At 45.0% G+C, this 57,671-nt stretch carries 51 protein-coding genes and 1 other annotated feature (2 of these 52 cut by a window edge); of the genes, 9 read left to right on the top strand and 42 right to left on the bottom strand.

What is annotated here, in order from left to right; genetic code table 11:
- From IGJ01_RS02180 to IGJ01_RS02170, 3 genes are all read right to left on the bottom strand, one after another.
- A protein-coding gene (locus IGJ01_RS02180) for an amino acid ABC transporter ATP-binding protein (RefSeq protein ID WP_086299043.1) crosses the window boundary here: on the bottom strand, positions 1-114 show its 5' end (the start). The gene continues 519 nt to the left of window position 1, outside the view; only the first 114 of its 633 coding nucleotides appear in the window; the start codon lies at positions 112-114; its stop codon lies beyond the left edge, outside the window.
- A 12-nt stretch (positions 115-126) separates the two neighbouring features.
- Entirely contained in the window at positions 127-771 is a 645-nt protein-coding gene (locus IGJ01_RS02175; RefSeq protein WP_005232226.1) for an amino acid ABC transporter permease, read from the bottom strand.
- 307 nt (positions 772-1,078) lie between these two features.
- Positions 1,079-1,313, bottom strand: a binding site (T-box leader).
- Between the two features lie 126 nt (positions 1,314-1,439).
- Positions 1,440-2,594, bottom strand: coding sequence for a cobalamin-independent methionine synthase II family protein (locus IGJ01_RS02170; protein ID WP_430601347.1), 1,155 nt, complete (start codon positions 2,592-2,594; stop codon positions 1,440-1,442).
- 126 nt (positions 2,595-2,720) lie between these two features.
- On the opposite strand from IGJ01_RS02170, the gene IGJ01_RS02165 reads away from it, so the two are divergent.
- Complete coding sequence (locus tag IGJ01_RS02165) at positions 2,721-3,641, top strand: LysR family transcriptional regulator (RefSeq protein WP_430601346.1); 921 nt, start codon at positions 2,721-2,723, stop codon at positions 3,639-3,641.
- Between the two features lie 128 nt (positions 3,642-3,769).
- Here the strand turns inward: IGJ01_RS02165 and IGJ01_RS02160 are convergent, their stop codons facing one another.
- The 5 genes from IGJ01_RS02160 to IGJ01_RS02140 all read right to left on the bottom strand — a co-directional run bounded on the left by IGJ01_RS02160 (position 3,770) and on the right by IGJ01_RS02140 (position 11,198).
- A complete protein-coding gene (locus IGJ01_RS02160) occupies positions 3,770-6,136 on the bottom strand; it encodes a phosphoketolase family protein (RefSeq protein WP_430601345.1) in 2,367 nt (788 codons plus the stop codon).
- Positions 6,137-6,332: 196 nt separating this feature from the next.
- Positions 6,333-7,757 (bottom strand): L-arabinose isomerase, encoded by a 1,425-nt coding sequence (araA, locus tag IGJ01_RS02155; protein ID WP_430601344.1) that lies wholly within the window; start codon positions 7,755-7,757, stop codon positions 6,333-6,335.
- Between the two features lie 19 nt (positions 7,758-7,776).
- Positions 7,777-8,472 (bottom strand): L-ribulose-5-phosphate 4-epimerase, encoded by a 696-nt coding sequence (locus IGJ01_RS02150; protein ID WP_008376133.1) that lies wholly within the window; start codon positions 8,470-8,472, stop codon positions 7,777-7,779.
- Between the two features lie 19 nt (positions 8,473-8,491).
- Positions 8,492-10,087 carry a xylulokinase gene (locus IGJ01_RS02145; RefSeq protein ID WP_430601343.1) on the bottom strand — a complete coding sequence of 532 codons (1,596 nt, stop codon included), beginning with the start codon at positions 10,085-10,087 and terminating at the stop codon, positions 8,492-8,494.
- 4 nt (positions 10,088-10,091) lie between these two features.
- On the bottom strand, positions 10,092-11,198 hold the full coding sequence (locus tag IGJ01_RS02140) for a GntR family transcriptional regulator (protein WP_430601342.1): 1,107 nt from the start codon (positions 11,196-11,198) through the stop codon (positions 10,092-10,094).
- 165 nt (positions 11,199-11,363) lie between these two features.
- Between IGJ01_RS02140 and IGJ01_RS02135 the strand changes: the two genes are divergently transcribed.
- The 3 genes from IGJ01_RS02135 (at position 11,364) to IGJ01_RS02125 (ending at position 14,454) form a co-directional block, all read left to right on the top strand.
- Positions 11,364-12,203 (top strand): SHOCT domain-containing protein, encoded by an 840-nt coding sequence (locus IGJ01_RS02135; protein ID WP_087664832.1) that lies wholly within the window; start codon positions 11,364-11,366, stop codon positions 12,201-12,203.
- 329 nt (positions 12,204-12,532) lie between these two features.
- Positions 12,533-13,237 carry a helix-turn-helix domain-containing protein gene (locus IGJ01_RS02130; RefSeq protein WP_223272959.1) on the top strand — a complete coding sequence of 235 codons (705 nt, stop codon included), beginning with the start codon at positions 12,533-12,535 and terminating at the stop codon, positions 13,235-13,237.
- A gap of 107 nt (positions 13,238-13,344) precedes the next feature.
- Positions 13,345-14,454 carry an ABC transporter ATP-binding protein gene (locus IGJ01_RS02125; RefSeq protein WP_008376142.1) on the top strand — a complete coding sequence of 370 codons (1,110 nt, stop codon included), beginning with the start codon at positions 13,345-13,347 and terminating at the stop codon, positions 14,452-14,454.
- Between the two features lie 129 nt (positions 14,455-14,583).
- Here IGJ01_RS02125 and IGJ01_RS02120 read toward each other — a convergent pair whose 3' ends face one another.
- The 5 genes from IGJ01_RS02120 to chvE all read right to left on the bottom strand — a co-directional run bounded on the left by IGJ01_RS02120 (position 14,584) and on the right by chvE (position 20,647).
- Positions 14,584-16,104, bottom strand: a complete 1,521-nt coding sequence (locus IGJ01_RS02120) for an alpha-L-fucosidase (protein ID WP_430601341.1) — start codon at positions 16,102-16,104, stop codon at positions 14,584-14,586.
- A gap of 220 nt (positions 16,105-16,324) precedes the next feature.
- Entirely contained in the window at positions 16,325-16,660 is a 336-nt protein-coding gene (locus IGJ01_RS02115) for a PTS sugar transporter subunit IIB (protein WP_008376144.1), read from the bottom strand.
- 12 nt (positions 16,661-16,672) lie between these two features.
- Positions 16,673-17,869, bottom strand: coding sequence for a multiple monosaccharide ABC transporter permease (gene mmsB / locus IGJ01_RS02110; RefSeq protein WP_005227258.1), 1,197 nt, complete (start codon positions 17,867-17,869; stop codon positions 16,673-16,675).
- A gap of 1 nt (position 17,870) precedes the next feature.
- Complete coding sequence (gene mmsA / locus IGJ01_RS02105) at positions 17,871-19,400, bottom strand: multiple monosaccharide ABC transporter ATP-binding protein (RefSeq protein ID WP_005232243.1); 1,530 nt, start codon at positions 19,398-19,400, stop codon at positions 17,871-17,873.
- 146 nt (positions 19,401-19,546) lie between these two features.
- On the bottom strand, positions 19,547-20,647 hold the full coding sequence (gene chvE / locus IGJ01_RS02100; protein ID WP_086372573.1) for a multiple monosaccharide ABC transporter substrate-binding protein: 1,101 nt from the start codon (positions 20,645-20,647) through the stop codon (positions 19,547-19,549).
- A gap of 232 nt (positions 20,648-20,879) precedes the next feature.
- On the opposite strand from chvE, the gene IGJ01_RS02095 reads away from it, so the two are divergent.
- From IGJ01_RS02095 to IGJ01_RS02085, 3 genes are read left to right on the top strand one after another with little or no spacing between them, the layout of a single operon-like run.
- Positions 20,880-21,884, top strand: a complete 1,005-nt coding sequence (locus IGJ01_RS02095) for an ABC transporter substrate-binding protein (protein ID WP_194199303.1) — start codon at positions 20,880-20,882, stop codon at positions 21,882-21,884.
- Between the two features lie 10 nt (positions 21,885-21,894).
- Complete coding sequence (locus tag IGJ01_RS02090) at positions 21,895-23,343, top strand: histidine kinase (RefSeq protein WP_194199304.1); 1,449 nt, start codon at positions 21,895-21,897, stop codon at positions 23,341-23,343.
- A complete protein-coding gene (locus IGJ01_RS02085; RefSeq protein WP_005232247.1) occupies positions 23,321-24,874 on the top strand; it encodes a response regulator in 1,554 nt (517 codons plus the stop codon). The genes IGJ01_RS02090 and IGJ01_RS02085 overlap by 23 nt, the downstream gene beginning before the upstream one ends.
- Positions 24,875-24,951: 77 nt before the next feature.
- On the opposite strand, the gene IGJ01_RS02080 is transcribed toward IGJ01_RS02085, so the two are convergent.
- Positions 24,952-27,024: a DNA topoisomerase III gene (locus tag IGJ01_RS02080; RefSeq protein ID WP_005232250.1), complete on the bottom strand. Its 2,073-nt coding sequence runs from the start codon at positions 27,022-27,024 to the stop codon at positions 24,952-24,954.
- On the bottom strand, positions 26,957-27,334 hold the full coding sequence (locus IGJ01_RS02075) for a DUF1033 family protein (RefSeq protein ID WP_005227251.1): 378 nt from the start codon (positions 27,332-27,334) through the stop codon (positions 26,957-26,959). Before IGJ01_RS02075 ends, IGJ01_RS02080 begins: the two co-directional genes overlap by 68 nt.
- 312 nt (positions 27,335-27,646) lie before the next feature.
- Here IGJ01_RS02075 and IGJ01_RS02070 point away from each other — a divergent pair, with 312 nt between their 5' ends.
- The gene (locus IGJ01_RS02070; RefSeq protein WP_430601340.1) at positions 27,647-28,507 is read left to right on the top strand and encodes an AAA family ATPase; all 861 of its coding nucleotides are present in this window, start codon (positions 27,647-27,649) and stop codon (positions 28,505-28,507) included.
- A gap of 121 nt (positions 28,508-28,628) precedes the next feature.
- Here the strand turns inward: IGJ01_RS02070 and IGJ01_RS02065 are convergent, their stop codons facing one another.
- Positions 28,629-28,790 (bottom strand): hypothetical protein, encoded by a 162-nt coding sequence (locus IGJ01_RS02065; RefSeq protein ID WP_430601339.1) that lies wholly within the window; start codon positions 28,788-28,790, stop codon positions 28,629-28,631.
- Between the two features lie 257 nt (positions 28,791-29,047).
- Positions 29,048-30,166, bottom strand: coding sequence for a tRNA 2-thiouridine(34) synthase MnmA (mnmA, locus tag IGJ01_RS02060; RefSeq protein WP_026008140.1), 1,119 nt, complete (start codon positions 30,164-30,166; stop codon positions 29,048-29,050).
- Between the two features lie 368 nt (positions 30,167-30,534).
- Between mnmA and IGJ01_RS02055 the strand changes: the two genes are divergently transcribed.
- A complete protein-coding gene (locus IGJ01_RS02055; protein ID WP_430601338.1) occupies positions 30,535-31,248 on the top strand; it encodes a C39 family peptidase in 714 nt (237 codons plus the stop codon).
- Positions 31,249-31,334: 86 nt separating this feature from the next.
- Here the strand turns inward: IGJ01_RS02055 and IGJ01_RS02050 are convergent, their stop codons facing one another.
- The 25 genes from IGJ01_RS02050 to IGJ01_RS01930 all read right to left on the bottom strand — a co-directional run.
- On the bottom strand, positions 31,335-31,853 hold the full coding sequence (locus IGJ01_RS02050) for an Asp23/Gls24 family envelope stress response protein (protein ID WP_005232258.1): 519 nt from the start codon (positions 31,851-31,853) through the stop codon (positions 31,335-31,337).
- 56 nt (positions 31,854-31,909) lie between these two features.
- Entirely contained in the window at positions 31,910-32,104 is a 195-nt protein-coding gene (locus IGJ01_RS02045) for a DUF2273 domain-containing protein (protein ID WP_005232259.1), read from the bottom strand.
- Positions 32,105-32,115: 11 nt separating this feature from the next.
- Positions 32,116-32,679, bottom strand: a complete 564-nt coding sequence (gene amaP, locus IGJ01_RS02040) for an alkaline shock response membrane anchor protein AmaP (RefSeq protein ID WP_005232260.1) — start codon at positions 32,677-32,679, stop codon at positions 32,116-32,118.
- Between the two features lie 205 nt (positions 32,680-32,884).
- Complete coding sequence (locus IGJ01_RS02035; protein WP_005232261.1) at positions 32,885-33,490, bottom strand: metallophosphoesterase; 606 nt, start codon at positions 33,488-33,490, stop codon at positions 32,885-32,887.
- Between the two features lie 42 nt (positions 33,491-33,532).
- Complete coding sequence (locus tag IGJ01_RS02030) at positions 33,533-34,378, bottom strand: aldo/keto reductase (protein WP_008376169.1); 846 nt, start codon at positions 34,376-34,378, stop codon at positions 33,533-33,535.
- Positions 34,379-34,555: 177 nt separating this feature from the next.
- Positions 34,556-34,897: a DUF1831 domain-containing protein gene (locus tag IGJ01_RS02025; RefSeq protein ID WP_430601337.1), complete on the bottom strand. Its 342-nt coding sequence runs from the start codon at positions 34,895-34,897 to the stop codon at positions 34,556-34,558.
- Positions 34,898-34,965: 68 nt separating this feature from the next.
- Positions 34,966-36,105, bottom strand: coding sequence for a cysteine desulfurase family protein (locus IGJ01_RS02020; RefSeq protein ID WP_016611430.1), 1,140 nt, complete (start codon positions 36,103-36,105; stop codon positions 34,966-34,968).
- 199 nt (positions 36,106-36,304) lie between these two features.
- On the bottom strand, positions 36,305-37,258 hold the full coding sequence (manA, locus tag IGJ01_RS02015) for a mannose-6-phosphate isomerase, class I (protein ID WP_176257035.1): 954 nt from the start codon (positions 37,256-37,258) through the stop codon (positions 36,305-36,307).
- A gap of 45 nt (positions 37,259-37,303) precedes the next feature.
- Complete coding sequence (locus tag IGJ01_RS02010; RefSeq protein ID WP_086299028.1) at positions 37,304-38,320, bottom strand: serine hydrolase domain-containing protein; 1,017 nt, start codon at positions 38,318-38,320, stop codon at positions 37,304-37,306.
- Positions 38,321-38,439: 119 nt separating this feature from the next.
- Positions 38,440-39,141 carry a DUF624 domain-containing protein gene (locus IGJ01_RS02005; protein ID WP_430601336.1) on the bottom strand — a complete coding sequence of 234 codons (702 nt, stop codon included), beginning with the start codon at positions 39,139-39,141 and terminating at the stop codon, positions 38,440-38,442.
- Positions 39,142-39,178: 37 nt separating this feature from the next.
- On the bottom strand, positions 39,179-40,810 hold the full coding sequence (locus IGJ01_RS02000; protein ID WP_016609584.1) for an extracellular solute-binding protein: 1,632 nt from the start codon (positions 40,808-40,810) through the stop codon (positions 39,179-39,181).
- 65 nt (positions 40,811-40,875) lie between these two features.
- The gene (locus IGJ01_RS01995) at positions 40,876-41,769 is read right to left on the bottom strand and encodes a carbohydrate ABC transporter permease (protein ID WP_005232275.1); all 894 of its coding nucleotides are present in this window, start codon (positions 41,767-41,769) and stop codon (positions 40,876-40,878) included.
- A gap of 22 nt (positions 41,770-41,791) precedes the next feature.
- Complete coding sequence (locus IGJ01_RS01990) at positions 41,792-42,706, bottom strand: ABC transporter permease (protein ID WP_005232278.1); 915 nt, start codon at positions 42,704-42,706, stop codon at positions 41,792-41,794.
- 410 nt (positions 42,707-43,116) lie between these two features.
- Complete coding sequence (locus IGJ01_RS01985; RefSeq protein ID WP_016609582.1) at positions 43,117-43,938, bottom strand: VOC family protein; 822 nt, start codon at positions 43,936-43,938, stop codon at positions 43,117-43,119.
- 175 nt (positions 43,939-44,113) lie between these two features.
- Positions 44,114-44,875, bottom strand: coding sequence for an acetylglutamate kinase (gene argB / locus IGJ01_RS01980; protein ID WP_142424165.1), 762 nt, complete (start codon positions 44,873-44,875; stop codon positions 44,114-44,116).
- Positions 44,876-44,910: 35 nt separating this feature from the next.
- Positions 44,911-46,101, bottom strand: coding sequence for a bifunctional glutamate N-acetyltransferase/amino-acid acetyltransferase ArgJ (argJ, locus tag IGJ01_RS01975; RefSeq protein WP_430601335.1), 1,191 nt, complete (start codon positions 46,099-46,101; stop codon positions 44,911-44,913).
- Between the two features lie 79 nt (positions 46,102-46,180).
- Positions 46,181-47,203, bottom strand: a complete 1,023-nt coding sequence (gene argC / locus IGJ01_RS01970) for an N-acetyl-gamma-glutamyl-phosphate reductase (protein ID WP_430601334.1) — start codon at positions 47,201-47,203, stop codon at positions 46,181-46,183.
- Positions 47,204-47,349: 146 nt separating this feature from the next.
- Complete coding sequence (locus tag IGJ01_RS01965) at positions 47,350-48,495, bottom strand: acetylornithine transaminase (RefSeq protein ID WP_087664812.1); 1,146 nt, start codon at positions 48,493-48,495, stop codon at positions 47,350-47,352.
- 205 nt (positions 48,496-48,700) lie between these two features.
- Positions 48,701-50,581, bottom strand: coding sequence for an ABC transporter ATP-binding protein (locus IGJ01_RS01960; protein ID WP_061053672.1), 1,881 nt, complete (start codon positions 50,579-50,581; stop codon positions 48,701-48,703).
- A complete protein-coding gene (locus IGJ01_RS01955; RefSeq protein WP_008376197.1) occupies positions 50,578-52,305 on the bottom strand; it encodes an ABC transporter ATP-binding protein in 1,728 nt (575 codons plus the stop codon). The genes IGJ01_RS01960 and IGJ01_RS01955 overlap by 4 nt, the downstream gene beginning before the upstream one ends.
- Positions 52,298-52,966 (bottom strand): TetR/AcrR family transcriptional regulator, encoded by a 669-nt coding sequence (locus tag IGJ01_RS01950; protein ID WP_005232294.1) that lies wholly within the window; start codon positions 52,964-52,966, stop codon positions 52,298-52,300. The genes IGJ01_RS01955 and IGJ01_RS01950 overlap by 8 nt, the downstream gene beginning before the upstream one ends.
- A 266-nt stretch (positions 52,967-53,232) precedes the next feature.
- Entirely contained in the window at positions 53,233-54,264 is a 1,032-nt protein-coding gene (locus IGJ01_RS01945) for an LPXTG cell wall anchor domain-containing protein (protein WP_430601333.1), read from the bottom strand.
- 128 nt (positions 54,265-54,392) lie between these two features.
- Entirely contained in the window at positions 54,393-56,408 is a 2,016-nt protein-coding gene (locus IGJ01_RS01940; protein WP_429970096.1) for a glucose PTS transporter subunit IIA, read from the bottom strand.
- On the bottom strand, positions 56,408-57,316 hold the full coding sequence (gene murQ / locus IGJ01_RS01935) for an N-acetylmuramic acid 6-phosphate etherase (RefSeq protein WP_042890168.1): 909 nt from the start codon (positions 57,314-57,316) through the stop codon (positions 56,408-56,410). Before murQ ends, IGJ01_RS01940 begins: the two co-directional genes overlap by 1 nt.
- Positions 57,309-57,671: the end of a DUF871 domain-containing protein gene (locus IGJ01_RS01930; protein WP_034878114.1), read on the bottom strand. Its footprint extends 702 nt past the window's final position; the window shows 363 of its 1,065 coding nt (coding positions 703-1,065); its start codon lies beyond the right edge, outside the window; it ends in the stop codon at positions 57,309-57,311. Before IGJ01_RS01930 ends, murQ begins: the two co-directional genes overlap by 8 nt.

The raw sequence follows: 57,671 nt of genomic DNA, 5'->3' as shown, positions 1-57,671 counted from the left end.
GCCACCGGAAGGACCGACCACTGCTAAGATACTGCCGTCTTCGATCGTCAGGTCTAGCTGATCGATGACTTTTTTAGCGCCAAATGATTTTGATACTTGTTTTAGTTCTAACATACGTGGTTCCTCCTAACGGTAATAGTCCAGTTTGGTCTCGATTTGTTTTAACAATAACGTGAAGACGCCCGTCATCACCAAGTAGATCAAGCCGACCCCAACTAACGGAAGCAAGGTACTGTCTCGCTCCATGGCGATTTTTCCGATTCGCATCACGTCTGACAAGCCCAAGATGTAGACCAGAGATGTGTCTTTGACAAGATTGATGACTTCATTGCCGACAGATGGCAGGGTGATCTTGACGACTTGTGGGATGATGATTTTTTGGATCGTTTGGATTGGGGACAAACGCAAGACTTTCGCGGCTTCGTATTGTCCGGCTGGAATCGATTGGATCCCTCCACGGAAAATCTCGGCAAAATAAGCAGCGTAATTGATAATAAAGGCGATCAAGGCTGCTTCAAAGCGGTCAAAGACGATCCCTAAGATCGGCAGACCGTAGAATACGAAGATCAGCTGTAGCAATAAAGGTGTTCCTCGCATCAACCAAACGTAGACTTGCACGATCAATTTCAAAATACGCAGGCGACTGGCTAAAACAAAGGCAAACAAGATGCCTAAGGGAATGGACCCGATTAAGGTCAGTGCGAACAATTTAACGGTGATTCCGGTTCCTGAAATTAGTTGGGGCATAACATTGACTAAATACTCAAACATGGTGACTTCCTCCTTGATAGGTTTCAATTTCGCTTGGCAGAAAAACAGCTTAGCGACGGCTTACTCCGACGCTTATGTGGCGCTGTGCGTTGGCTGGTGAGGGCAACTGGCAAGTTTCATTTTTCTAAAAAAGAAAAACAAAAAAAGCGCACACTGGCATTTGCCAGAGGACGCTAGATACGTGGTTCCACCTCAATTTGCCTTTCCTTCACAGGAAAAGGCCTCGTGCAGTCCTTGTGACCCTTCCACTTTCGGTTTTCGGTGAGCCGCAAAAAAAGAGAAAAAAAACGTCCCCTAGCCATTACAGCTAAAGGACGTTATCAACGCGGTTCCACCTTTGTTTATCAGTGCTTCACAGCAACTGAACTCAGAAAGTCATCAATCAATGACTGCTGCTGTAACGGGCAAACCCGGTCTCTCCTACTTTTCTTTCGGAAAAACGACTCCAAGATGTGTTTCACAACCATGCGTTATCTCTTTGCACCAACCAGAGACTCTCTTCAAACAGCAAGCCTTGCTACTCTTCTTTTCGATGTCTGTTTCATTAAGTTGTGTCTTACTTTACTCGCTCTTAAAGAAAATGTCAAACATTTTTTCTGAAATTTTCGAAACTTTGTCGCATGCACCGATTTCGAGGGGAAGATTCAGGGAAAAGAAGACGCAACTGCTTAACCGAAGTATGCTTCAGCTAAGGCTTGCCCTTGCTTGATTTTTGCCCATTGCTGCTCAGTCGAAAGCTCATTGCCGCAGTCACAAGAGGCAAAGCCACATTGATGAGAAAGATAAAGCCGCTCCTTAGGAATGATTTGACTAGCTTTGTCTAATAAGGCGATCACTCGCTCTTCATCGTCTAATGTGGCGGTTTTGCTGGATAATAAGCCTAAGACAACCTCCACTTCTGGGCGATCTTTCAGCGCTTCTAAAGCCGAGATATCACCGGCACGGTCATCATCCCACTCTAGGAAAAAGCGGTCATAATGCTGGTCACGCAAGAATTTTTCGGCGATCGCTTTGTAGGTACCACTGGCTGCCGCGCGGCTTTGGTAATTGCCACGACAATTGTGGGTCCAGACTTTTAATCCTAATTCGTGGGCGTAATCAGCGACTTCGTTGTTGATCGCCACGAATTCATCAGCTAACGCTTCTAAGCCGTCATGGCCTTGGGTAAAGAAGCTCTTGTCATTGTCTTCAGCAAATAGTTCCCATAAACAATCATCGAACTGAACGATCTCACCACCGGCTTCTCGGTATTCCTGCAAGAATTCCTTGTAGGCGTTAAGCAGCCCTTCCCGCAAGGCTTCTTTCGTTGGATATACCTGACCTTCACCAACGAGGTCGTTAAAGACAGTCAGCTCGGTAAACGCGTGGGCAGCCCCCCAGACGGTGATTTTGACTGGCAGGTCGCCAGCTTGGCGTTTGGTTTCTTTAAACAATGTCAAATAATGATGGTTTTTGCCAGATAATGGTTCTGTGATCCGGATGCCGATGTCTTTACGCGTTTCAAAATGTCCACCGTCCAAATCTTCAAAGGCATACCCATGATCGGAGATATAGCGCTCAACGCCTTTTAATCCCCAGAGAAAATCCAGGTGCCACATCGAGCGGCCATGTTCGCCATCTGTGATGACTGTAATGCCGTGTTCTTTTTGCGCTGCAATGATGTCAGCGATCGCTTTTGCTTCCGTTTCTTGGTAGCCAGGAAACGCATCATAAAACGGGTAGCGGATGTCCTCCCGATGCTCGATTTGATTTTTGTAGTCCAATAAATCTTGTGGTCGTAACAATGACCCCACAAGCTGAAATTTGTCTGTTGCCATATCCATTCCTCCTATACAAAGTTTTCAAAATTGTTAGATTTATTCTAGCAAACATCTTATACTATAGATAATACTTATAAACTTATATATTCCATAGGCAATACCTATAACACAAAAAGGAGGTTGCTTCCCATGCGTATCCAGCAGCTTGAATATTTGGAAAAAATCGTAGAGACCGGCTCTTTCAATGAAGCCGCCAAACAGCTTTTCATCAGTCAGCCATCCCTCTCCCAAGCCATGAAAGAGTTGGAAAAAGAGTATGATCTGCAGCTGTTTTACCGCAGTAAATTAGGGGTGACCTTGACCGATGATGGCCGTTCCTTTCTCAACTATGCTCGAAATGTTTTAGACCAAGTCAATCTCTTGGACGAACGCTTTCGCAAAGACAGCCATCGCAAGCATGTTTTCAGTGTTTCTGCACAGCACTATGCCTTCGTCGTCCACGCCTTCGTAGAGCTGGTCAAACAGTTAGGGGAAGATGAATTTCAATTCACCTTGCGGGAGACCCAAACACAAAATGTATTGGATGATATCCAGACGTTTAAGAGCGAATTGGGGGTCATTTATCTGAATGATTTCAACACGACGGTCCTCACCCGTTTGATCCACGAAAAAGACCTGCAATTCATTCCTTTATTTGAAGCCAAACCCCACGTCTTCATCGGCCGAGAAAATCCACTGACTCAGAAAAAAAGCATCACATTAGCTGATTTGGAACCTTATACCTATTTGTCGTACGAACAAGGGGAAACCAATTCCTTCTACTTTTCTGAAGAGATCTTAAGCACTTTACAACGCAAAAAACACATTCGCATCAGCGATCGTGCCACGATCTTCAATTTGATGGTGGGTCTCAACGGCTATACCATCAGCTCTGGGATCATCAGCAGTGAGCTGAATGATGAAAAAATCGTTGCGATTCCTTTGGAAGTCGATGATGCGATGACACTAGGTTACCTCAAACACAAGAAAATGGAACTGAGTGAGATGGCTTTGGACTATATCGCCTTGTTAAAACAGCATATCAAAAATTACGGTTTCGACGTCTTTTAAAAAAACGATCCGCAGACAGTCGGTCGGGCTTCCTTGGTAAGGCGTCCCGACCCTGTTGCGGATCGTTTTGTACTGTTTGTTCTTCTTCTGTTCTTAAATTATCTTTCGCTGATGTTGTGGAGAAAAAATCAACGCAATGGTTTCCATTCCCACTCTTCGACTTCGGCGATATCATAGCCGTTTTCTCGAATAAAGTCATGGTGATACGCAACGGTGTCTGCCATTTTTTTGGCAAAGTCCGTTGCTTTTTCTCCATAGACCCATTCGGCGGCGTCTTTGGCTAAGTGGAAGCGATCCAATTCAGAAAGGATCCGCATATCAAACGGTGTCGTGATGTCGCCATTTTCTCGGTACCCATGAATATGAAGCTGTTGGTTGCGACGGCCAAAGAAGATGTCGCGAATCAGTCCTTCATACCCGTGGAAAGCAAACACGATCGGTTTGTCTTTCGTAAAGTAGGCTTCGAATGCTTCATCGCTCAACCCACGAGGATCGACTTCTGGACGACGCAATTTCAATAGATCGACCACATTGATGAAGCGGACTTTCAACTCTGGGAAGGCTTCAATCAGCAAGGAAACAGCAGCTAATGCTTCCAAATTCGGTTCCGTCCCGGCAGCTGCGATCACGATGTCCGGTTCTTGTCCTTCATCTGTCGATGCCCAGTCGATGACTTTCAAGCCATCTTTGACAAGCACTTTCGCTTCATCCGCCGAATAAAACTGCGGACGTGGGTGTTTCGAAGAGACCACTAGATTGATCTTTTCTTCAGAAGCGAGCGTTTCTGCCATGACAGCCATCAAGCTATTGGCATCGGCTGGTAAGTAGACCCGCACAAAGTCGGCTTTTTTCTCTGCAATATGGGTCATGATCCCTGGATCTTGGTGGGTGTACCCATTATGGTCTTGTTGGAAGACCGTTGATGAAGCGATCAAATTCAATGAGGGGTACGGGTTGCGCCAGTCAAGATCATGGGCTTTTCGTAACCATTTGAAGTGCTGCGTGATCATAGAATCAACGACTCTTAGGAATGACTCGTAGCTGGCAAAGAAGCCATGACGCCCCGTCAGCACATAGCCTTCCAAGAAGCCTTCTGCTTGATGTTCTGATAATTGTGAATCAATCACACGGCCCACTGAAGACAGCCATTCATCATAATCAGGATGTTTTGGCTCCAACCATTGGCGGTCCGTGACTTCGAACACATGGTTCAACCGATTGGATTTGGCTTCATCTGGGCCAAAGATGCGGAAGTTGTCGGGATTTTCTTTGATGATGTCACGGGCAAATTTCCCAAAGACCATCATATCTTGGGCCGTCGTTTCCCCTGGTGTCTCGATCGCAATGGCATGTGCTTGCCAATCTGGCAAGCGTAGCGGTTGCGGATCGATCCCCCCATTGGTGATTGGGTTGACCGCCATCCGCTGCTCTCCTTTTGGTGCCAATTCTTGAATCTCAGCTTTGATGCGGCCGTTTTCGTCAAAAAGCTCTTCTGGACGATATGACTGCAGCCAATCCGTCAAAGCATCCACGTGTTCCATATGTTTCGCATTGACAGGGATCGGTACTTGGTGGGCACGGAAGCCCCCTTCAATCGGCTCGCCATCCCAGACTTTCGGTCCAGTCCACCCTTTTGGTGTGCGAACGATCAAAACAGGCCAATGAGGCATAGCGGCTTCTTCCGCAGAACCTTTGCGGGCTTCTGCTTGGATCGCGTGGATCTGTTCGATGGCTTGATCCATTTTCTGTGCCAATTGCGGATGAACGGCTTCTGGATCGTCCCCTTCTACGAAATAAGGGGTCCAACCCATGCCTTCAAAATATTTCGTGAGATCTTGGTCACTTTTACGAGCCAAAATCGTTGGATTGGCAATCTTGGCGCCATTCAAATGCAAGATAGGCAAAATTGCGCCATCATTGACTGGGTTGATAAAGGTATTTGAAAACCAGCTGCCCGCTAATGGTCCGGTTTCGGCTTCACCATCACCGACCACTACTGCTGCAATGACATCGGGATTGTCTAAAATAGCTCCGGTAGCGTGGGCGATGGAATAGCCTAGCTCGCCGCCTTCATGGATCGAACCTGGCGTTTCAGGTGCCGCATGAGAAGCGATCCCACCTGGGAAAGAGAAAGTTTTGAATAAATATTTCATCCCTGTTTCGTCTTGGGTGGCTTTTGGATAGATCTCGCTGTAGCTGCCGTCTAAATAAGCATTCGCAACCATGACTTGTCCGCCATGGCCCGGTCCTTCGATATAAAACATGTTTAAGTCGTACTTATTGATGACGCGATTGAGATGGGTGTAAATAAAATTTTGTCCGGCGATCGTTCCCCAGTGACCAATTGGATTCACTTTCAAGTCTTTTTCTTCGATGGGGCGGCTCAATAAGGGATTGTCTTTCAAATAGATCTGACCAACGGAAAGGTAGTTGGCTGCTCGCCACCAAGCGTTCATTTTCTGATAATACTCTGGTGTATCGTAGGTTGTCTTCATTGTGCTCCTCCTTTTAGTCCATTGTTCCACTCTTACATAAAAGTCTATGCCCCCTATATTTAAAAGTCAATTTTGCTGATTGCTGGTGCTTTCAAGGGTTTGCTTGCCCGCACTTTACAGCCAGAAGGCAAGAAAGCTTAAGAAAAACGCAAAGAAACCGCCGGCATAGCCAACGGTTCCTTTTGTGATTGTGTACTTATTTGATCGTTACGTATTCTAATCCTACAAGTTTCGCCCATGTTTCGATCTGATCAGAATTTAAGACAAGTGAGACAACGGTGTGATGGCCACCGCCTGTTTCGATCCACTGTTTGACGCCATCGTGGAAGTTTGGTTTTGGCGTCCACATTACTCGTGCAACCGGTAGTTTTGGTGCTTCTTCAGTTGGCTCAAAGGCATCGACTTCATTGATCAATAATTTGTAGTGAGTGCCAAAGTCGGCCATCGAAACCACGACACCTTCGCCGCCTTGGCCGTCAAAGACGAGCCGGGCTGGGTCTTCACGATCCCCCATCGACAATGGCGAAACCACGATTTTTGGTTTGCTGGCTGCTAATACCGGATCGACTTCCATCATGTGGGATTGCAAGATGGCTTCTTTTCCTGGTGTCAGCTCATAGGTGTAGTCTTCCATAAAGCCAGTCGCTTTATTGTGAGCCATGATTTTCATCAAACGGTCAATAGCGGCTGTTTTCCAGTCCCCTTCACCGGCAAACCCATAGCCTTCTGCCATCAAGCGTTGTACAGCTAAACCAGGCAACTGCTGCATACCATACAAGTCTTCAAAGTTCGTGGTGAATGCCGTATAGCCGCCTGCTTCAAGGAAGCGGCGCAGACCGATTTCTTGTTTGGCTTGTGCTTTGACATGACGTGCCCACTCTTCTTTGTCGTAATCGCCATAATCGAAATCATACAGCTGGCTGTATCCTTCAAAGAGTGCATCGATTTCTTCGTCAGTCACCGTATCGACAACTTGTACCAAATCGCCGATCCCAAAATAATCAACGGTCCAACCAAATTGGATCTGTGCTTCGACTTTGTCGCCTTCCGTCACCCCAACGTTACGCATGTTGTCGCCAAAACGAGCGACTTTAATTTGGAAGCTTTCATTGTAGCCGACTGCCACGTCCATCCAAGCAGCAATTTCTTTTTGGATGGCTTCATTTTTCCAATAACCGACAACGATTTTGTTTTGTTTTTTCAAACGGGCATTGATAAATCCATATTCTCGGTCACCATGAGCCGCTTGGTTCAAGTTCATAAAGTCCATATCGATGGTTTCCCATGGAATTTGTTCATTGTATTGAGTGGCAAGGTGCAGCAATGGTTTTTGTAATAATTTCGTGCCGCGAATCCACATTTTTGCTGGTGAGAAGGTGTGCATCCAGGTGATCACCCCAGCGACTTCATCCCGATAGTTGACTTCTTTCATGATTTTCGTAATCGTATCGGCAGTAACAGCGAGTTCTTGTAAAACGACTGGATAAGGCAGCTTTGAGCTGTCATTTAAGCTTTTGACCATTTCTTCTGCATGGTCCCGTACTTCTTGTAATGCTTCTTCTCCATATAAGTGCTGTGATCCTACGACGAACCAAAATTCTTTTTTCCCGATTTCTAACATTCTGCTTGCTCCTTTTTCGTTATTTTTGCCCGTAATAGGCATTTTCTCCATGTTTGCGTAAATAATGTTTGTCTAAGACCCGCTGCGGCAATTCGGGTGCGTAACTGTTCAGCTGGCGCGTGATAAAATTCATCTTGGCGACTTCTTCTAAGACCACTGCGTTCATCACCGCCGCATCCGCCGTTTTGCCCCAGGTAAACGGTCCATGACCGTGAAGCAAGACACCAGGAATTTCTTCTGGCGTGATGCCGCGTTCCTTAAAGGTTTCGACGATCACCTGTCCTGTTTGTGCTTCATAGCCTTCATCGATCTCGGCTTGCGTCAAAAAGCGGGCACAGGGGACTGCTCCATAAAACGTATCGGCATGGGTCGTGCCCATCGCTGGCAGATCGAGTCCTGCCTGAGCCCAGCTCGTCGCCCAAGTAGAATGGGTATGGACGATCCCACCAATTTCTGGAAATGCTTTGTATAAAACGGCATGCGTCGGCGTGTCGGAGGAAGGATTTTTCGCTCCTTCCACTACGTTGCCCTCAAAATCACAAACCACCATATCACTGGCTTGCATGGTTTCATAGTCAACACCGCTAGGTTTGATGACAAACAACTGCTGTTGGCGATCCACTGCTGACACATTGCCCCAGGTGTATTTGATCAATCCTTGCTTCGGCAATGCCAAATTGGCTTGAAAGACTTCTTCTTTTAATCCTTCTAACACAAAATTCCCTTCTTTCTTTTTAAATCAACGCATCGATTGCCGCTTGCTCGATCGGCAACCCTGCTTGGTAACGTTGGGTAAAGACGGTAAATCCCTGAATGTCCGCTTCCGTTGGGGCTAACGTCACGCCGTGATCATTTTTAAACACTTGATCTGCTAAAAATGCGGCCAAGGATTGTTCTGGCGTGTGGCGGCGAAGGTATGCTGCTAAAAGGGCGATCCCCCAGGCGCCGCCTTCACCAGCCGTTTCCAGGACCGTAACTGGCGCTTCCATGACAGCTGCCAAGACACGCTGGGCAACTTCTGGCGTCTTGAAGATCCCACCGTGACCAACGATTCGATCGAGGGCGACGTCTTCGGCTTCCAGAATCTTCATCCCGATCTTCATCGCACCAAAGGCACTAAACAGATGTAAGCGCATAAAATTTGCTAAAGTAAAAGAACTCTCTGGCGATCGGACGAAAAGCGGTCGTCCTTCAGGGATCTTGGTGATATTTTCACCAGAATAATAGCCATAAGAGAGCATCCCACCACAGTCTGAATCCCCTTTCAATGCTTCGTTGAACAAGGTCGCAAACAATTCTTCCGTGGAGAGTTTCATTCCAGCTGCGTCGGCAAATTCGCGGAAAAGTTTGACCCAGGCATTGATCTCCGAGGTACAGTTATTCGTATGGACCATCCCCACCAAATCACCAGAAGGCGTCGTGACCAAATCGATCTCTGGATACACTTGCGTTAAGGGTTCTTCTAAGACGATCATGGCAAAAGCCGACGTCCCGGCTGAAACATTCCCGCTTCGCTGTGCCACACTATTCGTGGCAACCATGCCAGTGCCCGCATCGCCTTCTGGCGGACATAACGGGATGCCGGCTTGCAAGGTACCGGTTGGGTCGAGTTTTTTTGCGCCTTCTGCCGTCAATGTGCCGGCTGGTTCGCCTGCTGTCAACACTTGTGGCAAAAGGTCTTTGATCTGCCAAGGATACCCCTGACTGCTGATTTGCGCATCAAATTGCTGCAGCATATTCGCATCATAGTTTTTTGTCGTACTATCGATTGGGAACATCCCAGATGCATCACCGATTCCGATAACTTTTTCCCCTGTCAGCTGCCAATGGACATAGCCGGCTAAGGTAGTGAAAAAAGCGACCTCTGGTACGTGAGCTTCTTGATTCAAAATCGCTTGATACAAGTGCGCGATACTCCAACGCTGCGGGATGTTGTATTGGAACAATGCCGTCAAAGCTTTTTCTGCTTCTTCCGTGATTGCATTGCGCCATGTCCGAAAAGGGACCAACAGCGTGCCTTGCTGATCAAAGGCCATATAGCCGTGCATCATTGCAGAAAAACCGATACTGCCGATCGTCGTCAAAGGTACCTCGAATTGCTGCTGGATATTGTGCGCCAACTCTTGGTAGCTGGCTTGCAGTCCTTGCCAAATCGCTTCTAGCGAGTAGGTCCAAATCCCTTGCTCCAATTGATTTTCCCATTCAAAGCTGCCAGAAGCGATCGTCTGAAACCGCTCATCGATCAAGACAGCTTTGATCCGTGTCGAGCCTAGCTCGATCCCAAGAGACGTGCGCCCGTCAATAATTGCTTGCCTTACTTGTTGCGTCATCTTCTTACTCTCCTTTTTGGTTATTGACTGAACCGCGAACGATCAGCTCTGGTTCAAAATAAAAGCGTTGTGCTTCTGTTGCCTTCCCTGTAGTGATCCATTGTGCTGCCAATTCCCCCATCGCTTCTTTCGGGTGAGTCAGTGTGGTGATCGTCGGTGTGGACAAGGTGCTAAGGGGCGAGTCATCGTTTCCTACGATCGAAAAATCAGTAGGAACGTTCCTCCCAGCAGCCGTCAATGCTTGAATCAAACGATGCGCGATCTCATCGTTGTAACAAACGATGCCTGTGACTTGATTATCGGCAGCCGTCAAGCGCTGGATCGCTTGTTCAATAACGGATTCTTTCGTCTCCGTCGTATACGTCAAGACGTCTTCTGCTGCAAACGTCCGCTTGGCTTGAGTCAACGCTTTGACAAACCCTTTCATCCGATATTTCCCTTGTAAGTCATCGATTTTCGTGATCATCATCAACTGCTGATGCTGTTGTTCTAATAGATAATTGGTTGCTAAAAACCCAGAACGTGTATCGTTGACACAAATATGCGGCAAGTCTAGTTCTTCGTAATAGGCATTGATCATGACGAGAGGAATCCCAGCTTCTTGGAGTGCGACATAATAGGCAAGATTCGGGTTGTATTGGCTGCTCTTAGTTGGTTCAACGATCAACCCCTCTACCCCTTGATCCATCATTTGCTGCAAGCACGCTCTTTCTTGCTCATGGTCATTGTTGGTTGAGCCTAAAAGCAGTGAGTAGCCTTGCTCCCGCAATGTCTGCTCCACGCCACGCATGATCGATGGGAAAATATAATCAGACAAATAGGTCATGATGATCCCAATCGTTTTGCGGTTTTTATGATTGACAGTCTCAGGTTTTGAAACGTAGGTGCCTGAGCCCCGTTCTTTTCTTAAATAGCCTTCATTGACCAAAACAGCGATCGCTTGGCGCACCGTGTGGCGGCTATAATGAAATTCTTCCTGTAAGGTTGCTTCTGAAGGGATCGCATCGCCTTCTTGATAGGTGCCTAAGCGGATCTTTTCTCTTAAGATATCCGCAAGTTGTTCGTACTTATTCGCCATTTTAATCCCATCTTTCAAAAGTTGTCCGTACATCTAAGATACCAAGAAACCGCTTCCTTGTCAATTGCTGCTATACTAATTTTTCTGAAAAAGTAATAGAGAAAAAATTCCAAACGATAATACACCTCGATTTTACTCATAATAAAAATAAACAAGATTAAATTTGTTGTATAATTGAATAAATAGTTAGTTATTTCTATGAAGGAGGCAAACACTTTGACGAGAAATATGAATGAAAATCATGAGGCACCAATCATTCTGTATTCAAAAAAATATCGAGAGAATCGCAGACATGATGCTAGCTGTCGTTGGTTCATTACGAAAAAAGGCGTCTGGATAAACAACACCCATCCAAAAATCCCGGATGAAAAGATTCCCATGGCAAAAATTGCCGATGTGGAATTACATATAGGCAAAGGTCTCTTAGTGGACTACCTCCGACTGCAGGTACCAGGTAATTCTCATCTGCTTTATTTCACCAATCGAATCGATGCCCAAAAAGCCTATGAATTTTTAACGGATCATTTGGCAGCACTTGGCGGACAATCAGCCAAAAGTTACGTGGATGAAGAGGCTGGTAAAATCAAATTACTTTCCTATCAATATCGTGATGCTTGGATCATCGCAGAAGATACCCTCACGATCATCGACTACAAAAAGAAAGAAAAGCAGGTTTTGCAGATTCCCCAGATCACCAGTGTCAGTCTGAAAGAAGTTGCTGAATCTGGTCTTTGGAAAGGCAATGGCTTCTTGGAACTGTATATTGGCGGCGGGGCAATCAGAGAAACCCATTCTCGCAGAAGGACGGAACCAAACCACTCCCTTTGCTTTGCCGAAAAAGACCTGCTGATTGCTCGGATCATACAGCGCTATCTCACTAACTTCCCCCGTGAGCATGCGATACTGCCCCCGCGACCAACTGTAACCCCGACGGAACAGGTCATTGCTGATCTTCGCGAACTGAAAATGCTGGTCGACGAAGGAATTTTGACTGAAGAAGAATTTGCCTTAAAGAAAAAACAACTGTTAGGATTATAGAAGCCATCGCTTCGGGAAAAAAGCAGTCCTCCTGCCATGCAAAGGCAGAGATTTCGGTGAAGGGCTGTGCTTTTTTCTGGGAAAATTTTGAACGGTTTTTTTAGAACATGCTATACTAAATGAAGAATACGTAGAGTATCTCAAAGGAGGTCTTTCTCATTTTTTCTTTTAATGACATCAAAGCGCGTTTCCCCCAGGCAACGCTGCATGACAAAGTATCCACAACGAAGGACATCGAATCCATCGCTTTCGGCAAAAAATATATTTGGCTGCCAACTGACCAATTAAGTGACAGTGAAAAACTGCTGATCCAACTGGGAAACGGCTCTTTGCAACCAGAAATCGATAACCGAAACCATCCATGGTATCCGATTTTATTTGAACATCAGCCCGTTCAAGACCAAACGTGGGTCCGAATGCTGCAAGTTCATTTCACCCGAACCATTGACTCCTTGCAATCCGAATGGCTCGCAGAGATCCAGCAAATGCTCCCTAGCGTGGTGGATCTTTTTTTCCTCACCGAAGACCATGCGGTGATCGTAGAAAAACAAGACGACACTAATTTACCCATCGAAGATCTCGACGGCTTATTCGTGGCTTTGGATATGGATTTCGACTGCTATTCCCAGCTGTTCGTTGGCCCCTTCCATCACCCACGCCACGACTTCACTACCTTATGGACGAGTGAATCTACCCTGTTTAAAAATGAGTTAAAAACGAAAACTACCAGTAAAAGTATGGATCTGCCCAAAGTGGTCTTCGCTCTTTTTCGCAATGGCTTTTCCGAGTATATTTCCTTGTTTCGTACCTTGTATCTAGATTGGTTTGAAGAAGAGACCGAAACGATCATTCAATCACTGTGGCGCAATCAAGGCAATGCGAGTTCCACTGCCAAAGAACTGTTTATGCATCGGAATTCTCTCCTATATAAGATCGATAAGTTTCAAACACTGACACGTTTAAATTTAAAAAATATGGATGATCTGCTGCTTTGCTATTTACTGATCGACCAATTCACCCATCAGAGCAATTAAACAACCTGCACAAGAAAACGTTTTTTTCTTGTGCAGGTTTCCGTTGCGCATTCGAAGCGTTTTCATTTATGCTATTCATGTAAACTAAATGGAAAGAGGTAATCCCAATGGTAGAAATGGCCTTAAAAAATATCCACAAAAAATATGACAATAATGATGCGTATTCGGTAACTGATTTTAATTTAGATATCGCGGATCGCGAATTTATCGTTTTCGTTGGACCTTCTGGTTGCGGAAAATCAACAACCCTTCGAATGATCGCTGGTTTAGAAGATATTTCTGAAGGCGAATTGAGCATCGGTGGAAAAGTAATGAACGATGTAGCACCAAAAGACCGCGACATCGCGATGGTTTTCCAGAACTACGCATTGTATCCCCATATGACTGTTTTCAACAACATGGCATTTGGTTTGAAATTGCGTAAATACGACAAAGAAGAAATCAAAAAACGCGTAGAAAATGCCGCTGAGATCTTAGGTTTGACAGAATACTTAGATCGTAAACCTGCTGCCCTTTCTGGTGGTCAGCGTCAACGGGTTGCCTTAGGCCGTGCCATCGTTCGTGATGCCAAAGTCTTCTTAATGGATGAGCCGTTGTCAAACTTAGATGCGAAATTGCGGGTTGCCATGCGTGCGGAAATCGCAAAATTACACCAACGTTTAGAAACAACGACGATCTACGTAACCCATGACCAAACAGAAGCGATGACCATGGCTGACCGGATCGTTATCATGAAAGATGGCTTCATTCAACAAATCGGTTCACCAAAAGAAGTCTACAACACGCCGAAAAATATTTTCGTTGCCGGCTTTATCGGTTCACCAGCAATGAACTTCTTCAATGTTACGTTGAATAACGGTATGATCTCTGATGGTCAAAGTTTGAATTTACGTATTCCTGAAGGCAAGAATAAGATTCTTGTTGAAAAAGGCTACGAAGGCAAACAATTAGTCTTTGGTATTCGTCCAGAAGATATCCACAGTGAACAAATCGCATTGGAAGCTTCTCCTGAAGCAACTGTACGTGCTGAAGTGGTCGTATCTGAACTATTAGGTGCAGAAACAATGCTTTATACACGTGTAGGTGCGACTGAATTTATCTCGAAAGTTGATGCCCGCGACTTCCACCGTCCAGGTGAAACAGTTGATTTAGCTTTCAACATCAACAAAGCGCATTTCTTCGACAAAGATTCAGAAAATGTCATCACACTTCCTTAATTTGTAGTTACCATGCACTGTTCTCGGATTTGCCCCCTAGGCAGTCGCATTTAACTAATATCCACTTTTATTCCTTATTTGTATCCCTCAAAAACAGACAGTCAGCCGACTGTCTGTTTTTGGGTTACTTTATTCTTCCTGAGGCACATAGCGCGCGGCCATGGTTTGAATGATCGGTGTTTGCCGAACTTGAGTAAAAACGATTTTGACAGCAGACACGCCGACCGCTTCAAAGCTGATGATTTTTTGATAGCCGATCGTCACTATTTCGGTCAGTAACTGTGGTCCTGCTACAGTTTGCAGAAAAATTTTTGCTTTTTCTACCCGTTGCCCATATTGAATCGCTTCCTTCAATACAAGTGAATTGATGACGACCGGTTCTGCAAAATGTAGGGTCAGCCATGGCCGTTTGTCTTCCAAGTCCGGTTTCCAATACTGGCCAAACGCTTGAGATAGTTGGAGCTTATCCATTCTGCTGGACACACTGGTTGAAGAGCTCGCAAACGTGCCGTTCCTTTCAGTCGTCACCTCTTTCAATTGTTTAATCGAGTGACCTAATTGCTGCAATGCCTTTTGATCCGTTGGATGGATCATACCATCCGGCATCGGCGACACATTAAGTAGAAAAGAACTATTGCCCCCAACGATCTGCTTGTAAAAAGACCAGAGCTCAGCGCCGCTTTTTACTTGTTGGTCTTCTGATGGATGATAAAACCAGCCGGGGCGAATCGATAAGTTGACCTCAGCAGGGTACCAAGCCAATTCGGCAGCTTCTTTAATGCCGTACTTTTTCAGCGCTTGTCGGCTTCCTAAATCGATTTCCATACTGGAAATCGATTGCCGAAACGCTGTGCTATCGGCTTTTTGCGAATGACTCGCTGTTTTTTCAGCATCCTTTAATGCTGCTGGCACCACACTCCATTCTTGAAGTCTGGTTTGCCCCGCTTCGTTTCCTACCCAACGGACATCCGGTCCGCAAACCGCAATCACTGCATTGGGTTGCAGCTCACGAATCACTTGATAATACCGTTCCCAATCATAGTTTTGGCGTTTTCCATTGGGTCCTTCACCATTGGCCCCATCTAACCATATTTCGAATATATCACCATAATTGGTTAAAAGTTCTGTCAACTGCGCCGTATAAAAATCATCATAGACTTGCCCCATTCCATAACAAGCTTCATGCTGATCCCAAGGCGATAAATAAATGCCGAATTTCAGGTCTGCTTGACGGCAAGCATCAGAAAGTTCTTTCACTAAATCACCTTGACCATTGCGCCAGGGCGTTGAAGCGACTGTGAAAGCAGTGTGCTGGCTTGGCCATAAGCAAAAGCCGTCATGATGTTTGCAGGTCAAAATGATTCCCTGCATACCGCTTTGCTTCATTGTGGAAACCCATTGATGACAGTCTAGCTTTTGCGGGTCAAATACCGTTGGCGACTCATTGCCGAGCCCCCATTCACGATTGGTCATCGTATTGAGACCAAAGTGGATAAAGCCATAAAATTCCAGCTGCTGCCACTGCAGTTGTCGTTTACTGGGGCGAATCTGGGTAAGTTCAGCTGGTTCGATAATCTGTTCCTCCATTCTATGAGTTGTTTGCTGCTTTAAAGAAACAGATACAAGATCGATTCTTGACTGTTTCCTCATTGGAAAAGATCCGCCGCCTTTACTGTACTTCCGTCATCTGTCCACTCACTGGCAAACAAAGCTCAAGAACTGACCGAAGCAGCATTCAATCGACGGTTCTTCCCTATCAGGTGATCAAACTACTTTACGATAAAAAGAGTAGTGCTTGCTTGGGGGATTCGCAAGGCACTACTCTAAACAACATATTCAAACGCTAAAAGACACATCTTTTTACGCGAGCCTAGCGATCGTTTTGTAAAAGGGTCAGGCTGTCTGTAAGGACAGCTTCGCCATCTAACAGCTCGTAATCTGTTTCTTTGATTAATTTATATGGCACCGCTTTGACCATGAGAAAGTCTTTTAATCGATTGACTTCGTACTTCGACTGCGGACCGATCAACAAAGCATCGACTGTTTGCTGCTGCAGGATCTGTTCAGCAATGATGGCTGGTGCCGAATAGATATGCACAGCTAGCCCTTTTTCATCTGCGGCCCGCTGCATGTTTTTCACTAAGAGACCCGTAGTGATGCCGGCGGTACAAATCAATAAAATCGTCTTTTGTGCTTGGTCCTCCATAAACAGGCCCTCCTACGAAATTTTCTTTTTCTTATTGTAGATATCCAGCACGACAGCCAGCAGCAAAATCAACCCTTTGATGGCTTGCTGCCAATCGACACCGACCCCTAAGATCGACATCCCATTGTTTAAGACACCCATCACGAGACCACCAACGATCGCCCCCATCACAGTACCAATACCGCCTGAGGTAGAAGCACCGCCGAAATACACTGCGGCCATTGCATCTAATTCCATTGACGTTCCCGCTTGCGGTGTGGCTGCATTCAACCGAGCCGCTAAAACCAAGCCCGCCAAAGCTGCCATCATCCCCATGTTCACGAAGACCCAGAAGGTGATTTTCTTCGTCTTGATTCCCGAAAGTTCGGCTGCTTTTTTGTTGCCGCCGGTTGCATAGATTTGCCGACCAGCGACGGTTTTGTTAGTCAAAAATCCATAGGCAGCCACGATCACCCCTAAGACGATCAAAATGATCGGATACCCTTGATAAGAGGCAAAGATGTAGGTAGCACCGAGAAAAACAACCGCAGTAAAGACGGCTTTAAAGGCAAAGGCTGCCATTGATTCCACTTCAAAAAGATTTTTTTTGCGGCGCTCACGGGTCCGCCATTGGCCTAAAATCAGGATGCCCGTGATCACTACACCTAAAATCATGGAAAGTAAATGGATCTGACCGCCTGCAATATCTGGCAAATAGCCGGTGGAAATTTGTTGGAATGCCTTGGGAAACGGTGCCAATGATTGACCGCCTAAGACGACTTGGGTCAATCCTCGAAACATTAGTAAACCAGACAAGGTCACGATAAATGCTGGGATACCGACATACGCGACCCAGAAGCCTTGCCAGGCACCGATCACTGCGCCCATCAGTAAGCAAAGAGGCACTGCCAACCAAGGACTGATGCCGTTATTGACCATCAAGACGCCTGCAATCGCACCGACAAACGCCATCACGGAGCCTACGGATAGATCGACATGTCCTAACAAGACGACCAAAAGCATACCGGCTGCTAAAACGAGAATATGACTGTTTTGCAACACGAGGTTGGTGATATTCAGCGGCCGCCAGAAAATTCCGTCGGTCATGAGCTGAAAGGCCACCAATAATACTGCTAAGATAATGATCATACTGTATTTGCTAAAGATTTCCAGTGCCTTTTCTTTCAGCGAATGGCTGCGTTCTTTTTTTAATTTATTGGTTGTTTCCATCTCAAACCCCACTCTCTTCTAGTGTCATTAGATTCATCAATCGTTCTTGGTCTGCCTCTTCCCGTAACACTTCGCCCGTGAAGCGGCCTTCGTTCATCGTGTAGATCCGGTCGCACATGCCTAATAGTTCTGGTAACTCCGAGGAGATGATACAGATGGCTTTGCCAGCTGCTGCCATCTCTTCGATGATCGTATAGATTTCGTACTTCGCCCCGACATCGATCCCGCGGGTCGGTTCATCTAAAAATAAGATATCTGGTGTGGTCATCAGCCACTTTGCCAAAACGACTTTTTGCTGATTCCCACCACTCAAACTGCCAACGTTTTGATAGATTGAATTGGTTTTCGTCCGCATTTTTTTGCGAAATTCTTCTGCCATCGTGACTTCTTTTTCTTTATCGATGACCCCTTGGCGGCTGATTTTGGCAAGACTAGCGATGGTGGTGTTCTCGCGAATATCCATCAGCAGATTCAAGCCCAACGCTTTTCTGTCTTCCGACACATAGGCTAACCCATTTTTGATGGCGGTTGGCACGTCTTTGACAGAAATCGGTTGGCCGTCTTTATAGACTTCCCCCGAAATCGAACTGCCATAGGAATGACCGAAGACACTCATGGCAAACTCTGTCCGTCCCGCACCCATCAAACCGGCGATGCCGATGATCTCTCCTTTGCGGATCATCAAGTTCAAATTTTCATTCACCACACGGGTATGGTCGATTGGATGATGGACCGTCCAATTTTTGACTTCAAAAAACGGTTCACCAATAGCGGGTTTCCGCTCTGGGTAACGATTGGTCAAATCTCGCCCAACCATACCGCGAATGATACGCTCTTCAGAGATTTCGGCCCCGCTCAGCGTCTCGATCGTTTGCCCGTCTCGTAAAATCGTGATGCGATCCGCCACATTGACGATTTCATTCAGCTTGTGGGAGATAATGATCGAGGTGATCCCTTGGTTGCGAAACTCTTTGATCAGCTCTAACAGATTGGCACTTTCTTCTTCATTCAACGCCGCGGTTGGTTCATCTAAAATCAACAATCGGACGGATTTTGAAAATGCTTTGGCAATTTCCACCAGCTGTTGATGCCCGACACCGATTTGTGAAACCAGCGTATTCGGGTCTAATTTCAAGCCAACGATCTTTAAGAGGTTATCTGTTTTCTTTTCGGTCAGATCCCAATCAATAATGCCGTGTTTGGCTTGTTCATTTCCTAGAAAGATATTTTCTTTGATCGACAGGTAAGGACTTAAGGCTAACTCTTGATGAATAATAACAATTCCTTTGTCCTCACTGTCCCGCAAATCTTTGAACTTGCATAACTCCCCTTCATAATAGATCTCTCCATCATAGCTGCCGTAAGGATAGAGTCCGCTTAAGACATTCATCAGCGTGGACTTGCCAGCGCCATTTTCTCCACACAGTGCGTGGATCTCTCCTCGCTCGATCGAGAGGTTGACGTTATCAAGGGCGCGAACCCCTGAAAACTCTTTGACGATGCCTTTCATCATCAAAATATTATCTGCCATGTTCTTTCACCCTTTTCCTTTTTATGTAAAAGTGATGCGCTCCCTTTGTAAGAAAAGCGGAAAGAACGAATACTGGGGATGATTCGTTCTTCCCTGCTGCTTTAGGGGAAACTAGCATCTTTTCTCGCTGGATCTGCACTCCTTGCTTAAATGCCCAGCTCTTCTTCTGTATAGTAATCGGTATCGATCAATTCTTCTTTGTAGTTGTCGCTATCCACAGAAACAGGATTTGACAAGTAGGTTGGTACGACTTTGACGCCATTATCATAGGTTTCAGTATCGTTGACCGGCACTTCCTCGCCATTGGTGATGGCTTCGATCATTTCGATCGTGTTTTTCGCTAACACCCGTGTATCTTTAAAAATCGTTTGGGTTTGTTCGCCCGCGATGATTGATTTCACTCCTGCCACCGTCGCATCTTGACCGGTGATCACAGGCAGTGGTTTATCAGAGGAACCATAGCCCACACCTTTAAGCGATGAGATGATTCCTAGGCTGATTGGATCATAAGGTGAAAGAACAGCATCCAATGTTTGATCCGTATAGTTGGCACTCAACAAATTGTCCATCCGAGCTTGCGCGGTTGAACCATCCCAACGCAAGGTAGCGATTTGGTTGAAGTTGGTTTGACCGGAAGGAACGACTAGCTGTCCGCTGTCAAAGTATTGTTGGAAAACCGAAAGGACCCCATTATAATTGATCAGTGCATTGTTATCATCTGGAGAACCGCCGAATAATTCAATGTTAAATGGTCCTTCACCATCTTTGAGGCCTAATTTGTCTTCAATATAAGACGCTTGCAGCACGCCGACTCCAAAATTATCAAAGGTGGCATAATAATCGACGTATTCCGAGTTCATCAGTAAACGGTCATAGGCGATGACTGTGATGTCTTCGTTATGGGCTTTTTCCAACACGTCCGTCAGTGCCGAACCATCGATCGAGGCGATCACTAAAGTATCAACGCCTTTGGTGATCATGTTCTCAATTTGTGCCACTTGGTTTTCTACTTTGTCTTCTCCATATTGCAGGTCAGTTTTATAGCCAAGCTTCTCTAATTCCTCTACCATATTGTTGCCATCTGCGATCCATCGTTCTGCCGATTTGGTCGGCATCGCGATCCCAACAAATCCTTTGTCTCCGTCACCGTTTGCCCCGCTATCTGATCCATTCCCACAAGCTGCTAACAATCCACCAACCAATAAGGTGGATGCTAGGACGACCAATTTACCAAAAGTACCTTTCATTGTGATCCCTCCATGTCTTTTTCTTACATATTCAGTATAGCTAGTTAAGGAATCGCTTACATTTAGATTTTTTCGAGGTTTCTTGGATTTCTTGAGAAAAAACGGCCCAGTTACCCCCTTTTCTCTTCGGAATCTTGGATTTTTTAAGATTCCCTTGGTTTTTATTTGATTTGATATTTTGTGTAAAGCGCTTCCGTATTTTTTAGTAGAATAGACCATAGAGGTGAAAAAAATGAGGAATATAAAAATTGGGTTGTTCGTCTGTTTGTTTCTAGCTTGCTTGGCTGGTTGCCAAGCAAACAAAGAAACAACCACTGAAACAGCGGAAGAAAGTATTGTGATCGGTTTTTCCCAGTCGGGAACGGAAAGCAGCTGGCGTAAACGCCATACGGAATCGATCCGCACTGAATTAGAGAAGGAAGGCTATGAAGTCCTTTATCGTAACGGTTATATGAATCAAGAGCGACAGATCCAAGATATCCGTAATTTTATCGTGTATCAAGTCGATGCCATCGTCTTTACCCCCATTCAGGAAAACAATTGGGAACCGATTTTGGAAGAAGCGGCCCAAGCTGGGATTCCCGTTTTCGTGGTAGATCGACATGTCAATGTCAGCGATCCCTCTTTATTTTTGACCCATATCGGGCCAAGCTTCAAAGCCGAGGGCAATCGTGCAGGTCTCTACGTTAGTAATTATTATAAAGAGCATGAGAACAAAACAGTCAATGTTTTAGAATTGACGGGACTGGATGCTACGTCCCCGACGTATTTGCGCTCAGAAGGGTTCCGAGAAACCATCAAGCGTGATTATGCCCATAACAATGTGACGATCCAAGTCGTAGACGAATTAAACGGCGATTTCATCCGCCGTAAAGGCAAAGAAGTCATCGAACAATACATCGAAGCAGGCAAAATGGAACAGATTGATGTCTTGTTCAGCCACAATGATGAGATGACGTTGGGTGCCCTAGAAGCCTTAGAAAAAACCGATATTGAGCCGGGGAAGGATTTAGTGATCGTATCGATCGATGCTCAAAAAGAAATGATCGATAAATTGAAGCAAGGAGTGGTCAATTGTGTCGTTGAGTGCAACCCAGATGCCGGGGTGTTCGTCAAAAATGCCATCTCTCGCTACTTGGCTCGCGGCGCCGATGCCATCCCTCGTGAAATCTATGTCCATGAAACGGTTTTTTCCAGTGACATGGATTTCGATCAGATTCCACCGAGAAATTATTGAGGAGATGAAGATGAAAACAAAAAGTATCAAGGGCATCTTTCAACAGACGAATAAACTGATGATCCTCGTCGCCTTTATTCCCCTCGTACTAAGTAGTGTGTTTTACTCACGGCAGATTTTCATTTACCAAAATACCATCAACAATATTGAAGAAGCCAATCAACTATCGGAAAAAGTCGATGCCATTGTCTTGGAAGAAATGTGGGACTTAGTCTTTGGCCAAAAAACCGTCGAACAAGTCCAAGAAACCAATGTAATTGAGGAATTGAGGAGCGACCTGCAACACATCCAAGAAAATACCAGCACTGCGAAAGAGCTCAATATTTTAGCGGTCGCCTTTCGGACGCTCGATTCTTTAGAAACCTATCAGCAACAGTTGATCGACAATATTCTCAAGGATGAGCCGGTGGAAAAAAACCAATACGTCATGATCCAAGTGGATTCGGTGATCGATTTGCTATCCGATATTTTGCAGCAATTCGTCGGGGTAGAGATCAGCTTAGCCAGCCAAACCAATCACGAACTAGTCCAATCGGTATTGTTACTGATCCTTTTTCAAGTCGTGTTGCTTTTGATCATCTTTGCGATCATCAATAAAAACCGGCGCTTTGTTCGGGACAATCTGCAAGACCCATTGGATCGGTTATTAGATCTTTCCAACGAACTATCCCAAGGACATTTGAGCTACCGAGCAGAACTGCCAGAAACCCCAGAACTGCGGACCTTGACGAGTAGCTTGAATCGAATGGCAGATGACTTGACCCGGCTCTTGGAAGAAAATGCCTTGAAGCAGTATCACTTAGCCCAAAGTGAGGTGCGGGTCTTACAAGCCCAGATTACCCCACATTTCATCTATAATAGTTTAGATGCGATCGTTTCTTTGATTGAAGCTGCCCGTTACGAGCAAGCAACGGAAATGACCTATGCGTTATCGGATTTTTTCCGTATCTCCTTAAGCAAAGGGCAAGACTGGATTCCTTTGGAAAAAGAATTGCGGCATGTGGGCGATTACTTGAAGATTTTGCAGATTCGCTATGGTAGGATGCTGTCTTACACCATCGAAGATCAAACCGTCAGTCCAGAACTGCAGGTTTTGAAAATGGTCCTGCAGCCCCTAGTTGAAAACGCCGTTTATCATGGCACCAAGTTTGTCCGTCGCGTCGGCATGATTCGAATTACAGTGTCAGAATTGCCTCACCAGATTCAAATGACCATCAGTGACAACGGCATTGGGATCGACCCTGACCGTTTGGAGGAGATTCGTCGTAACCTTAAAGAAACCACTGATCCCGCCTCTGAGAGCGGCTATGGCCTATATAACGTCTATCGCCGTCTCCAGCTGAACTACGGCAGCGAAGCGCAACTGACGATCCACAGTCAATACCAAGAAGGCACCACGATTAACGTCACAGTACCAAAAAGGGAGGAACCCAACCATGTACAAAGTGTTCATAGTTGAAGATGAACATCTGATTCGCGATAGTTTACGCCACCAAATCATGACTCTCGCCAAACAATACCCGATCGTTTATAGCGATGAAGCCGCCGATGGCGAATTGGCGCTAGCTTCGATCCTTGATCTGCGTCCGGATATTATTATCAGCGATATCAAAATGCCGTTTATGGATGGCTTGGTCTTTGCGAAAGAAGCCAAAAAATTATTGCCGCAAGTTCGCATTATTTTTGTTAGCGGCTTTGATGATTTTGACTATGCAAAAACGGCACTGCAGCTGCAAGCAGACGATTACTTACTCAAGCCCATCAAAAACGAAGAATTAGAACAAGCCATCAAAACCGTCGTTCAACACTTAGATGAACAACAAACCACCCATCAGCAATTATCCAAAGAAGACGATTTATTCGAAATGGAAATCAAAAAAAATCACTTTCTGAATCATCTCTTTAAACAAAAGATCACGATCTCAGAAGCTTTTTTGCAAGCAGAAGAACTGGGACGGCGCTTTTCAGGCAAACAGTTTTGTGTGCTGTTAGCAAAAACCCCCTTCAATCAAAGTTTTTCTGACTACACTCGCTTTAGCCAGCAGCTGACCAAAGCCTATGAGCAAGATGATGCCGTCTTGTTCTCCAGTGTCTCTAGCCGCTTCATCAAGTTTTTACTTTTTGACCATGACCGAGAACAAGTTTTAGAAAAAGCCTATCAGATCGCTCAAAGCCTCGTTCATGGTTCTGGGGAAGAAGTGGCAGTGGCGATCGGACCTATAGCAGATCGTTTCTCGGGCATCCCTCTTTCTTATCAGAAAGCTCGTGACATGCTAAAAACCTATGGCAGCATCCGCAAGGAAAAAATCATCAGCTATGAAGATGACATTCGGGAAGGGGAACTGTCCCCCACCAATCCTTTCAAAACCGATCTTGCTTCAAGACTGGCAAATGCTGGGAAACAGACGATCCCTGAGCTGACCGATGAATTGATGGCGCCTCAAGGGACCGTTGAGCGAACGCAAATGTACCGTTTGTTCGTCTTGGTCGAATTGCTGGCATTATTGAAGAAAAAAGACAGTCATTCGCTGCCCCAGATCGTTCAGCACGCCCATGACTTAGACTATCTAGCGGCATTGACCCATGAGCCAGAGAACTATCAAACGACTCTGGCAGAACTGTTGCCGCTATTGACCAAACAACCCATCAATCCTGCAATGGCGAAATATCAAAGCGTCATCAATCAAGCCAAAGCCTTTATCAGTGAGCACTTTTCTGATCCCAATATTTCCTTAAATGTAGTTGCTGAAAAAGTTCATTTGAGTCCGGCGCACTTCAGCACCATCTTCTCGCAAGCCACTGATTCTACGTTTATCGAATACTTGACCGAGCAACGATTGACCTTAGCTAAGGAACTGCTGTTAACGACCAATCTACGGCTATCTGAGATCGCCTTTGATGTTGGCTATAATGACCCAAATTATTTTTCCTTTTTGTTCAAGAAGAAAGAAAGTATCTCACCGAAAGAATACCGTCAAAAAAATGCCTAGTTGAATGAATGGATACAAAAAAAGAGTGAGAGACAGCAAAATCGTCCTCACTCTTTTTTATTTTCTACCTCATTCAGTTATTTCTTCTCCATAGCAGCTTTTAAAGCAGCTGCTAATGGGCTTTCTTGCGGTTCTTCTTGATTGATTTTATTCATCAAGCGGCGTTCTTCGTGTTTCGACAGCTTTTTGCTGCGCTCTTTTTTATCCGCCATTTTTTCGGTGGTCCCATCGAATTTACAGCGGAAATAGGCGCCATTTTTGCCCTCAATGATCTCCATCTTTCGGTGACATTGCGGGCAACGTCGGTTTGAAACTTTCGGGTCTTTCCGACGACGGTACTTGCAGGTGCCACTGGAACAAACATAGATCTTGCCATCACGGGTATTTTTCTCCCGCAATGGTTCGCCGCATTCTGGACACCGTTTTTGGGTCAATGAGAAATCTTGGTACTTGCTCTCACTTTGCTTGATTTCTTTAACCAATTGTTTAGTGTCTGCTTCGATTTGCGCGAGGAAGGTTTGGGCAGAGTAGGTGCCTTTCGCGATGGCTTCCAGTTCCTTCTCCCATTTTTCCGTCAACTCTGGTGTCACCAAGGAAGGATTGACTAAGACTAACAACTGCTTGCCTTTTGGCGATACTTGCAAGCCGCTTGGGGTCCGCTCCATCAGCTCAGATTTGATCAGCTTTTCAATGATCTCCGCACGGGTTGCCGGCGTACCGAGACTATGTTTTTCCATTTTACCTAAAAGAGTTCCTTCATTCAACGGTTTCGGTGGTGTGGTCAACTCTTTCTGGATGGTGAACTCAGGCTTGACGGTACTGCCTTTTTGCCAAGCTATGTCACTGGTTTCTTCTTCAGAAGTCGTTTTCCATCCCGCTTCTAACACGGTATTGCGGTTGAATACAAAGGTTTCTGAACCAAAGGTCACGGTCACTTTCTGCTGCTGCTTTTTATGGGGTTTCGCAAAGAGCATTAAGAAACGACTAACGATCATTTGATAGATCCGTTGTTCATCGGTAGTTAATTTTTCATAACGTGCCCGCTGTTCCGTTGGCAATAGGGCATGGTGATCGGTGACTTTTTTATCATTGAAGACAGCTTGCTGCACCACTTGTCCGCCATTTTTCAAGTATCCTTTGACTTCTGGGGCAAAATCCGCAACTGCCTGCAGGCGTTCCTTCATGGTTGCCTTCATATCATTAGTCAAATACTTGGAATCCGTCCTTGGGTAAGTGACGATTTTATGGGTTTCATACAAGCTTTGAACAAGCGACAAGGTCTTCTTGGCTGAAAATCCATAACGCTGATTGGCTTCTCGTTGGATCTCGGTCAAATCGTAGGGCAATGGTGCACTTTCTGTTTTGACCTTTTCTTCGATCGCTGTCACGCGACCATTTTGTTGACTCATTTGCTTGACCAATGCTTCGGCGTCGCTGCGTTCTTTTAGTTGATAGGGATTTTTTTGCTGCAGGCGGGCCTTGGCATCGCCTACGTTTAGGGTAATCACATGATAGGTTTGCGGACGGAAACTCTCGATTTGCATTTCCTGACTGCGCACCAAAGCTAAGGTAGGGGTTTGGACCCGACCCGCACTAAGATTGTCTTGATATTTGACCGTCAATGCCCGCGTGACATTCAACCCTACCAGCCAGTCGGCTTTTGCCCGCGCAAGGGCGGAGTAGTAAAGATTGTCGTAGTGCTTGGCTGACTGCAATTTTGCAAAGCCTTCTTTGATGGCTTTAGGGGTTTGCGAAGAAATCCACAAACGTTTGACTGGTTTGTCAAAACGAACCCACTCCAAAATCCAGCGAGCGACTAGCTCCCCTTCTCTTCCCGCATCGGTAGCGATCACGACTTCCCCGACATCTTTTCTTTGAGCCAATTGTTTGATGGCTTTTAGTTGATGACCGGTTTTTGGCAACGGCTTGATCCCGATGGACTTAGGGATCATCGGTAACGTTTCCATCTGCCATGATGCCCACTCTTTGTTTAAATCTTCAGGCATTTTCAAGCCCAATAAATGACCAAGGGCCCAAGTAACGATCGCCTTGGGTCCTTCGTAATAATTTTTATGTTTTTGCTCACAGCCCAAAACTTTGCTGAGGTCTTTGGCAACGCTTGGCTTTTCCGCTAGAATTAGTTGTTTCATAAAAATCTTTCCTGCTTTCGTCGACGACTTGCTGATATTCTTTGAGCAATGCCAGTCCAATATATTGTTGGAGGTAATCGTCGCATTCTTCGCACCAGCGTTCGTCTTCTTCATTCCAAAAAGCCGTCATAAAGTTTGATTTTGCATTTATGTACGAATACTCTTCTCTGATTTCTTGCCATTTTTGTTCATAAAATGACTGCGCCTCGCTGAAAGTTGCAAATGTGAACGCCTCTTGAATATCTGACTGCCATCCCTCAAAAAACCACCACGGTTCATTGTCCCCATACATGACTACTACTTGATACATTCCATTGCTCCTTTCACGATTCCTTCCCCATATTAGTCACTTTTACTTAAACTTGCAAGGAATAAGTTTCAGCATTTAAACATCGCTTAAAGAATTCATTAAACCTTCGTTTTTTTGTACGTTTTATCGGTTGCTTAAGATTACATCATTTCTATGCCCTTATAGTCTAGCACAGAAGTTTCCTGTTGTGAATATAACAGGAAAAGATTAAAAAAATATCAAACAAGATTTATTTTAACCTCGCAAAAAAAAATTTATCTGTGATGGATATGCTACAATAATGGCAACCATGAAACTGCCAGGAGGTGCCCCATGTATCTCGAACAAATCACTTTTCCCGATCAAGAAACCGAGTTTGATTTTTTCCTTTCTATCCAACGGACTGTCTATGATTCTTACTACCCTTTTCAGATTCTCAGTGCCCGCCGTTTTCAGCAGATCGATTTTGAACCAATCACGATTTTATATGGCGGCAATGGTTCTGGCAAAACCACTGCATTGAACGTGATTGCCGAAAAGATCCACGCGCAGCGCTTTGCTGCGTATAATCGGTCGAATTTTTTCGAGGACTATTTATCCTACTGTACTGCTCGTAGCAACGACGAACCGCAAGAAAAAGTGCTTTTGACCAGCGATGACGTCTTTGACTTCATGCTGGATATTCGAAACTTAAATCAAGGGATCGATCATCGCCGAGAAGAAGTGTTTCAAGAATACTACCAAGCAAAGTATGCGGACTTTCGTTTCACAGGTTTTGACGATTACCATGAATTGAAGAAAATCAATCTCGCACGATCCAACACACAGTCCAAATTCACCCGCAAGCACTTGATCGACAACGTCCGAGAATATTCCAATGGTGAAAGTGCCTTTCGCTTCTTTCAAGAAAAGATTCGTCCCGACAGCCTTTACTTATTAGATGAACCAGAAAATTCCCTTTCTGCTGATCGTCAGTTGGAACTGGTGCAGTTACTGGAAGATTTCGCCCGCTATGAACAGTGCCAATTCATTATTGCTACCCATAGTCCTTTCGTTTTATCTTTAAAGGAAGCCAAAATCTATGATTTGGATCAAACACCTGTCGATGTTCGGAAGTGGACGCAGTTAGCTAATGTCCAGCAGTATTACCGCTTTTTTCAAGCACATCAAGCCGAATTTGATGATCGATCATGACCAAAGCAAACCATTTTCCGTCAAAGATTTCTTTTGGCATTTTTTTCCGCTACACTCACACAAAGACCAAAATCAAATTGATCAGAGCAATATAGAAGGCGACCACTCCCGCAATTTTGCCTCACTTGACTTCTGCTTGGTTATACTGATCGGAATGCTCCGCAATCTGAGCGGACAAAAAGCAGAACTTTTTAAAAACAAGCAAATACCCTGCTAAACCAAATAGTACGGCTAAGGCAAGTTGGTTGATTTGGCTTGAAATGACCTGATTCTGATGAAGCATTACCAACCCTACGGCACTAACCTCCCCTCATTTCATGAGGTTGGCTCTTGTACGATTCATGCACCTCCCCCTTTCTTTTAAAAATGCCAATGCATCAAAAACATTCATTTTCTGAATAAATTATAGCATAATTTGACTATTTTTTAAAAATAGAACGCGCTCGCTCTAGTCGTATTTTCGAATTGATTAAAAAAAAGCCCTAGCTAAGTGCAACTGATTGGTTCAGTGTTCTTAGCTAGGGCTGATTTTGTTAGGTGTTAAACATATTGTAATTCTTTGGCTTCTTTGTAGGCTGCATCGATCAAACCGCCGCCCAAGCATTCCATGCCGTCATAAAAAACGACTGCTTGTCCCGGAGTGATGGCGCGTACTGGTTCGTCAAAAATCACTTCTGCTCGATCTCCATCTAATAGACGCACGGTTACCGGTACATCTTGTTGACGGTAGCGGAATTTTGCTGTGCATGAAAATTCCGTGCCGCGGTCTTGTTCTGTAGTAAAGTGGATTTGGCTTGCTTCCAAGCGATCTGCATACAAAGCGGGGTGATGGAATCCTTGTCCCACATACAAAGTGTTGGTCGCTAAGTCTTTTCCTACGACAAACCATGGTTCTTGAGTGGCACCGCCGCCGCCAATGCCTAAGCCTTGACGTTGTCCGATGGTGTAGTACATCAAGCCATCGTGTTGTCCTTTGACTTCACCATCTAATGTAACCATATTGCCTTTTTTCGCTGGCAAGTAATTACTCAAAAATTGTTTGAAATTCTTTTCTCCGATAAAGCAGACACCCGTGGAATCTTTTTTCTTGGCTGTTGCTAGACCTGCCCGTTCAGCGATCGCTCGTACTTCTGATTTTTCCATGCCGCCTAGTGGGAACATGGTTTTGCTCAATTGTTCTTGTGACAATTGGCTTAAGAAATACGTTTGATCTTTGTTGTTATCCACGCCTCGCAACATATGAGTTACGCCGTTTTCATCAACGGTCACTTGCGCATAATGGCCAGTTGCTACATAGTCGGCACCAAGATCCATCGCATAATCCAAAAAGGCTTTGAACTTGATTTCCTTGTTACACATGACATCTGGATTTGGCGTCCGTCCGGCACGGTATTCTGCAAGAAAATATTCAAATACACGGTCCCAATATTCTTTTTCGAAATTCACTGAATAATAAGGAATCCCGATTTGCGCAGCCACTTTGGCTACGTCTTTGTAGTCTTCTGTTGCGGTACAAACACCGTTTTCATCGGTATCATCCCAATTTTTCATAAAGATCCCGACAACATCATACCCTTGTTCTTTCAGCAAAAGTGCTGTTACTGACGAGTCTACCCCGCCACTCATTCCAACCACCACACGGGTGTTTTCGTTAGACATGATCGTTTCACCATCATTTCAATTATAGATTCTGAAATCATCTACGATTTGAAGGTCGCAACTTTTCAGTAATTTGCATTATACAACAAAACACAAAAAACTTCACTGTTTGCTGTCTTTTCTTAAAAATTCCTTTTTTAGAAAAGACATCTGGAGAGAAGTTGCTGTTCGTTATTCCACCCACTCAGCCAAATAGAGGAAGCGCTGCTTTTGTGTCTGTCATCGACAGCTGTCCAAACAGTAACAACTTACTTTTCAAATGGTGGTTGTCATAAAATCGTATGAAATTCTTCAGGAAATGCAGAAATGCTCTTATTAGAAAAAGACTATACTTCTCTTAGATATTACTTTACGAGGAGGGGCATTTCATGCGATTGCACACAAGGATATCGAAAACGAGGAGAAACGATGGGAAGAAAGAAAAGAGCCTTGCACTGCTGCTTTTTCTCATCGGTGGTGTTTTTGTCATTCATTACGTGATTGATCAGGTCAGGGATGCTGCGTTTGATCAGACAGCGCTTGTCTCAAAACAGTTCACTCGCCAAGCCAATCAAGCTCTTCAACAAGCGATGGCAGATACGCAGCAACTGCCGTTGATTGTACAAACCGATCAACGCTGGGGCAATAACACGTATGGATATGGAGAAGAGCAAAATACGTTTGCGGCAAACGGGTGCGCTATTGCTTCTTTAGCTATGATCGATTCTTTTTGGACGGATCATCCGTCGAATCCTGACAAACTATTGGAGTGGGCTGGCGATCAATTTTATCTTCCCAAACAAGGAACAAGTTGGCAAATCTTTTCTCAGTTTGCCGAAGCTTTCGGTTACCAATTTGCCGATTTAGGAAGTTCATTTGAGGCTGCCTATGAGAAAATGACACATGGCATTCCCGTCGTGGTCTCGGTTCAAGCAGGAACCTTTACGACATCCGGACATATTATGGTATTGGCTTTGAACAAAGAAGGAACGATTCAAGTATTCGATCCTAATGATTCCCCCGAAAAAGCCCATTATGAGAAAAGCTATCCTAACGATGTCTTTCAAGCAGAAGGAATCCATTATTGGAGCTTTTGGCTTTGATGTTCTGATCGGCTGAAGCTGCAAAAATACACCTTTTGTGGGACAAAAAAAGACTAGCCGCAGCTAGTCTTTTGCTTATCTTGCTATTATTGAACGCGTGGTTCGTTGTTTTCTTGAATACGCGTCGTTGTCCGGTTGAAGGCACCTTTGGCTTTACGTGTTTGTTTTGACGCAAAGTCGCCAGTTGTTTCTGCCGCACTGCTTACTTTGTCTTGAACTGTTTCAGAGTCTTTTTCGAATTGTTCACGTGTTTTGACATCTGCTACATTCACGTTTACTTCGATGACTTCTAAATTCGTCATTTTGTTGACTTGTGTTGAAACAACCTCTTTGATTTGGTCGTAAATCGTGGTCATGTCGCTGCCATATTCTGCAACGATATCAAGATCGACTGCCACTTGTTTTTTCCCAACTTCAACGTTGATCCCTGAAGTCACATCATCGGTGTTGACTAATTTACCTGCAATATTTGAGAAGAAACCGCCATCGACTGTTAAGAGTCCGTCTACAGATTCTAATGCAATGCCTACGATTTTTTGAATCACTTTATCTTCGTAAGTTAATTCTCCTTTAACACCTGTTGTTGGTTTTGTTTGGTTTTCCATCGTACATTCCTCCTACTATAATCTTGATATAAATTAAACTAATAATGTTACCAAAGTTAACGGCGCGGTCTTTGAAATTGTTCAAAGAATCCGACTTCTTTGAGATAAAATCCCAGATACGTACCTAGTGCCGTAAATAGCACCAGCAGTATGGTTTTCAAAAAGCCGATCGTTAGAAACAGGATCGCTAGGATCAAACCGAAACCTGCAAAGATAAGCGGGATCTTATAGTGGTAGAACCATTCACTCATACCTGTTCCTCCTAAACTACACGCGGTTGGTCATGGGCTGCTGGCGTTTCTTGCGTATCTTTTAAAACAACTTCCGTTTGGATATTGCTTTCGATACCGAAAAGCTGCTGCAGACTGCTGCTGATCTCACCAACCAAAGCTTCTTGTTTTTGCGGGATGGCTGCTGTTTGTTTCATTTCTCCATCGATTTTTACCGCTACTTTATTCTTGACGATTTTGATTTTTACCGATGGCTGATGGATGAAATCTGCTTGTTTCACCCGCTCGAGCACAAAATGCTCTAACGCCTTCTTCTGAATCACTAAATCGCCTGTCTTATGGGGAATGATCAAGCGGTCTGAGCGTTTTGGATAAAACAAAACGACAAAGAGTGCGATCACTGTAAAAATAGCAAAGCCAACAGATAACCAAAAGAGCAGCATACTCATGGAAGATCCGACCCAAGGATATTCATCCAAAGGAATCAAGTAAACAGGCAATGAAGCCGCTTGCTGATTGGCGATGATCCCAAAATAAAAGACAAGTAAGAGTAAAAGCAATCCGATGATAAAAATCACTTTAGAAATCTTACGCATTGGCAACCTCCTTTACTGCTTTCTACTTAAAGCATACACATTTCTTAAATATCCATCAAATAATAACTCTTGGAATCGATTATTTTTTACATATAAAGTTTATTTTTATCAAAAAAATTTCCTTAATCAAAGCTTGCTGTCAAAGTCATCACAAAAAAAGCAAGCCACCCGAATCTGTTTGGATGCTTGCTTTTCTTGTTATCTGTTAACGAGCTAGCTTGGCAAGTTCTTGTTGCTTTGCATGATGTAGCACCGCCAGTTCATTTTCGGAAACTGGTCGACCGAAGGGACGCGGCTGCGGCAGAAACGCCAATTCCGGTGCATCGACTCCTACGTTGAGATTCTCAGCGATTGGTACACTATGATGATGGATATGCCCATGCAGATTGCGGCTGTTTTTGGTGATCCCCAGCAGCATAGGATAATGGGTTAGTAAAAATTGCTGATGAGCAAACTTCAGCAAAACACCAACATCTTCAAACGCATACTTTTGGGCTCCCAAACAACCAGGATCATGCTTGCGCAAGTACGCAAAGAAAGCCCGGGTATCATGATTGCCTTTGATAAAAACGATTTTGCCCTGCAGCTGTGCTAACAGCGCCGCAATTTCTGGAAAACCTGCTTCATAAGCAGGGTGCATCGCGACATCCCCTAAATGATAAACGACATCTTTATCCGCAACGACCTCATTCCAGCTAGCGATCATCGTTTCATGCATTTGCGTCACTGTCTCAAAGGGGCGTGGGGCAAAGTCATTGTCCCCGAGCAAGGCTGCATGAAAATAATGGGTATCAGACGTAAAAAATTTCATAGTCGCTCCTTACTTTACTGCTTTTTTCTGTGATTAGGGTCTTCAAATCATCGCTAGCGGCTGCTTTTTCGTTGGCTCCGGAAAGCGTGCATCGATTGTCGCCAATTCGCTTTTGGAAAAAACGATTTTGGTAGCTTCAATGTTCTGCAGCATATGCAGCGAGTCACTGGTTTGGGGGATCGCTAAGACGTGGGGTTGTCGAAGGGTCCATGCCAAAAGCAGCTGAAAAATCGTGCAGCCTTTGGCTTCTGCCAGCTCTTTCACCACTTCATCATTTTTGAAGTGGTGCCCTAGCCGATCGCCTTGAGCAATGGGTGAGTAGGCAATCACCGGAATCTCAGCCTCTGCCTGCCAAGGCAAAAGATCGTATTCGATCCCCCGGGCACCTAAATTATAGAGTACTTGGTTGGCGGCACATTGATCGCCGTTTTCTAACCGCAACAGCTCCTCCATATCTGCCACGTCAAAATTAGAGACGCCCCATGCACGAATCTTTCCAGAGGCTTTGGCAGCTTCTAGTGCGTCAACTGTTTCTGCTAACGGCACATCTCCTCGCCAGTGGAGCAGATACAGATCAAGATAGTCGGTGCCTAAACGCGCTAAGCTACGGTCTAAAGCTTTCGGCAATTCATCTGCGGAGGCATTCCAGGGATAAACTTTTGAAATCAAATAAAGATCCCCTCGTGTAAAGGGCTGGATCGCCTTGCCAACTAGCGTTTCTGCGTTTCCCTCGCCGTACATTTCTGCGGTATCGATGACAGCCGCTCCGGCTTTGATGCCCGCTTGCAGCGCATCGATCTCGGCTTTTTCCTTAGCAGGGTCATCCCCCATATGCCAAGTCCCCATTCCAACGGCTAACACGGATTGCTTGTTTAAGGTTCGTTTCATCTGGATTCCTTCTTTCTCGTCTCAACGTATCCACTTTCTGAGAACGGCTTAGGTTTGTTTACTTTAGTATAAAAAGAAACCGGCAAAGATACAAAAGAAGTGTATCAATCCCTTGCCTGTTTGGCGGAGTGACACACTTCTTGCCCTTTGAACGGTATAGCTGCTTTTGACAAAAGCTTACGCTTTGACAAACAACCCGCGGCTGATAAAACCATCCATTAAAAAGTAAAATTTTTCTTGCAGCATTTTGTGCTGTTCATCTTTGAAAATATTGACTGCTTTTAATCCATTGGCTGTCGTGATCGACATCTTGAAGGTTTGCAGATCTTTTGCAACAGTGATTTTTAATTTAAATCCTTCTTTGCTTTGGGGTGTTGCTTCAAGGCCACGAATCAATTGGAAGTTGCCGCCGTTCGTTTCTGTAAAGCCATTGTCCCGCAACGTATATTTTTTTGCTTCAGGAGCAATGCGGTATTGGGTTGCTGCGCCTAAAACGGTTGCTGTTGTTTCAAATACCATGTTCTTCACCTCTTTAACATCATTTCTTTCATTATAAATAGTTTTCAGCGAGATTGCTAGCTGTTCTCCTACTTTTTCGTTGCTAAGACAGTTTCTGCTAATAGCTGAGCAAATGCTTCGATTTCCGCCAATGTGTTGCCATAGCCAAAGCTGACTCTGACCGATTCCCGGATAGCTGGATGCTCTTTGCCTACCATCGCTTCTAGCACATGGGAGGGTTCAACATTGCCCGCCGTACAAGCGCTGCCTGTCGAGATGGCGGCTCCTTTTAAGTCCAATTTCATCAGTAACAAGTCACTGCTGACCCCTGGGAAACGCAGATTCAAAATATGGGGCAATTTGTGTGCTGGATCACCATTCAACTGAACATCAACGCCTTGTGCTGCTAAGGTCTCCATCAGCACATCGGCAAACGTTTGATATTGTTCTGCCGCTGCTTGCTGCGCTTCGGGGGTATGCAAAGAAGCTGCTTTGGCCATTCCCATGATGGCTGCCAAGTTTTCCGTCCCTGCTCGCCGTTTTTCTTCTTGTTCGCCACCGTGGAGTAGCGAAGGTAGCGACAAGCCATCTCGTTTATACAAAAAGCCGATCCCTTTTGGTCCGTTGATTTTGTGAGCCGAAATGCTTAGGAGATCAATGCTATTTTCATTGATTTCAAGCGGGATTTTGCCATAAGCTTGCACGGCATCGGTATGAAAAACGGCGGGATGCTCCCGTAAAAGGGCGCCAATTTCTGCAATCGGCAACAAATTGCCCGTTTCATTGTTTGCCGTCATTATGGATACTAAAATCGTATCGGGACGTAAGGCAGCCTCAACTTCACTGACGGCCAATTGCCCCTTTTGATCTACGGGCAAATAGGTCACCTCAAAGCCTAAGCCTTCTAAATAGCGCATACTCTCAATGACCGCCGGATGTTCGATCTGGGTCGTAATGATATGTTTGCCTTGTGCTTGTTTGCTAAGGGCTGTACCGATGATCGCTGTATTATCACTTTCGGTACCTCCACTGTTAAAAATGATCTCATGTTCCTTGACCCCTAGCTGCTGAGCGATCGCTTGACGAGCCAATTCTAATTGGGTGTGGGCATCTCGACCATAATGATGAATGCTTGATGGATTGCCAAAAAATGTCTGCATCGTCTCACTCATCACTTTGATCACTTCTGGGTGCAGCGGTGTCGTTGCTGCATGATCTAAGTAAACCATTCTTTTCACCTATCCTTCATTACTGCCATTATAACAAATCTTGCTCAGACGTCTATCGTGAGTGTCCATACGAAAAAACCTGTCAGTCAAAAGCGGAAAAATCGCCAATGATGACAGGCAGCTGAACGCGTTCAGCCTTACGAAAAATCAGGAACGTGTGCTGTTTTGCTTGTGCGAATCACGTCACTTACTGATCGTTTTATTTTTTTCCAGGTTCAGAGGCAATGACAGTCAATTCACCAACCAATTCCCATTTCTTGATCGGGTTTGGCAAAATGCAGCTCGTGCCCATTTTTAGTTCATAGGAATGACCGTCGATCATCAACTGCCCATACCCATCAATCACGGTCATCAAGGTATAATCGGCCTTTTGTGCCAAAGATAATTTCCCACGTACTTCCCATTCATACACATTGAAAAATGGCGTTTCAAGATAGGTAACGACTGCTGATTGTCCTTGTTTGACTTCACGGATCGATAATTCTGGCGTCCGTGCAGGAATCGTCGTCACATCGATTGATTGTTGGATATGCAGCTCCCGTGTTTGTCCTTGATCATCAGTACGATCATAGTCGTACACCCGATAAGTCGTATCCGAGCTTTGTTGGGTTTCTAAGATCATGATCCCTTTCCCAATGGCGTGGATCGTTCCACTTGGCACGTAGAAGAAATCGCCTTTTTTCACAGGGACTTTTGTTAACAAATCATCCCAACGACCCGCTTCGATCATTTCCGCAAGTTCTTCTTTGGTTTGTGCGTGGTGGCCATAAATGATTTCCGCACCTGGTTCGGCATCAATAATGTACCAGCATTCCGTTTTCCCTAATTCCCCTTCATGGGCTAGCCCATACGTGTCATCAGGATGGACCTGAACGGATAGATCATCTTCCGCGTCTAGAATTTTAATTAATAATGGAAAGACTGGTTCGTCTGAATGTCCAAACAGTTCTTGATGGTCTTGCCAAAGATCCGCCAATGTTTTGCCTTTAAACGGACCATTTTCAATGACGCTCACCCCATGAGGATGCGCACTGATCGCCCAATCTTCACCGATCTTGTCACTCGGTAAATCAAAACCAAAAACAGAATGCAGGCGACTGCCGCCCCAGATTTTTTCTTGAAAAACAGGTTTCATAAACAATGGTTCCATAATTGTTCCCCTCTCTAGTTGTTCGTGCATATTATAGCATGAATCCGCTTATTCGGCAGATTCTTTTAAGTAACATTGCAGGATTTCGTCACGATGACCCAAGTAGCTTTCTCGATGATCCACTGGATGGACCCGATTCGATAAGAAAATAAACGCTTTTTTGTTAGGGATATCTACTGCGAGAAACGTGCCTGTATAGCCTGTATGAAATAATTGGTACGGCGCACCCAATAAGTCCCAGCCATAGGTGCGGGGCTTTGTGCTTTCAGGCGTCTGCCTCTGAGCCAGCGCCTGCATCACTTTTTCTGAGAAAAACGGCGCACCTTGCTGCTGACCATTTGCCAATAACAGTTGAACGAACAGCGTCAAATCATCCACGGTAGAAAACAACCCGGCGTTGCCGGCATGGTTTCCCAGCACTCGTGCTTTTGGGTCATGGGTGATTCCTCTAAGGATACTGCCGTCTGGCTGCTGCTGGGTAGGCACGATCAATGGCAGCTGTGAAGGAGGAAAAGGCGGAAAGCCGCTGTTCTTCATGCCTAAAGGCGTCAAGACTTCTTCTTGAAAAATCTCGGTCACTGGTTTTTGATACAGCTCCTCCAATAAAAAGCCCAGCAAAATCGTCCCAGTATCCGTATAGCTGACCGTTTGACCGATCGTATCACTGCTTTCAAGCTGCAAATACGCCTTGCGCAAGGCAGCAGCATCCAACTGGTCTCGATGAGGAATCCACGTGTTGATGGCTGCCGTATGCGTCAGCAAGTGCTTGATCGTTACCCGATCGTCTTTAAACGCTGGCAACCAACGAGTAAGCGGCGCCTCCATCTCGATTTTTCCTTGATCCCACAATTTTAACAGAACACTCGTTGTACAAACGACTTTCGTCAATGAGGCTAAATCAAACAAATGATCTTTCGTCATAGGTTCGGTTTTCGGAAGAAGCGCTGCCTGTCCGAATACCTGGGTCTCTTGGGTTTCACCAGCGATAAAACGCAGCACCGCTCCTGGGAAAACGGTCGGCATTTTTTCTTGAATGAGCTGTACTGTTTTTGGGTACATTGTCATCGTTCCATACTCGCTCCTTTCAGGCTTGTCTTGCTTCTAACTTTAGCACTTTTCGCCAATGAAAAAAACTACCCATTAAGGATAGTTTTCAGATTTTTTTCTAATCAGTGTTACATAGATTACTCATCGGCTGGTGCAGCTTTTGCTTGCGCCTTTTGGATGATTCTCAAATAACTGTAACACGCACATTGGCTACCTAGTCCCCCTACGATCAATCCCGCGAGTAAGGGATTGATCAAGACGAGCAGTAAAGCGAGGCCACTCAACAGCCCTAGCAACATCAGTGTCTGCAACGGTGCCCAAAAGATGATGAAAAAGCTTTTGATCAAGGCGAGCCGCATGGGTGCCGCCAAATGCACACTGTCGCAGATAAAATACAGCAACCACACGAGTAAAATGATACTTAAAAACAAATAGCCGACAGCCAATAAGGGCAACTGAAAGGAATCGATTTGGCGATAAGAGCCTAACAGCAGCAAAGCGAGACTACCGAAAAAGAGGCCTGCGGCAAAACTGCGCCGATAATTTCCCCGATAGAGCCGCCAAAAGGTCCCTCCGATGGCCTGTCGTGGTTCTTGATAGTACAACCAGCGCCGCATGACCCCAAATAAAGCAAAGGTCGCTGGCAAAAGAATGCTAGGAAAACTAATGATCAAACCAACCAAAGAGAAAAGAAACTGACGAGGAGAGCTGGGGAAAATCAGCCCCAAAGCTAGCAATAGAACGGGCAGATTGAACAGTAACCAGTAGCCATTCAAAAGCAACATACTAGCTATCGCTTGACTGGCACCATACCAACGATACCATCGTTCATTTCCCATCAGTCCGCCTCCTTTCTCTAATCAGCTGATTTACCCTCTAGCGGGCTAAGTTTTGTAGATTTTGCTGCCATTTCTCTGTTTGATAATCCAGCAACTCTTGATAGCCCGCTGCTTGTGCTTGGGCTTCCGCCTCAGCAAAGATGGCACGCACTTCTTCATCGCTGTCAGCAAAGATCGCTGAAGCATTGGCTTCTTCAAAAATATCGTTGATCCGTTGCTGAATGATTCCTTCTGGTGAGTCTGGCATCGGGTTGATCGCCGCAAATTCCGTGTCGTCTTTTTGCGTGTCCCAAGTGATGGCATGCTGCCATTTCGTTGCCCAGTTCATTTGATCTTCTGGAAGATTCAGTTCAAATTTTGTTTTGGTATTGTCTAAAAAGGCGGAGTTGCCGTTCCATTGGAAACTTGAAGTTGCTTGCTCAATCTCCGAAACGCCTGCACTGTCTTCTGCATAGGCATCCGTAAATTGCGTATAGCCTTCTTCGTCAAAGCCATCCCAATACTGGCCTTCTGGACCAAACATCAAGATCGATTGGCCCAACGGTCCTGTCAACCAGTCTAAGAAGGCAAAGACTTTTTCTGGGTCTTCTGCATTTCTAGTAATGACACTGACATTCCACCCTAGCATTTCATAGGAACCTGGGAAAATATTGTCAGGATCTAGTCCTGGTTTTGCAATCGGCTCGATATAGAAATACCCCGCATCTGGATTTTGTTCTTGCAAGATGTAATGGGCATCGCGAGCATGGTTGGACGGGCTGGCAGCCGCATAGACAGCTACACGACCACTGGTTACTTTTTCTGCCACCATATCTGCATCTTGGGTCAAGGTATCTTGGGTCATCAAGCGCTCACGGTACAGTCTTGACGCATATTCAATCGATTCTACGTAGTTTTCATTGGCAAAGATCGAGGTCAATACGTCGCCTTCAGGAACAGCGCGAATGCGGATATCTGCTGGTGAACGCCCTTCTGCAAATGCTGAGTACAAGACATTGATCCCTTGTCCGCTGACATCTGTTTCAAATGGAATGACATCAGGAAACTCTGTTTGAACTTCTTTCAAATACTCATAAAGATCCTCTGTTGTTTTCAATTCTGGCGCACCTAAAGCATCATGGATCTCTTTATTGACGACATAACCGGCATTCCCGAAAGGCTCCGAGCTATACCAGTTGGGAAACTGATAAAGTTTGCCGTCTTCTGAACGAAGCATGTTCAGGATGTCTTCTCCCGCCCATTCTTTCAAGTTTGGATACTTATCCAAGTAATCATCAAATGGCACTAAGGCACCCGCTTCTCGCAGCCGTTCCACATCCGACCCTCGATCAAGCCAAATAAAATCAGGTAGATCATCGCCAGCGATCATTGTGCTTAGCCGCTGTGCTGCATTCCCGCCACCATCGATTGCGCGAATATCTACCTTGGTCAGTTCTTTGATAGCAGCAGTTGCTGGATCATCTCCCCAACGATCCATCGTGTACCAATCATAATTACCAAACATCGTGATCTCCAACGGTTCACTACCTAATTCAAAGACCTCCGAACTGTCACGGTCATTCGCTGCCGCCCCATCACTTTCTTTTGTCCCTGACTCACTGCCGCAAGCAGCCAGTAAGAGACTCATCGCAGTCACTGACAGCACGCCTTTTAATACCTTTGCTTTCATTCTTTTATCCCCTTTCAACGTTTCGTTCCTTCTCTCCTCTAATCAAGAGAGTTCCTCCTGCTCTGCTAATCTTTCAACGAACCAATCAATACACCTTTTACAAAATACTTTTGGACAAACGGATAAACCATTACGATCGGCAAAGTCGCCACCATCATGATCGCCATCGACAAGGATTTTCCTGTGACACCAGTCATTTCCGCCAAACGTGCTGCTGAGCCAGAATCGATTTGACTCATTTGCGAACTCACCGTGTTCGAATTCAAGACTCGTTGCAAAAAGGTCTGCAAGGGAATCAGATGATCTGAAGTAATGTAGATGCTTGGCATAAACCAATCATTCCAATGCCCAACGGCGGTAAATAGCGACAAAGTGGCAATGACTGGACCTGATAACGGCAAAATGATTCGGAAAAACGTGCCCCAATAACCACAACCATCAATTTTCGCTGAATCTTCCAATCCTTTCGGCAGTTGCTGAAAGAACGTACGGAAGATGATCATATTCCAAACACTGATCAGACCAGGAATGATCATTACCCAAAAAGAATCCATCAGTCCAAGTGAACGTACCACTAAAAAAGTTGGAATCAAGCCGCCGCTGAAGAACATCGTGAGGATGAAAAAAATCGTAATAAATTTTCGCCCTATCAGTTCTCTTTTTGACATTCCATATGCTGCCATCGCTGTCAGCATGATCGATGAAAACGTCCCGATCACTGTCCGTAAGACACTGATGAAAAAGGCATTCATCAAGCGCTGATCTTGAAAGACGATCTGATAGTTTTCCAACGTAAATTCTCTTGGCCAAAACGTGATCCCACCGGTCACCGTGTCACGTCCAGAATTAAAGGAAATCACCAGTGAATTCCAGAAGGGATAAAATGTCAAGAATGCAAGCGTTATCAAGAAAAGGTAGATAAAAATCATCATCGCTTGGTCGCCCCAATTTTTCTTCATTGTTCATTTCCTCCTCTGCTGATCACCATAAGCTGTGACCCACTTTGCGTGCGAAAAAGTTTGCTCCGCTCAAAAGAGTGACACTAATGACTGCTTTGAACAAACCAACAGCTGTTGCGTATGAATATTGAGAGTTGCTGATCCCTACCCGATACACATAGGTATCAATGACATCCGCCACATTTCTAAGAGCTGGATTGCTCCCAAGTAAAAGCAAATCTTCAAAGCCCGCATTCAATAAGTTGCCGATCTCCAAAATGAGAAAAATCGTAATGATTGGAACGATCGAAGGCAGAGTGATCAAAAAGACTTGCTGAAATTTCGTTGCGCCATCTAGTGATGCTGCTTCGTACAGTTGCGGATCGATCCCAGCAATGGCTGCCATATAGACGATCGAGCCAAAGCCAATCGATTTCCAAAGATTTGTCGTAACGATGATCGTCCAGAAATAGCGAGGGATCGATAAAAAGTTGATTGGTTCATCGATCAGGTTTAAACTCTCCAAAGCAATATTTAAGCTACCGTTATCCATCGATAAAATCGACATCGTAAACCCCGCCACGATCACCCATGATAAAAAGTGTGGGAGATAAGTAATCGTCTGCACCACACGTTTGAATGCAACGTTCTTGACCTCGTTAAGCATCAACGCCAGCAAAATCGGTGCTGGAAAACAAATAGCAATCTTTAGCACACTGATCATAATGGTATTCCGTAAAATTTCCCAAAAACGTGGTTCACTAAAAAAGCGCCGAAAATTATCAAAGCCGATCCATGGACTGCCTGTCATACCTTCAAAAATATTGTACTGTTGAAATGCCATCAAAATCCCGTACATTGGGATATAGCTAAAAATGCCTACCAGTAAGATCGCCGGCAGTACCATCATCTGCAGATCCCACTGAGCAAAATATCGGTGTATCCACTTTTTTTCCATCACATCTACTCCTTGTCTTCCCGTTACTGCTCAACACCATAAGAAACCGCATACATTAATAACAACAAATAACCTCCGCGTCCAGAGCCATCGAATCTCGATTCTTTTTTATTATAAATTAAGAATAACCACAATTCAATATAATGTTTGCGATTTTTGAATCATAATGGCTATTATATTAAGTTTTAAGACAAGCGTTTCAAATATTAAATAACTAAATAAGAAATTCAAAATAGATTGGACCTGTTCTACTAATGCAGATAAACTACCGTTTTTTCAATGATTGGTCTTCGAATCGATGTAACAGGTTTTTGCACTCTTTCGTGCGAAATAAAAACAAAAGTTTCTTTTTTTGACAAAAAAAAGAAAAAGCAGAGAATAGTCCTCGCTGCTTTTTCTTTCAAAACACTTTATTTTTTAACGATAAACCACCATTCGATACCGATCGCATCGTAGGTCGTCAACAATTGCCGTTTTTTGTCGATGAAAAACTCTTGGTTCTTCTCAGACAAGTGTTTTTCCAATGTATCGATATCTTCTTGACTGATGGAGATTTTCAAGAAGTCTAAGCCAAGCACCTCGTGGCTCGGTAAGTCGATCGTACCACCTTGTGCTTCAGTCAAGCCAACTTGGAAGTCACCATCATTGAGGATAAATTCCTTTGTTTCGGCTTCTTTTGTTTTCAATCCTAAGCTTTCTTCTAAGAAAAGCTGCTCTTTGGCTAAATCACTGACGTTTAAATACAGCTTGCCAAAATGAGCCTCTTTTGATAAGCCAGCCGCTTTTGCAGGTGCCGCTTTGATCAATTCTGCTTCGTCTTTTGGTACCGCAGTTCCTGCGGGTGCTGTAAATAAGACTTCGATTTTGTTTCCTTCTGGATCCGCTATAATAAAGCCTAATTGATTCGCTTCATAACGAGCTTCTTCGAAAGCAATCGCTTTTTGTTGGGCATTGCTCGCGATAGTTGCCGCTTCTTCTAGCGAGGATATGGCTAAAACGATGCGCTGCATCTTTTTGATCTCACCGAAATGGTCGTTGGCACGCGGGCTTTCTTCCAACCATAAAACTTCTCTATCTAATCCTTTTAGACCAAAGATGGCCAACTCATTTTCTTCTCTTTTCAGCTCAAAGCCAAGTACATCGCGATAAAAGGCAATCGCTTGATCGCGGTCTTTTACCCGAATTGCAACAGTCAGCAACTTCGTACTGCTCCCCAATAAGAAATCTGTCATTGTTTCTCCCCCTACTTACATATGTACTCATTGTACTGATAAAACGAAATTCTAGCAAATGAAATCCCTACCTATTTTATTCTTTTTTTAGAGAAAATAAGAAGAAAAGCACAGAAAAGTCAGAATTTTGCAATCTTACGAGGGGAAGATAGGCGTTGGATTGCCGCTAAAGGCTTTAACCGCAAACAGCTGCGGCTGGAGTTGCAGCTAAGATCTGAGTGCCCAAACGGTCGACACGATCCGTGATACAAACAGAGGCGACCCCTGCTTTCAACGCTTTTTCGGCGCTTTTTAGTTTGGGCAACATGCCGCCTGTGACTACTTCTTCGGTGATCAGTTGGGGGATCTCTTCAAAAGGAACAACTGATAACCACTTGCTTTCTTGTTTGATGCCAGGAACATCCGTCAACAAATACAGTTTTTCGGCTTGCAAGCTGGCAGCAACCTGACACGCTACTTCATCGGCATTGATGTTCAGCCATTGCCCCTCTGGGGTAATTCCTAGTGGGGCCAAAATCGGAACATGTTTTTTCTCTGTCAAGAGCTGCAGGAAAGCAGCGTTGATTTGTTGAACCTTTCCCACCTGTCCTAATTTTTCTTCATCAATGACTTCTCCTTGAATCAGTTGATCACAGCCGGCATTCAGTCCTACGGCATGGAAGCCGGCTTGCTGGAAAGCGGTCGTGATCAGCGGTTGAACTTGTCCCAGAAGGACCATTCTAGTTACTTCAAGCGTCTGGGGATCGGTCACCCGCAGGCCGTCTTTGATCGTGACTGTCAACGCCATTTTCTCCATCATTTCTGAGATGTAGTGACCGCCGCCATGGACGATGACCACTTTTTTGCCCGCAGCTTGCCAATCTGCTATAGTCTCAAAGAATGACGGGGTTAAATTGTCTGAGGCGACACCGCCGATTTTTACTACGATCGTTTCCATCTACTCGCTCCTTTTTGTCTAGTACCTGATTTGTATTAGGTGTGGTATAGTGCGTTGATTTTCACATAATCATACGTCAGATCACAGCCCCAAGCGGTGCCAACACCTGCCCCTTCTTTCAGCTCGACAGCGACTTTGACTTCATTTTCCGCCAACTGTTCTTGCATGATGGTTTCGTCAAAAGCTACCGGTGTCCCTTGGACAAAGACGGGAATGTCGGCTAATGCGATCGATACCGTTGCTGGATCGATGGGTTGCCCACTATAACCCACTGCACATAAGATACGCCCCCAGTTTGGGTCTTTGCCAAAGAGGGCTGTTTTGACCAGCGGCGAACCGACGATGGTTTTGCTGATCATTCGGGCTGCTTCATCCGTCACCGCTCCACTCGTGTGAGCTTCGATCAATTTGCTGGCGCCTTCTCCATCCTTCGCAATTGCTTTGGCTAGTGCGGTCAGAACTGCTTTGAGCATCCCTTTAAACTCCTGATAAGCTGGCGTATCGGCTTCGATCGTTGGATTTTTGGCTAACCCGTTGGCTAAAACTAACACCATATCATTGGTGGATGTATCGCCATCGACCGTGATTTGATTGAAGGTAACGTCGGTCAATTCTTTCAGCAGTGCTTGCAAGAGTGCTGGAGCGATCGCCGCATCCGTCGTAACAAATGCCAGCATCGTGGCCATATTGGGATGGATCATACCAGAACCTTTGGCACAGCCCGCAACAGTCACCGTTTTGTCAGCGATCGTTGATTGGATAACACTGCTTTTTTCAGTCAGATCCGTCGTCAAAATCGCTCTTTGAAATCGGTGGGCATCCCCTTGCCTGTTTAGTTGCTGAATCCCTGCAGTGATTTTTTCCATCGGTAAGCTCTTACCAATGATCCCGGTGGAGGCTACCGCAAAGGCTTCGGGACTCGTATGTAGCTGGGCTGCTGCCAATTCTGCCATCTCTTGTGCATCTTTTAAACCTTGCTCCCCGGTACAAGCATTGGCATTGCCCGCATTGACGATCACGCCTTGCAAGGTGCCTGCTTGCATTTTTTCCTTTGTAACGAGAATGGGTGCCGCTTGTACTTGATTGGTGGTAAAGACTGCCGCAGCACTGGCTGGCACTTCAGAGACGATCCAACCAAGATCGACTTTCTCTTTCTTCAGACCGCAATACAGACCGTCGGCAAAAAAACCTTTGGGGGTTGCGATCGTTCCTTCGATTTCTTTCATTTTCTTTCCTCCTACTTGCCACCTTTTTGCGGATTGTCCACTGGCTGACACGAGGATCCTCACGCGTCTGTTGGCTATTTTATGGATATAACGGTGCTTGCATAAGACCAGTCGTTTCTGGTATCTTTGCCCATCGATTGAAGTTTTGGATCGCTTGGCCAGCAGCCCCTTTGCCTAAATTATCGATCACTGCGACAACGGTCAACACTTGGGTCAGCGGATTGAAACATAGGCCAATGTCACAAAAATTCGTTCCCGTCACTTGCCGCAGCTCGGGCAGCTTTCCTAACGGTTGCACTCGGACAAACGGATGGTCTTGATACGTTTTTACGTACTGCTCATAGATGTCCTCTTGCGAAATCGCGTCTTTGATAGGCGCATAAAGCGTCATAAAGATCCCTCTTTTGACAGGCAGTAAGCTGGTAGAAAATTGGATCGGCGGCATTGACTGATCCCATTGCTGAAACTGCTGCATGATCTCAGGAATATGCTGATGCTGATTTGGCTTATACATCGTCATGTTATCCGCAGCGGTTGCAAAGTGACTGCTGTCGGTCAATTTCTTACCAGCACCCGACAAGCCCGACTTGCCATCAAAAATCAACGTACCGCTGAATAGTTTTTGCTGAACCAACGGCGCAGCCGCTAAAATGGCAGCAGTCGCATAACAGCCTGGATTGGCGATCAAATTGCCAGGAGTCGTTGCAAACTCAGGCAGCGAATAGGTCGCTTGTACCAACAACTCGGTAGGTGCAGCTTCTTGGTGATACCATTTTTGATAGCTATCCCGATCCTTCAATCGCAGATCACCAGAAAGGTCAATCACTGGAAAGTCATTTGCGACAAAAGTCGCTGCGAGTTCTTTGCTGATTCCAGCAGGAGTCGCAAAAAACACGAGTTGATTTTCCTTTTGGATTTTTTCTGCATCAAAAGGTTCGATCAGCTGCTCTGTCAGTCCAATTAAATGAGGATACAAAACTGATGAATTTTCATGCATAGAATGACTATGCAAGGTGCCCACCTCCAATTGGGGATGCTGCTGGATCAAACGAATCAATTCAATTCCGGTATACCCTGTTACACCAACGATTGCTGCCTTCAAACACGTCACTCCTCAAAAGAATTTACTTAAGATTATAAGAAACTCCCATTGCTCTGTCAATGATTATTTATAAAACTATTCAAAATAAATTCGCTGTTATTCGGTTTTTATAAGAAAAAATGCCCAAAAAATCTATTTTTATACAATTATGCTAAGATCGCTTGTAAAATCGCCAAGGCTGCTTTCGTTTCCTCTTGCGAGATCGTTAAGGGTGGCAGCAAGCGCAAAACCTTGGTACCCGCCTTTAATGCGAGGAGGCCTTGGTTCCGCAGTTGAGTCAACACGGATTGCAAGCTTTCCGAATCTGCTAATTCGATACCAATCATCAATCCTTTCCCACGAATCGCCTGCACCTTAGATAGTCCTTGCAATCCGTCGAAAAACTGCTGCTGACGCAATTGAACATTGACTTGAATGTCCTCTTCTTGCAACACACTGCAGACGGCACTAGCAGCGGCCATCGCTAATTTATTGCCACCAAAGGTCGAACCGTGACTACCGGGTCCAAAAGCCGTTTGCAAATGACTTTTGCCTAGCATTGCTCCGACAGGGATCCCGTTACCAAGCCCTTTTGCTACGGTAAAAAGATCAGGTTCAATGCCATATCCTTCAAAAGCAAACAGTGTTCCTGTCCGTCCCATCCCGGTTTGGATCTCATCCACCACCAGCAGTGCTCCCTGCTCCTGACAAAGGGCTGCCACCCCTTGGACCCACGCCACCTCGGCAGGGATCACGCCGCCTTCGCCTTGGATCAATTCTAAAAACACGGCTGCCGTCTGCTCATCTAAAACGGCTTGCAATGCCTCAAGGTCATTAAAGGGTACATAAACCATCTCTGGTACCAGCGGACCAAACCCATCGTGAATACTGCTTTGCCCAGTCAAAGACATCGCGCCAAAGGTCCGACCGTGGAAAGATTGTTCAAAACTGATGACTTTGCTACGGCCAGTCGCTTTGCGAGCCAGCTTTAAAGCAGCTTCGTTCGCCTCAGCGCCACTATTGCAAAAATAAGCCAGATACGGCTCGTCTGAGGCGCTCGTTTGATTTTGGGTCAGCTTTTGGGCAACTTCTTCTTGCAGCTGGCTGTCATACAAATTCGGCACATGCCAAATCTGCTCTGCTTGGGTCATCAACGCGGCTTGCACTTTGGGATGACCATAACCGAGATTAACGACCCCGATGCCGCTTGTTAAATCTAAATATTGGTTCCCTTGCGAATCTACCACATAGCTGCCGTTGCCTTGCTGGATATCGATGGGCAAACGACTGTAATTAGGAAAAAGATGGCTCATTGATTTCACTCCTTGTCTTGGATCATTCGAAATTATGTATTAATATACATTTTTATCTAGATAATTGCAATAAATATTTAAAATAAAGCCATATAAATTCATAAAAAAAAAGAAAGCAGTGACAATCACTGCTTTCTTTCAGTCAACCTTTGGCGGTCTGTTTATCATCATTTGGGGAAGAATTTCTTTCATTACAAACAGTGGATCACGCCACTTCTTCTGAAAATTGACTGTTATAAAGGTCTGCATAGAAACCGTTTTGCGCCATCAATTCCTCATGGTTTCCAGTTTCAACAATAGATCCGTGATTCATCACGATGATATTGTCAGCATCACGAATCGTAGAGAGACGGTGAGCAACCACAAAGCTGGTCCGATTTTCTAACAAACGCCCCATTGCTTTCTGGATCAAGATCTCAGTCCGCGTATCGACACTAGAAGTTGCTTCATCCAAAATCAAGACGTCCGGATCCGCTAAGAAGGCGCGGGCGATCGTGATCAGCTGACGTTGACCTTGGGAGATGTTGCTGGCTTCTTCATTCAAAACCGTATCATAGCCTTCTGGCAATTTGCGAACAAAATCATCCACATGGGCAGCCTTCGCCGCAGCAATCACTTGTTCTTTGGTCGCTTTTTCATTTCCATAATGAATGTTGTCATAGATGGAGCCGGTAAACAACCACGTATCTTGCAGCACCATCGAGATATTACTACGCAATTCATCACGAGTCAAGTCTCGGGTATCTCTGCCATCATAACGAATGCTACCGCCAGAAACATCATAAAAACGTTCCAAGAGATTGATCAGCGTGGTTTTCCCAGCGCCGGTTGGTCCTACGATAGCCACCATCTCACCAGCTTTGACATCCAGATTAAAATCGGTCATCAATAATTTGTCTGGGGCATAACCAAATTGAACATGATCGAAACGAACTTTGTATTCACTGTCTTCCACTGGTAAACCAGAAGGCTCATCATTCATTTCTTCTTCATCCAAGACTTCAAAGACCCGTTCGGCAGATGCAACGGTTGATTGGATGGTGTTTAGCAAACTAGCGATTTGAGTGATCGGTTGAGAGAATTGATTGGTGTATTGCAAGAATGCTTGCACATCCCCTAACGTCATGTTCCCATTCGCTACCTTGATTCCACCAAGGACAGCCACGAAGACATAGCCTAAGTTTTTAATGAAGTTCATCAAGGGCATAATGATCGCTGAAATAAATTGGGCTTTCCAACCAGCAGAATACAGACGGTCATTTTCTTCTTCAAAAACGACTTGATCGGCAGCTTCATGGTTGAAGGTTTTGACTACTGTATGACCGCCGTAAGTTTCTTCGACTTGGTCATTGAGCAATCCTAAACTTTTTTGTTGGGCCGCAAAGAATTTTTGCGATTTTGGTGCGACGATCATCACGACGATCAAGCTTAAAGGAACCGTTGCTAAAGCAATCAAAGTCAGTTGCCAACTGATCGTCAGCATCATCCACAAAACCCCGATAAAGGTCACGACACTCGTAATAAATTGGGTCAAGTTTTGTTGCAGGGTACTTGCGATATTATCCATATCATTGATTGCCCGTGACATGATATCCCCATTTGAGTGAGTATCATAGTAAGAGATCGGCAAGCGGTTCATTTTTTCATCTAAGTCTCGACGCAGCTCATAAACCGTTCGTTGAGAGACACGGGTCATAATAAACTGTTGTAGAAAGTTGAAGACGGCTGAAATCACATACATGCCGATCGCGATCAAAATGATTTGACCAACTTTCTCAAAATCGATAGGAAATTCTGTCACCTGTTGGCCGGCTTGCATCTGCTGTGTACCGATCATGACCCCTTTAAAAATTTCAGTGGTCGCTTCCCCTAAAATTTTCGGTGTTTGGATTTGGAAGATCACGGCTGCGATCGCTAAAACGAAGACGGCAATGATAGCGATGGAGCGTTTCGACATGTACCCGAAAAGCCGTTTGACCGTCCCCCAAAAGTTTTTTGGTTTTGGTCCTTTGGCACCGATGTTACGGCCCGGGCCGCCACCCATTGGTCCGCCACGGTGTTGTGTTGTTGTTTTCTTTTCACTCATGCAAGATCCTCCTCTCTCAATTGTGAAGAAACGATTTCTTGATAGGTTTCATTGTCTGCCATTAATGATTCATGGGTCCCTTTCCCTACGAGTTGTCCTTCATCTAATACTAAGATCGTATCGGCATCCATGACTGTGCTGACCCGTTGGGCAACCACGACCATGATGCTGTCTTGCATGTCGCGTTTCAGCGCTGCTCGTAAGTTTGCATCGGTTTTGAAGTCCAATGCGGAGAAGGAATCATCAAAGACATAGACATCTGCTTGTTTCACTAACGCACGAGCAATCGCTAAACGTTGACGTTGTCCACCAGAGAAGTTGCCGCCGCCTTGTTCTACACGGCTATCTAAGCCATCTGCCAGTTCGGAGACAAAATCTTTGGCTTGGGCGATCTCTAATGCTTGCCAGATTTCTTCGTCTGTCGCATCAGGTTTTCCGTATTTCATATTTTCACGAATGGTACCGGAAAACAGTACCGCTTTTTGCGGAACAAAGCCCACGACTTCTCGTAGATTGTGCTGGGTGATTTCTGCAATATTGACCCCATTGATTTTGATTGCACCAGACTCCACATCGTACAAACGAGGCAAGAGATTGACTAGTGTCGTTTTCCCTGAGCCCGTCCCACCGATGATGGCAACAAAATCACCAGATTTTGCTTGGAAGTCGATATCTTCCAACGCCAATTTCTCAGCGCCTTGGTAGCGATACGCCACATGGTCAAAAGTCAAGGTTGCTTGATCCCCTTGTAAGCTCAATGTCGCTGGTGTTTTTGGATCGAGAATTTCATCTTCTTCATTTAAGACTTCGTTGATCCGGTCAGCTGATGCTTGGGCTCTTGGCACCATCACGAAGATCATGGACAGCATCATAAAGCTGATCAAAATTTGCATCGCATAAGTCATAAACGCAATCAGGTTCCCGACTTCTAAGGTCATTTCGGCAATATAATGACCACCAAACCATGTGATGGCAATGTTCGTTCCACTCATGATCAACGTCATCAAAGGCATCATCAAGGCCACGATGGTATTTACTTTGATCGCGGTGTGGGTGTAATCTTTGTTGGCTTGATCAAAGCGATTCGCTTCATAATCCGTCTTGTCAAATGCCCGAATAACGCGGACCCCCGTCAAGCCTTCACGAAAGACTAAGTTCAAACGGTCAGTTTTCTTTTGCATACTTTTGAATAACGGAACGGCAAAATACATAATACCGCCAACTAATACTAGCATGATAGGAATAACGACTAAAAAGATTCGTGTTAATTGGGCATCTTTTTGATAGGCCAAGAAGCTCGCCCCAATCAGTGTGATCGGTGCATTGATCATCATACGTAAAAACATTTGCGTCACCATTTGAATTTGGTTGACGTCGTTAGTGGTTCGTGTGATCAATGATGCGGTCCCAAATTTATCGAAAGAACGAGAAGAAAAATTCTCAACTTTTTGGTAAATGTCCGAACGTAGTTTTTGTCCTAATTTTTGTGATTCTCTTGTTGCAAAATACGTATTTCCTAAAGCGGCGATGATACTGATCAATGAAAAGCCGATCATGTAAAAGCCGGTTTTCCAAATGTAATCAATGTCCCCTGTCGCCACCCCATTGTTGATAATATTGGAAGTCAATGTCGGTAGATACAAATCAGAAACGACTTGGATCACCATAAACACCACTGCCATGATTATGGAAATGACGGATACGCGTTTTATCAGCTTAATCATAGGTTTCCCCTCTTTCTTTTTTTGCGCCCTCTCTTAACCAGCGGACTTTACTGTTGAAATCAGCGATCGCTTCGGCAGGATCATAGTCTGGATCAAATGCTGATTGGCGATAGGCTTCGGCAATCGTCGAAAAGACGGTATGCATCAGCAGCTGGATCAGCATTTTCAACTCATGGTCGTCTTTGACTTTCAATAAATCTTTGTCGACCTCTGACAAAAAGATGGCTTGTTGCTTCTGCCGATCGGCTTTGTGTTCTTGATGCATCTTGTGCTGCATCTCTGGAACGACTTTATGGAAGGAACGATAATCCATACTCATAAATAAATTGCGGTAAAAGTTTGCGTTTTTGCCTTTGAAAACCTCGGCGATCATCCGTGAAAAGTACCATTCGAACCCCGCAAACAGATCCCCGTTTTCATGTTGGATCGATTTCAGCAGATCTCGCTGACTATTTTTTTTCAACGTATGGAAATAATAGTAATAAAGATCTTCTTTGTTTTCGAAGTATTGATAAAAACTCCCACGAGGAATCTCGGCATCTTTGATGATATTGGCGATCGAGGCGTCTTTCAACGGCAGCCTTGAGAATTCTTTTTTCGCCGCATTTAAGATGCGCTTTTGTTTTTCCGGCGGCAAGTGAAAAAATGTATCGGTCGGCATCACAAGCAACTCCTTTCTAATTTAAAATAAATCACAGCTCTCGATATGACACGATGTCATATGACACTGTGTCATTATACACCCCTCACCAGAGAATGCAAGAATTTAAATTTGACTTTTTTATGAAGGAATCAATTCTGGTCTTTTTATAAAAGGCGTTATTTGAAAAGAAATCACGAGTGAAATTTCTGAAAACAAAAAACCTTCGTTTCCCTGATGGAAAACGAAGGTTGCTATTTTTTCATTCCGCCGATTATAAATAACGGTCATTTTTTCTTTCGGCGCCATAAAATCAAGAAAACGATCAGCAGCAGGATAACACCTGCGATCAATAAGGTATAACTTGGCGCTTCATTGGTTTTAGGTAATGTTTTTTCGCCATCGGCAGTTGCGTCTGCCTCTTTCGAAGAAGTCGTTGTCGCTGTTTCTTGGGCTGTCGTCGAAGTTGCCGTCGCTTCTTCAGTCGTACTCGTTTGCGTGCCTGTAGGCAGATACATGGAATCATTTGCCGCTTGAATGATATAAGAGATCCGTCCGGGGACAAAGGCACCTGGATCAACTTGCATCTCTTGTTCCATCTGATTCAAATTGGTCAAAATTGAGATCATCCATTCGTTGGAAACGGCTTGATTCAAATGTAAAAAGACTCCGTCTGCTGGATAGACGACCTGTAAATATTCCTGCAACTGATCCACGACAGGAATCAAGTCAGCAAAACTGGCGTAGCTATTCGCATCAAAAGCCAGTTGCGGCTCAATGGCTTCCCAGGATAACGTCTGATCGACAAACAAGGCACCGATGATTTTTGCCAAGTAAGCAATATCAAAGCCCATCGCATCACTAGAATAACGTAGCGCTAGGCGATTGCCATTGGTCAATTCTTCATCTGTCAACTGGTCCAACTGTTCTTGGGTAAATGCGGTCACACTGCCTTCAGTGATCCCTTGGGTTAAGGCGCTACGAAGCGAACTAGGTTCATCGGCTAACGTGTTGATCTCATTGACGTTTTGCGTCCCTGTCTCTGCTTGGATCGAGGCAATAACGGCTTCGGAATCGACTGGCTCTTGATTCTCGTCAGCTGTAGTTTCTGAAGTAGCGGATTGATCCGTTTCTTGGTTTTCATCTGTACTTTCTTGGGCAGAATTTTGAATCTGCTCACTGTCTGTTTGCCCTTCTGATGAAAGCGTCTCGCTAACGGCAACCGGATTGTCACTTCCACTCGTAGCCGTTTCATCTGCATGAACCATCATTGGTGAAAATGCCAGCGTCATTAGTCCGAACCAAATTATTTTTTTCATCATCATTGCCTCCTCGAATGGGATTTCTCCCTTTGTAACGAAACTGTAACATAAAGGCCTCGTTTCCGCAATCAATTTAGTAACTTCTTAAAAAAAACCTCCATCTTTATCAGATAGAGGTTTTACCATTATTTTATCGTTGCCACATGCATGACTGCTTGACCTGCGTTTGTTTCCGCGATCGGTAACAGTTCAACGTTGGCTGCTTGGTCCATATTGGTGATAATGACAAGCATCTCAGAAGCTTTGCCTTTAGCCGTCAACTGCGCCAAATCGACTTGGGCAACTTGGGTGACTGGTGTCACGGCTTGGCCTTCCTCCACCAGGATTTTAAAAGGTGCTCCTTGCAATTCCACGGTGTCGACACCCATGTGTAGCAGAATCTCTAGTCCGCTGGCAGTCTTGATCCCCAATGCATGTTTCGTTGGGAAAATCGTCGTGATCGTTCCTGCTGCTGGTGCAAAGATCGCTCCATTGTCTGGCAAGACAAAATACCCATCGCCCATCATTTTTTGCGAAAATACCGGATCACTTGATGCACTGATTGATTTTGTCGTGCCTGTTGCTACTGCGTATAAGGGTGTATCGATCGTTGTTGCTGATGAATTTGCTGCCGTTTCCTTTGCCGCCGTTTCACTCGTTTCTTTTGGTTGCGGTTGCACGGAAGTGACGGTTGCAGCTGGTTTTGCCTCCTCTGCCTCGCTTTCTTTGACTGCTTCTAAGCGATCTTTAGGAATCCCAAAGAAGTAGGTGGCAACGAAGCCGCCAGCATAGCCTGCTAACAAGCCGAAAATATAGCCCATCCAACGGCCGTTGGCAATCAATGGAATCAAAGCTAGCCCTGATGGTCCAATCGCCGTTGCGCCGATATTTGTCAAAGCGCCAATGACCGCACCACCGATCCCACCACCAATACAAGCAGTGATAAATGGTCGACCTAATGGCAATGTCACTCCGTAGATCAATGGTTCGCCGATACCTAAGATCCCAACTGGCAATGCACCTTTGATCATTTCAGAAAGCTCTTTGTCTTTACGTAGTCGTACCCATAAGGCGAAAGCTGCTCCGACTTGACCGGCACCAGCCATGGCTAAAATCGGTAATAATTGCGTGCTGCCTGTTGCTTCGATCATTTGGATGTGGATCGGGGTTAAAATTTGATGCAAACCAAACATGACCATTGGTAGGAAGGCCGCCCCTAAGACAAACCCAGAAAACGCACCGCCCACATTCAAGACCCAAGTGATTGAACCGACTAAGCTGTCAGAGATCAGACCTGCCAATGGCATGATCAAGAAAATCTCCGTCAAACCGATGATCAACAAACACAACGTCGGAGTCACGATAATATCGATCGCTTCAGGAATCACTCGATGCAGCACTGCCTCTAATTTCGCCAAAAGCCATACAGCGAAGATCACACCGATGATCCCTCCTTGGTTGGCAGCTAAAGCTTCGCCGGTGAACAAGTTTTGGATCGGGGCTTCTGGGTTCATACCGGTCAGCAAGATGATCGAACCGATCACTCCACCAAGGGTTGGATTGGCTTTAAAGACCTGCGCAGCATTGACCCCAGTAAAGATTGCTAAATAGGTGAACATCCCATTTCTTAGGACGTTTAAAATCATGACATAATAATTCCAAGTGTCTCCATATAAATTTCCAGCAGTGATCATGTTGGTCAGAACGGAGGCGATCCCTGCAACGAGTCCTGCACCAACGAAGGCTGGAATCATTGGAACAAAGATATTTGAAATGTCTTTCAGCAGCGACTTCAATGGTGATGATTTTTGTTTGGCTTTTTGGGCTGCTTTCATCTCTGCCGTTTTTTCTGATAACGCCTCTTTGCCTGATTTTTGCTGCGGGATCTCTTGCCCTAAATCAACACCGGCTTTTGCCACCATTGCGTTAGCTACTTTGTTGACTTTCCCTGGTCCGATAATGACTTGCAGCTGCTCGTCATTGACGACACCCATCACGCCGGGAATCTCTTTTAACCCTTGTTGATCGACCTTGTCGTGGTCGCGGACGGTCATTCGTACGCGAGTCATACAGTGATTGACTGTTTCTACGTTGTCCATTCCGCCGGCTTCTTGAAAAATCTTCTCCGCTAACTCTTCTACCGTCAGTGTTTCTTTTGCCATTACTTTTCTCCTCCTAACGCCGTTTTGACAAACCCTTGTGCCGTGGCAAGTTTTGCTTGTGCTTCGTCTTTCGTGCTATCCGTCAACAGCATCACGATCGCCAATTTGACATTCTGATCTGCTTCTTCAAATGCTGCAGCGGCTGTTTCATAATCAGCTTCAGTTGCCTGCATGATGATCCGTTTTGAGCGTTCCACCAATTTTTCGTTGGTCGCTTTCACGTCGACCATCAAATTATTGTAGACTTTACCGATCCCTACCATCGATAACGTCGAGATCATATTCAAAATCAATTTTTGGGCAGTTCCTGATTTCAAACGAGTCGAACCCGTCAGAAACTCTGGGCCACAATCGACTTCAATTGGAAAGCTGGCATGTTGAGAGATCTCCGCATCTTTGTTACAAGCGATCGTAGCCGTTGTGGCACCAAGCTCATTGGCGTAATCAAGAGCCCCAATCACGTAAGGCGTTCTACCACTGGCAGCGATCCCGATCACCATGTCATTTGGGTTCAACTTCAGATCGACAAGGTCTTGTTTCCCTAGCGTTAAGGAGTCTTCTGCTCCTTCGACAGCGACCGTCATCGCTTCTTCACCACCGGCGATCAGACCGACCACCATCTCAGGTGATACCCCAAAGGTTGGGACACATTCGGCCGCATCCAAGACGCCTAATCGACCACTTGTCCCAGCGCCAAGATAAATCAAGCGTCCGCCTTTTTTAAAAGCAGCGATAGTTTGTTCAATCACTTTTTCAATACTAGGAATTTCATTTTCCACCGCATAGGCAACTTTTTGATCTTCTTGGTTCATTTTTTGACACGCTTCTAAAATTGTCATTTCATCTAAATTACTCGTTTCGCTATTGCGTCGTTCAGTCGTTAATTTGTCTAAATTGATTTTATTCATTGGAATCATCTCTTTCTAATTTAAATCGCATCCCTGCTTTGATTTGTTGGATCAAAGGCAGATCAGCTGGTATCACCTGAGCGGCGAGGTTGACTTTTGGGTCTGCTGGCAAAGGACGTTTGCACACTTGAATCTCTCCCATATAGCGCAAATACTCTTGGTTATCGATCGTCACAGCACCAATTGTCCGCTCTTGACTAAGTTCAGGTTTGACTTCTGGAATAGCATTGAAACGGGCATCAGCACTGCGCAAGACATCCCGAGCTTCATCGTAACGATTCTGGTGATCCCCTAGTACGTGTTCAAAGTAAGTAGAACCAAGATCTTTGACCCGCAAAACGATCCGCGCTTCTTG

This window comes from Enterococcus sp. AZ089, from assembly GCF_050547225.1.
GTDB classification, from domain to species: Bacteria; Bacillota; Bacilli; order Lactobacillales; family Enterococcaceae; genus Enterococcus_D; species Enterococcus_D entomosocium.
This window is presented reverse-complemented; position numbering and strand designations above follow the sequence as displayed.

Bases quoted from the DNA above. Each gene is read 5' to 3' on its own strand.
- IGJ01_RS02145 (WP_430601343.1), bottom strand. From the start codon at position 10,087: ATGACGCAACAAGTAAGGCAAGCAATTATTGACGGGCGCACGTCTCTT.
- IGJ01_RS02045 (WP_005232259.1), bottom strand. From the start codon at position 32,104: ATGAGTGAATGGTTCTACCACTATAAGATCCCGCTTATCTTTGCAGGT.
- mmsA (WP_005232243.1), bottom strand. From the start codon at position 19,400: ATGGCAGATAATATTTTGATGATGAAAGGCATCGTCAAAGAGTTTTCA.
- IGJ01_RS02080 (WP_005232250.1), bottom strand. From the start codon at position 27,024: ATGAAACAACTAATTCTAGCGGAAAAGCCAAGCGTTGCCAAAGACCTC.
- argJ (WP_430601335.1), bottom strand. From the start codon at position 46,101: ATGAAAGAAATCGAAGGAACGATCGCAACCCCCAAAGGTTTTTTTGCC.
- IGJ01_RS02135 (WP_087664832.1), top strand. From the start codon at position 11,364: ATGAAGGAGGCAAACACTTTGACGAGAAATATGAATGAAAATCATGAG.
- IGJ01_RS01940 (WP_429970096.1), bottom strand. From the start codon at position 56,408: ATGGCAAAAGAAACACTGACGGTAGAAGAGTTAGCGGAGAAGATTTTT.
- murQ (WP_042890168.1), bottom strand. From the start codon at position 57,316: ATGAATAAAATCAATTTAGACAAATTAACGACTGAACGACGCAATAGC.
- argB (WP_142424165.1), bottom strand. From the start codon at position 44,875: ATGGAAACGATCGTAGTAAAAATCGGCGGTGTCGCCTCAGACAATTTA.
- IGJ01_RS02070 (WP_430601340.1), top strand. From the start codon at position 27,647: ATGTATCTCGAACAAATCACTTTTCCCGATCAAGAAACCGAGTTTGAT.
- IGJ01_RS01960 (WP_061053672.1), bottom strand. From the start codon at position 50,581: ATGAGTGAAAAGAAAACAACAACACAACACCGTGGCGGACCAATGGGT.
- IGJ01_RS02115 (WP_008376144.1), bottom strand. From the start codon at position 16,660: ATGGAGGACCAAGCACAAAAGACGATTTTATTGATTTGTACCGCCGGC.
- IGJ01_RS02160 (WP_430601345.1), bottom strand. From the start codon at position 6,136: ATGAAGACAACCTACGATACACCAGAGTATTATCAGAAAATGAACGCT.
- IGJ01_RS02025 (WP_430601337.1), bottom strand. From the start codon at position 34,897: ATGGTATTTGAAACAACAGCAACCGTTTTAGGCGCAGCAACCCAATAC.
- amaP (WP_005232260.1), bottom strand. From the start codon at position 32,679: ATGCGTAAGATTTCTAAAGTGATTTTTATCATCGGATTGCTTTTACTC.
- IGJ01_RS02090 (WP_194199304.1), top strand. From the start codon at position 21,895: ATGAAAACAAAAAGTATCAAGGGCATCTTTCAACAGACGAATAAACTG.
- IGJ01_RS02055 (WP_430601338.1), top strand. From the start codon at position 30,535: ATGCGATTGCACACAAGGATATCGAAAACGAGGAGAAACGATGGGAAG.
- IGJ01_RS02030 (WP_008376169.1), bottom strand. From the start codon at position 34,378: ATGAAACGAACCTTAAACAAGCAATCCGTGTTAGCCGTTGGAATGGGG.
- IGJ01_RS02165 (WP_430601346.1), top strand. From the start codon at position 2,721: ATGCGTATCCAGCAGCTTGAATATTTGGAAAAAATCGTAGAGACCGGC.
- IGJ01_RS01995 (WP_005232275.1), bottom strand. From the start codon at position 41,769: ATGAAGAAAAATTGGGGCGACCAAGCGATGATGATTTTTATCTACCTT.
- IGJ01_RS02125 (WP_008376142.1), top strand. From the start codon at position 13,345: ATGGTAGAAATGGCCTTAAAAAATATCCACAAAAAATATGACAATAAT.
- mmsB (WP_005227258.1), bottom strand. From the start codon at position 17,869: ATGGAAACAACCAATAAATTAAAAAAAGAACGCAGCCATTCGCTGAAA.
- IGJ01_RS02050 (WP_005232258.1), bottom strand. From the start codon at position 31,853: ATGGAAAACCAAACAAAACCAACAACAGGTGTTAAAGGAGAATTAACT.
- IGJ01_RS02000 (WP_016609584.1), bottom strand. From the start codon at position 40,810: ATGAAAGCAAAGGTATTAAAAGGCGTGCTGTCAGTGACTGCGATGAGT.
- IGJ01_RS01985 (WP_016609582.1), bottom strand. From the start codon at position 43,938: ATGACAGATTTCTTATTGGGGAGCAGTACGAAGTTGCTGACTGTTGCA.
- IGJ01_RS02065 (WP_430601339.1), bottom strand. From the start codon at position 28,790: ATGCTTCATCAGAATCAGGTCATTTCAAGCCAAATCAACCAACTTGCC.
- IGJ01_RS02035 (WP_005232261.1), bottom strand. From the start codon at position 33,490: ATGAAATTTTTTACGTCTGATACCCATTATTTTCATGCAGCCTTGCTC.
- IGJ01_RS01965 (WP_087664812.1), bottom strand. From the start codon at position 48,495: ATGAGCCATCTTTTTCCTAATTACAGTCGTTTGCCCATCGATATCCAG.
- mnmA (WP_026008140.1), bottom strand. From the start codon at position 30,166: ATGTCTAACGAAAACACCCGTGTGGTGGTTGGAATGAGTGGCGGGGTA.
- IGJ01_RS02170 (WP_430601347.1), bottom strand. From the start codon at position 2,594: ATGGATATGGCAACAGACAAATTTCAGCTTGTGGGGTCATTGTTACGA.
- IGJ01_RS02010 (WP_086299028.1), bottom strand. From the start codon at position 38,320: ATGACAATGTACCCAAAAACAGTACAGCTCATTCAAGAAAAAATGCCG.
- IGJ01_RS02020 (WP_016611430.1), bottom strand. From the start codon at position 36,105: ATGGTTTACTTAGATCATGCAGCAACGACACCGCTGCACCCAGAAGTG.
- araA (WP_430601344.1), bottom strand. From the start codon at position 7,757: ATGTTAGAAATCGGGAAAAAAGAATTTTGGTTCGTCGTAGGATCACAG.
- IGJ01_RS02075 (WP_005227251.1), bottom strand. From the start codon at position 27,334: ATGTATCAAGTAGTAGTCATGTATGGGGACAATGAACCGTGGTGGTTT.
- IGJ01_RS02095 (WP_194199303.1), top strand. From the start codon at position 20,880: ATGAGGAATATAAAAATTGGGTTGTTCGTCTGTTTGTTTCTAGCTTGC.
- IGJ01_RS02005 (WP_430601336.1), bottom strand. From the start codon at position 39,141: ATGGGAAATGAACGATGGTATCGTTGGTATGGTGCCAGTCAAGCGATA.
- IGJ01_RS02175 (WP_005232226.1), bottom strand. From the start codon at position 771: ATGTTTGAGTATTTAGTCAATGTTATGCCCCAACTAATTTCAGGAACC.
- IGJ01_RS01955 (WP_008376197.1), bottom strand. From the start codon at position 52,305: ATGATTAAGCTGATAAAACGCGTATCCGTCATTTCCATAATCATGGCA.
- chvE (WP_086372573.1), bottom strand. From the start codon at position 20,647: ATGAAAGGTACTTTTGGTAAATTGGTCGTCCTAGCATCCACCTTATTG.
- IGJ01_RS02140 (WP_430601342.1), bottom strand. From the start codon at position 11,198: ATGTACGGACAACTTTTGAAAGATGGGATTAAAATGGCGAATAAGTAC.
- IGJ01_RS02120 (WP_430601341.1), bottom strand. From the start codon at position 16,104: ATGAGGAAACAGTCAAGAATCGATCTTGTATCTGTTTCTTTAAAGCAG.
- IGJ01_RS01950 (WP_005232294.1), bottom strand. From the start codon at position 52,966: ATGCCGACCGATACATTTTTTCACTTGCCGCCGGAAAAACAAAAGCGC.
- IGJ01_RS01990 (WP_005232278.1), bottom strand. From the start codon at position 42,706: ATGGAAAAAAAGTGGATACACCGATATTTTGCTCAGTGGGATCTGCAG.
- IGJ01_RS01945 (WP_430601333.1), bottom strand. From the start codon at position 54,264: ATGAAAAAAATAATTTGGTTCGGACTAATGACGCTGGCATTTTCACCA.
- IGJ01_RS02085 (WP_005232247.1), top strand. From the start codon at position 23,321: ATGTACAAAGTGTTCATAGTTGAAGATGAACATCTGATTCGCGATAGT.